Source organism: Streptomyces sp. NPDC058632 (assembly GCF_042717095.1).
Lineage (GTDB): Bacteria > Actinomycetota > Actinomycetes > Streptomycetales > Streptomycetaceae > Streptomyces.
Window position 1 is genome coordinate 2,167 of sequence record NZ_JBHXQZ010000018.1, and the last position, 57,671, is coordinate 59,837.

The window sequence follows — 57,671 nt, forward strand, 5'->3', positions numbered from 1 at the left end:
CCACCACCCTAACTTGTGGGTCGCCGCCCGCATGCAACGGCACCTGCCCACCCCGGCCCGGGCCGCCGGGGCGGTGGTGGGGGGGGGCTCACGCTCGGTCGGTGGGGGGGGGCGGGGTCCACCGAGGACCCGGCCCCGCTTCCCAGGACCTGTCCGGTCTCGACGCCGCCGCCGAGGAAGGGGCCCACCCCTCGTCGGCCGCATCCGGCTCGCGGACAGCAAGACCGCGGCGGTGGAGCGGACCCACTGGACCGACGACAACGGCTACCTGTTCGGCAAGAACAAGGACGGCCCGGCCAGACGCGGACGATCGCTCCATGGAAGCCGGCCGCTGAAAACCCGGCCGCCGTGCCCGCCGCCGTGCCCGCCGCCGTGCTCACCGGCCTGTTCGGACCTCTCTCCGCTTTCGCCGGCGCCTTCGGCGTCTGACGGCACGACGGCACCCGGCCGGGATCCCCCGGCCGGGTCGGCGGTGAGCCCGGCAAGTTCTTCGCGAGCTGGGCCGGCAGCCGGTTCCAGGCGAGGCGTAACCGGTCCTCCGACGCGATCGACCGGACAGACCTAGACGTGGAGCAGCCGCTGGATGATCTCCCGGTACTGCCTCAGCGCGAGCCTGAATTCGTCGGACTGTGTCCCGGGATCCCCGTCCTCCCACCCTGCGCGCAGGACACGCCGCCGCTCTGCGAGGGCGTCCACGAGCTGGGCGGTGGCTTCGTCGTAGGCGCTCTCGGCCTCTTCCAGCGCCTCGCGGGGGGTGTCGGCGAAGGTGTTGAGGGCGTGCCGGAGCCGCTGGACGATCTTGTCCTGTTCGTCCGACGGCAGCAGCGGCTTCGGGGCCGGGCTGCGGCGCTCGGCGGAGCCCGAAGGCTGGTCCGCGGGTTGCTGGGCGCGAGTCTGGTCGTACATCATCGGGTGCCGCTTCCGTCCTGCCCGAAGGCGTCCTCGGTCTTCTCGGTGGCCTGTTTCAGGCTTCCGAAGGCTTGGTCCATCTTGCCCCGGCGCCGCAGTCGTCTGTTGCGGGTGACCCGGCCGAGCTCTTCCGTGATCCTGTCCTTCGTCGTCTGCGCCCTGTTCCTGATGGCCGGTGAAACGGTCATGGCCGGCCCCACAGTTGTCCGGTAGATGAGTTCCTGCGGGGTCTGGGCGAGGCGGGAAGGCGGAAGCTTCGTCGTGTGGTCCGGAGTGGCATGGCCCTGCACCGTGCTGCCAGTCAACGTCCGGCAACGGCCCGTGTCAACGTGGTGGCCACGCGATCCGGCCCGCCCCGACTCGGAGCGTGCGGGAGGACGGTGGAGGAAGCGAGGGCTCTTCGTACGCCGGTGTCCGAAGCGGCCCCTTTCAGCGCGAGTCAGCGCGAGGCGCGCGGTCGGGGCCCTGGAGGGAAGGGCCCGTAGCGGTGGATGAGAGGTGGCCGCGGACATCGCGCGAACCCGTCTCCGGACCTCTGCGCGCGGACAGTTGGCCGGTGGCGTCGCTCACCGGGAACGACACCGGCGTCGGCGTCGGCACCGGAGCCGGTGTGCGAAGTGCTCCCGGTGAGTTCACACTCTTCCGGCATGCCCCGTAGTCCTCGGGTGTGACCAGCGAGCTTTCCGGATGATGGACATCCTTCCGGGGCGCACCCCCTGATCTCGGATGCCCGTCGAAGCGGATCGACCCCACATGTCCGCCGGCGCATCGGCACGATGAGTGCCTACCCCTCGATACTTCCCGTGCCAGGGCCGGTCCGGCAGGAATCGACGCCGTGCGAACCTGCCGGGACCGGTGGTGGCGGACAACCCGCCCGGCCGCCGCGCGACCTTACCCGGCCGCGCGAGGGACAGGGCCTCACAGTCCAGTACGAAGACACGGAGAGGCCGCTGTCCGTGCTCACCGGCTCGCTTCTTCACGCAGCCTCTCCGGCGCTGTGCTTTCCGGTGGTTCGACGCCGCTCGTGTTCGGCGTCGAGCTCCTCCAACTCGTCGAGCGCTGCCGCATGCTCGTCCTCGGTGGCGGGGCCGTGTTCTTCCTGCAGCCAGTCGGCCAGTTCCCGGAGCCGGTCCCGGTCGCGCTTGAAGCGCAGCGCCTCGGCGACGTGCGCCGACAGGCCCCGCTCGGCCGCGTCCGCGCGGATCTCGTCCAGGAGATCCTCGGGAATCGTCACCGTCACCTTCTTCGTCGCCATACAAGAGACCATGCTCTTGGTGTTGCGCTCCTTACCAGTGGGGCACGGGATCGACGCCCGGCGATCAGAGCCCGGCGATCAGACGGCCGTGGCGGGGCGTGGGCCGCCGTGGAAGACCTGGCTGGTGTGCCAGGAGCGGTGGATCGCCGCGACGGGGCGGGCACCCGGCTGGGGACCGATGAGCGGGCGGCCGGCGAGCGCTGTGACGTGCTCGCGGGCGGCGTGGCTGTGGCCGACGAAGCGCTGCGAGACCAGAATGCGGTGGCCTCCCCCACTCCCGGCTTCGCTCGAGCGGGGGGACCCCCGTCCGAGGCCGAGGACGCCCTTGTCGAAGAGCTTGTGGTGCAACGAGCACAGGCACAGTCCGTTGTCGACGTCGTCGGGGCCGTCGAACGCCCACCAGCGCACGTGCGCGGCCTCCAGTCCGACCGGCACCGCGCCGATCCTGCCGTCGTAGCCGCAGAAGGCGCACCGGTACTCGTATGCCGTCAGGACCTGCTCCCGCATCCGGGGATCCCGCCGCCTGCGCACGGCCGAGAGCTGTGCGGTCTCCGCGGGCTCCAGCTCCAGGCCGACGGATTCGCACAGGTCGCCGTGGAGCGAAGGCGGGAAGTGCAGGTCGAGCAGGACCCGTGCCATCCGGCCGAGCAGCGACGGCTCTCGCCGCAGCGCCGCCCGCAGTTCCGGCGCCAGCCGCCCTGCGGCTCCGACGTGCCGCAGCTCCCGCACGCCACTGCCGGGACTGCCCGGTCCGCGATCGGTACGCACTTCCCACACGCCGTCGCTCACCAGATGGTGGAACGGGTAGGCGGGCGTCGTCCGGTGGGGCGGACCGTACTCGGTCAGTAGACGCTGCAGATCCTCCTCCACCGCGCTGTACCGCAATTCGCCGGCGGCATCCTGCTGGAACCGGCCGAGGGCGTACAGCAACAGCAGCGGTTTGTGCGGAGCGCGGGTCCCGCTTCTGCTCCACTGCCTCAGCTTCGCGGTGCGCTCCAGCCAGTCCATGACCGGCGATGGTAGTGGCGCCCCGTCGGACATCGATCAGTGCATGCCCGGAGGGAGCCGTGCAGAGGGCTGCCCGGGCGTGACACCGTGCATGCGGGAGGGCGAGCGTTCAGGCAGTTCCCCGTCAGCGGCACCTTCGGTCCCACGTGATTCCCCGGTCGGCTGCGGCCGGCGACGGGTGGGGATCAGCCGGCGTTCTCTTCACTGTTCAGGTGGCGCACCGGGTGGGGAAGCTCGTCCGGATGCCGCGTCAGCCGCGCCATCACCCAGGCGGTGCGGGCATCCATGTCCGGACCGAACCCGGCTGCCAGGCGGCGGGCCTGCCACGTCGTTCGAGAACTCGGCGGCGATCTCGTCGGTCACCGAGGCGCGAAACCGGTGTCAGAGGCTCACTGCCGGGAGCGGGAACTGCGAGGTCGGCTCCCGGAGGGCTCGCCCCGAAGACACCCGGAAAAACGATCAGGGCCCGATCCACCGAGTGGATCGGGCCCTGCCCTACTTGAACAAAGTCGGGGTGGCGGGATTTGAACCCACGACCTCTTCGTCCCGAACGAAGCGCGCTGCCAAGCTGCGCCACACCCCGATTGTCGCTGCTCTCGCGGCGACGACGTTCACTTTAGCCCACCGGTGGCTGGAGACGAAATCCGGTTTTGGCGCCGAGGCGGACGGGGTCCGGGCGGGTGCGGTCCACGGTGATGAGGACGAGGGCCAGGGCGTAGAGGACGAGCAGCAGGAGGAGGGAGACGCCCAGGATGTGCTGGTAGCCGTGCCGGCCGGTGTCCTGGAAGGGGTAGAGGTGGCGGGCCGGGGTGTCGGGGAGGAGGGCGCCGCGGGCCAGGGCGAAGGCCAGGTACGCCGTCGGGTACAGGAGCCATGCGACGGCGTGGGCGAGGCGCATGCGGGCCGGTGGGGAGAGGAACAGCCGGTCCAGTACCGCCGCGACGGGGAGCACCGTGTGCAGGGTGGGCGGCGCGAGGGCGGCCAGCGTGGCGGCTGTTCCGGTCAGGGTCGCCGCCGCCGTCGGCTCCGTGATCGTGAATGCCGGTGTCGCGTCCGCCAGGAGGACGTGGTGGACCAGGGCTGCCGCGACCACGTACAGCAGCGTCGCTCCGGTCAGGGAGCCCGGCAGGGGGCGGCGGGCCGTCCAGGCCCGGCGGGCCGAGGCGAGCATGACCACGGCCAGCAGGAGCGTGCTCTGGATCGCGAAGTGGCTCAGGACGCGCGCCGGGCTGCCGAGCAGGAGCTCCACGGTCACCGCCGCGATCGCTGCCAGCGCCAGGAGCAGGCGGTACGCCGCTGTCAGGGGGCGGCGTACCGGGGGCGCCACGGCTCCCGCAGGGGCGGACGACGGCATGAGGTTCGCTCGTCTCCCCGGGATGACGGGGAGGTCAGGGATGTCCCTGGGTATCGGGGCGGTCATGAACCCCAGAGTGGGTGAACGACCTGGTCGGGGCGATGCGGGTGGGCCGAATGGGGGGCGTGGCGGGGGAGGGGACGTGGTGGGGCGCCCTGCCGCCCCGGGCCCGGATCGACCCCGGGGGTTACTCCTGTCCCACCAGTGTCATCAGCGTCGCCTCCGGCGGGCAGGCGACGCGGATGGGGGTGTAGCGGTTGGTGCCGCAGCCCGCGGAGACGTGGAGGTACGACGTCCGGCCCTCGGACGTGTGCGAGGACAGGCCCTTCACGCGGTCGGTGTCCAGGTCGCAGTTGGTGACCAGGGCGCCGTAGAACGGGATGCAGAGCTGGCCGCCGTGGGTGTGGCCGGCCAGGACCAGGGGGTAGCCGTCGGCCGTGAAGGAGTCCAGGACGCGCAGGTAGGGGGCGTGGACGACGCCCATCGAGAAGTCCGCCGTGCTCGACGGGCCGCCCGCCACCTCCGTGTAGCGGTCCCGCTTGATGTGCGGGTCGTCGAGGCCGGTCAGCTCGATCGTGACGCCCTCGATCTTCAGGGCGTCCCTGGTGTTCGTCAGATTCCGCCAGCCCGCGCCGTCGAAGCCGTCCCGCAGGTCCTCCCACGGGTTGTGGACCACGTCCACGGCCGGGGCGTTGCCGTTCAGGCCGTGCCGGCCCTGGGCCTTCTCGATCAGATAGCGGGCGGGATTGCGCAGCTTCGGGCCGTAGTAGTCGTTGGAACCGAAGACGTACGCACCCGGGAACTCCAGCAGCGGGCCCAGCGCGTCCAGCACCTCCGGGACGCCCTCCGGGTCGGACAGGTTGTCGCCCGTGTTGATCACGAAGTCCGGGCGCAGGCCCGCCAGCGAGCGCAGCCAGCGCTGCTTCTTGCGCTGGCCGCTCACCATGTGGATGTCGGAGACCTGCAGCACGCGCAGCGGGCGCATTCCGGCGGGCAGGACCGGGATCGTCACCCGCCGCAGCCGGAAGGAGCGGGCCTCGAAGCCCGCCGCGTACACCAGTCCGGCGGCGCCGGCCGCCGTGATTCCCAGGGGGATTCCGTATCGCGCGCGCATACGCCCATCGTGTCAGATCCGGGAGGAGCGGATGTCCGGCGGTCGCCTTCCGGGCGGCCGGCCCCGGAGCGGGTACGGACCGGGACGGACCGGGACGGGCCGGGACGGGCCGGCGCGGGTGGGTGACCGTCCGCCCGAACGGGCCCTGTGGCGCCGGGGTTCGGGAGCGCGCCGTAAATGCGCGGGCGCCCCTCCCTCCGTTCCTGCGACAATCAAGGCATGACCACGCTCAAGTCGAAGCTGCACGACGACCTCAACGTTGCGATCAGAGAGCGCGACGAGCTCAGCTCCTCGACGCTCCGGCTGACGCTCACCGCGATCACCAAGGAGGAGGTCGCGGGGACGGAGAAGCGCGAGCTCTCCGACGACGAGGTCCTCAAGGTGATCACCCGCGAGGCGAAGAAGCGCCGTGAGGCGGCGGACGCCTTCGCCCAGGGCGGGCGTCCCGAGCAGGCCGAGCGGGAGAAGGCGGAGGGCGAGTTCCTCGCGCGCTACCTGCCCCAGCAGCTGTCCGACGACGAGCTGAACGCGATCGTCGCCCAGGCCGTCGAGGAGGCGAAGGCGGCCGGTGCACAGGGTCCGCGGGCCATGGGCGCGGTCATGAAGATCGTCAACCCGAAGGTGGCCGGGCAGGCCGAGGGCGGCCGCGTGGCCGCCGCGGTGAAGAGGATCCTCGCCGACGGCTGAGCCGGGACGCCACAGCGAAGGGCCCCTCCCTCCCGAGCCGGTACGGGAGAGAGGGGCCCTTCGTCTGTGTCGCCCATGGCGTCGGTGTGCCGTCAGCGCGTGGTCAGCGCCGTCCGCCCGGTCCGTTGCCGGGGCCCTGGATGAAGCCCTCCGGGATGGAGATGGTCGGGAGCGGTTCGGCTCCGCCGTTGGTACCGACCCCGCCGTTGCCACCGCCGCCGTTGCCGCCGTCGCCGCCGCCGAAGAGGCCGCCGATGATCCCGCCGGCGTCGTTGTTGCGGCCGTCGCCACCACCACCGTCACCGTCGCCGTCACCGTTGCCGTTGTTCCCCCGGTCCTGGCCCTGGTCCGGGTCGCGGTTCTCGTTCTCGTCCTTGCGGTCCGGGATGTTGACGAGGTTGAAGCTGGGCGCCTCCTTGCCCGACAGGGCGCCGGTCATGGCGTCCTTCCAGATCGGACCGGGGACCGCGCCACCGAAGACGAGCGCGTGGGGGACCCCGCCGATCGTGATGTTCAGCATCTTGACGTCCTGCTGAGGGCTGCCGACCCAGACGGCGCCCGACAGGTTCGGCGTGTAGCCGACGAACCAGGCGTTCCGCCGCTCGTCCGTCGTGCCTGTCTTGCCCGCGTTCTGGCGGTCGGTCAGGCCGGCCTCACGCCCCGTACCGGAGTCGACCACGCCCTGCAGCAGGGTGTTGACGGTGTCCGCGGTCTCCTCGGACATCGCACGCTTGCACGTGGACTTCGGAACCTCGAGCGACTGCTGCTTTCCGCTGATCTTCTGCGTGATCGACTCGATCGCGATCGGCGTGCAGTACATGCCCCGGTTGGCGAAGGCCGCGTAGGCGCTCGCCATGGTCAGTGGCGAGAGACCGGTCGACCCGAGCGTCATCGACGACGGCACCTCGGGGACCTTGTCGCCGTTGCCCTGGACCACTCCCAGGGCATCGGTCATCTTCACCACCGGGCACATTCCGATGTCGGCGAGCATCTCCACGAAGAAGGTGTTGACCGACAAGGCCATCGCCTCCTTCAGGTCGTACGGCCCGACCTCGGACTCCGTCTCGTTCTCGAGCTTCTCGTTGCTGCTGTTGACCCAGGGATTGCCGCTGCACGTCTGGACCCGGTCCGGGTACGGCATCTCGTACGGCGCGGGGTACATCTGCGTCGCCGGGTGGCCCTGCTCCAGCGCCGCCGCGGCCACGAACGGCTTGAACGTCGAACCGGTCGGGAACCCGTAGTTGGAACCGCCCATGGCGGCGTCGACCGAGTAGTTGTACTCGGTCTCGTTCTTGCCGTAGCCGAACGGCCTGGACTGCCCCATGGCGAGGATCTTGCCGCTGCCGGGCTCGACCAGGGTGGTCGCCGCGGCGACCTTGTCCGACTTGTAGACGTGCGTCTTCAGCGACTCCCGCACCGACTTCTGCGCCTGCGGGTCGAGCGTCGTGCGGATGGTCAGGCCGCCCTGGTTCCAGACCTTGGCCCGGTCCTCCTTCTTCTTCCCGAAGACCGGGTCGTTGAGGAACACCTCGCGCACGTAGTCACAGAAGAAGGCCGCATCGTCGACCGCCGTGATGCAGCCGTTCTTCGGCTTGCTGACCTTCAGTCCGAGCGGTGACTTCGACGCCTCGGCGGCCTCCTCCCGGGAGATGTCGCCGACCTGGGCCATCCGCGCCAGGACCACGTTGCGCCGCTTGGTGGCCTCCGTCTCGTCGTTGACCGGGTCGTACCGGCTCGGTGACTGGACGAGGCCGGCGATGAGGGCCGACTCCTGGAGGTTGAGGTCCTTGGCGGGCTTGGAGAAGTAGCGCTGGGCGGCGGCCTCCACACCGTAGGCCTGCTGGCCGAAGTACGTGATGTTCAGGTAGTTCTCGAGGATCTTCTTCTTGCCCAGCTCCTCCTCGACCTGGATCGCGAACTTCAGCTCGCGGATCTTGCGGCCGATGGTCTGCTGGATGGCCTGCGCGACCTTCGTCGGGTCGTCACCGGCCTCCTCCACGAAGACGTTCTTCACGTACTGCTGCGTCAGGGTGGACGCGCCCTCGGAGACGCCGCCGGTCTGCGCGTTGCGGTTGAGCGCGCGCAGTACGCCCTTGAGGTCGACCGCGCCGTGCTCGTAAAAGCGTGAGTCCTCGATCGCGACGATCGCCTTCTGCAGGTGTGGCGAGATGTCCTTGAGGTCGACCACCGTGCGGTCACGCGAGTAGACGGTCGCGATCTTGCCGCCCTCCGCGTCGAGGATGGTGGTGCGCTGACTCAGCGGGGGCGTCTTGAGGTTGGCGGGGAGCTCGTCGAAGCTCTCCACCGACCCCTTGGCGGCGAGGCCCAGCGCACCCACGGCGGGGATCGCGATACCGGCCAGCACGGCTCCCGACAGGACACTGACACCGAGGAACTTGGCGGCCTGCTGCGTTGGCGACAGACCACCGCCCGAGCGCTTCTTTGGCATGGGAGCAGCCTACGTTCTCATTCGCCGGACAGGCGTACAGGCCTTGGCCTAAGCTGCTCACAACTGTCACAGCAGTGAGGTCATGTATCAATACGTCCGGCGACCCCGAATCGTTCCGGATTCCTCCGACTTTTTTGTCGGGGCGTGTTGGGTGCGTGTCCGGATCCGCCTTCCGTGTCCCATGGTGTCCGTTGTGGCGCAAGTGAAACGACCCGAAACGTCGGGATTGCCGCGCATGTCGCCAGCTCACTCCCCCGGGTGATCTGCCGCTTACCCATAGTCCGTTCGGGCCATTCAAGATTGGGCCCGCTGGGGGTGTTGCGCTGTGCCCACCTTCCGTAACGTCCTCAACTGGCTGCGGTGAATATGCCGCTGCCGCCGTGGGGGAGCCTCGATTCGGGAGAGGACGGCGCCGGTATGGGCTGGGTTATCGACTGGAGTGCGCAGGCTGCCTGCCGCACTACTGATCCGGATGAACTGTTCGTTCAAGGAGCAGCGCAGAACAGGGCCAAGGCGGTGTGCACCGGATGTCCGGTACGCACGGAGTGCCTGGCCGACGCGCTCGACAACCGCGTCGAGTTCGGCGTATGGGGAGGCATGACGGAACGTGAACGCCGCGCACTGCTGCGCCGGCGTCCCACGGTGACGTCCTGGCGCCGGCTGCTGGAGACCGCGCGCACGGAGTACGAGCAGGGGACAGGGATCGTCCCCCTCGACGACGACGAGGTGTACGCGAACCTCGCGGCGGTGAGCTGAGGGCTCTCGGGGGTCCTTGGCCTCTGCGCGGTGGACAGGGGGCAGGACTCCGGGCGGGCCGTGCCCGGCGGACGGACGGTGCCCGGCCGCGCGTCGGGGCAGGTCTGTCGGAGCAGGTCTGTCGGGGCCGGCCTGTCCATCAGGGTATGACGGCGTGCCTGGGGGCGTGTTGGCGCCGGTGCTGTTCCGGTTGATCCGGTGACAGGGCGTGGCGCCGCCGTCAGGGAGTGCCGACGTGTGTCAGACGCTCGCCTCGGGCAGCTCCGGCCGGTTGGCCGCGAGCCGGTCGCCGATGTCCCGCAGCCCCGCGAGGTCGTGCACGTCGCCGGGCAGTGCGGCCACTTCCGTCACCGCCACCTCGGGGTGGAGCGCGGTGAAGCGGTCCCGTGTGCGCTGCTCGCGTGAGAGCAGTTGCATCCGCTCGGCGTGCAGCCTCAACAGACCTGCGGTGAGCTGGCCGACGGACCGCTCCGTGTCCACCTCGTCCGCCCTGCCGGCGCCGGTGCTGTCCACGGTGGCGGGGGAGCCTTCGTCGGGGACGTCGTCCTGTGCCGGAGTGTCGGGAGAGGCGGTTGTGGGTGTCTTGGACGTGTCAGGGGCCCCGGGTGCCTCCGGAGTGGGGGTCTCCGTAGCGGGGTCGGACGAACTCTCGTATGTGTCGGGGGAGTTACGAAGTCCAGCTTTCCCGTCCTCCTGATCCACAATGCGGGAGTCCTCAAGATTTTCCGCGGCGGCGAGTGCCCGCTCGGCCGAGAGCCGGTCGGCGCCGCTGCCGTGGACCCGGTTGAGGACCAGGCCGGCCAGTGGCATGTCCTCGGCGGCCAGCCGTTCCACGAAGTACGCGGCCTCGCGCAGCGCGTCCCGCTCCGGGGCCGCGACCACCAGGAACGCGGTGCCGGGCGCCTGGAGCAGCTTGAACGTGGCGTCCGCGCGGGTGCGGAACCCGCCGAACATGGAGTCCATCGCCGCCACGAACGTCTGCACGTCGCGCAGCAGTTGGCCCCCGAGCACCTTCCCCAGGACGCCGGTCATCATGGACATTCCGACGTTCAGGAACTTCATCCCCGCCCGGCCGCCGACCTTCGCCGGGGTCAGCAGTACGCGGATGAGCTTGCCGTCGAGGAAGGAACCGAGCCGCTTCGGCGCGTCCAGGAAGTCCAGCGCGGACCGGGACGGCGGGGTGTCGACGACGATGAGGTCCCACTCGTCACGGGCCCGCAGCTGCCCCAGCTTCTCCATCGCCATGTACTCCTGCGTGCCCGCGAAGCCCGCCGAGAGCGACTGGTAGAAGGGGTTGCCCAGAATCGCGGAGGCCCGCTCGGGGTCCGCGTGCGCCTCGACGATCTCGTCGAACGTGCGCTTCATGTCGAGCATCATCGCGTGCAGTTCGCCGCCCGCGGAGTCGTCGACGCCCTTCACCCGGCGGGGGATGTTGTCGAGCGAGTCGATGCCCATGGACTGGGCCAGTCTGCGGGCCGGGTCGATGGTCAGGACGACCACCTTGCGCCCCCGCTCGGCCGCACGCAGGCCCAGTGCCGCTGCGGTGGTCGTCTTGCCCACCCCGCCCGAACCGCAGCACACCACGATCCGGGTGCCGCGGTCCTCGATCAGCGGGTCGACGTCGAGCGTGGGTACGGAGGAGAGGTGGTGGCGGGCCGAGCCGCCCGAGTGGGCCGGGTCGTGCGCCTGCGCCGGTTCCGGACGACGACTCATGACATTCCCTGCTTCCGATGCTTCCGGTTCGGTTGCCGGTCGGTGACGGGCACATTCGTGGGGGGCGCGGCTTCGGCGGGCGGGTTCTTGCCGGTCATGACACGCCCTGGGCGCGGAGTTCCTTGGCCAGCTCGTACAGGCCCGCCAGGTCCATGCCCTCCGCGAGCAGCGGCAGCTCGTGCCGGGGCAGGTCCACCTCGGTCAGCGCGGCGCGCTGCTCGGCCTCCAGCGCGTACCGCTCGGCGTACTCCTGCGCCTGCGCGAGCAGAGGGTCCACCAGCCGCTCGGCGTGCCCGCCGCGCCGCGCGCCGCCGAGACCGGCGGAGGCCAATGACCGCGCGACGGAAGAACGCGTGACCGTCCCCACGAGTTCCAGATCGGCCGGGTCCAGCAGCTCCGGGCGCACCATGTTGACGATGATCCGCCCCACCGGCAGCCGGGCCGCCCGCAGCTCGGCGATGCCGTCCACGGTCTCCTGGACCGGCATCTCCTCCAGCAGCGTGACCAGGTGCACCGCCGTCTCCGGCGATTTCAGCACCCGCATCACGGCCTGCGCCTGATTGTGTATCGGGCCGATCCTGGCGAGTCCCGCGACCTCGTCGTTGACGTTGAGGAAACGGGTGATGCGCCCGGTCGGCGGGGCGTCCATCACGACGTAGTCGTAGACGAACCGCCCGCTCTTGTCCTTGCGCCGCACCGCCTCGCACGCCTTGCCGGTCAGCAGGACGTCCCGCACACCCGGCGCGATGGTGGTCGCGAAGTCGATCGCGCCGAGCTTCTTCAGGGCCCGTCCGGCGCCGCCCAGCTTGTAGAACATCTGGAGGTAGTCCAGAAGGGCCCGCTCCGCGTCGATGGCGAGGGCGTGCACCTCCCCGCCCCCGGGAGCGACGGCGATCTTCCGTTCTTCGTACGGCAGTGCCTCCGTCTCGAAGATCTGCGCGATGCCCTGGCGGCCCTCGACCTCGACGAGAAGCGTCCGCTTCCCCTCCGTGGCCAGAGCCAGCGCGAGGGCCGCGGCCACCGTGGTCTTGCCGGTTCCGCCCTTGCCACTGACGACCTGAAGCCTGCTCACGCCTTTGAGCCTAATTCCTCCCCGCGCGTCCCGGCGGATCCGGGTGGGATCTCCCCGGAAAGCAGCCGCTAGAGTCGCCGTATGACGAAATGGGAGTACTCCACAGTTCCGTTGCTGGTCCACGCCACGAAGCAGATTCTGGACACCTGGGGCGAGGACGGCTGGGAGCTCGTACAGGTCGTTCCCGGTCCGAACAACCCCGAGCAGCTGGTGGCCTACCTGAAGCGGGAGAAGCAGGCGTGAGCGCGGTCGAGGCGAAGCTGGTCGAGCTCGGGCTGAGGCTGCCCGAGGTCGCCGCGCCGCTGGCCGCGTACCGTCCGGCCGTGCTGTCCGGCCGGTACGTCTACACCGCCGGCCAGCTTCCCATGGTGGACGGCGCGCTCTCGCTGACCGGCAAGGTCGGCGCCGAGGTCACGGCGGAGGAGGCGAAGGAGCTGGCGCGCACCTGTGCGCTGAACGCCCTCGCCGCCGTGAAGTCCGTCGTCGGTGACCTGGACCGCGTCGCGCGCGTGGTGAAGGTCACCGGGTTCGTGGCCTCGGCCGCGGACTTCACGGGCCAGCCGGGCGTCCTCAACGGCGCGAGCGAACTGCTGGGCGACATCCTCGGCGACAAGGGCGTCCACGCCCGCAGCGCGGTGGGCGTCGCGGTACTGCCGCTGGACGCGCCCGTGGAGGTCGAGATCCAGGTGGAACTGACCGGAACGGACTGACCGGAACGGACTGACCGGGACGGGCGGGAAGGCGGGGTGACGGGGGCGGGCAGGCGCTTCCCCCTTGCTCATCCGTCGCCCCTCGAACATCGGCCCGTCGCGGGATAGCCTCCGGCCATGGCGAATGCGCGGGCTGATGGGCAGGCCGGGGGCCGGCCGGGTGGCCGGACCGGCGGGCAGTGGTATCCGCCGGAATGGCCGGAGCGTATCCGCGCGCTCGCGGACGGGACCCTCGTCCCGGTCACGCCGAAGCGCGCGGCCACCGTCATGCTCCTGAAGGACACCGGCGACGGCTACGTCGTCCACATGCTGCGCCGACGCACCTCCATGGCCTTCGCCGGGGGCGCGTACGCCTATCCCGGCGGTGGGGTCGACCCGCGCGACGACGATCTTCACGTCCGCTGGGCGGGCCCCACGCGCGCGTGGTGGGCGGACAGACTCGGCGTCGACGAAACGGCGGCCCAGGCGATCGTCTGCGCCGCGGTGCGCGAGACGTACGAGGAAGCCGGCGTGCTGCTCGCGGGCCCGACGCCCGACTCCGTGGTCGGCGACACCACGGGCCCGGACTGGGAGGCGGACCGCGCGGGGCTCGTCGCGCGGGAGATGTCCTTCGCGGAGTTCCTCGACCGCCGGGGACTGGTCCTGCGCTCGGACCTGCTCGGCGGGTGGACGCGGTGGATCACCCCGGAGTTCGAGCCCCGCCGCTACGACACCTGGTTCTTCGTCGCCGCCCTCCCCGAGGGACAACGCACCCGGAACGCCTCCACGGAGGCCGACCGTACGGTGTGGATCGCCCCGAGCGAGGCGGCCGCCGGCCACGACCGGGGCGAGCTGCTGATGATGCCGCCGACCATCGCGACCCTGCGCCAGCTGACGGCGTACACGGCGGCGGCACAGGCGCTCGAGGCGGCACCCGCGCGTGACCTCACGCCGGTGCTGGCCACCGCGCGGCTGGACGAGGGCGGGGTCGTGCTGTCCTGGCCGGGGCACGACGAGTTCACCCGGCACATCCCGCAGCACACCCAGGACACCCAGCACTCCCAGCCCACCCAGCACATCCCGAACGGTGGAGCCCCCGCATGACCGACGCGGCAGCCCTTCCCGGCCAACCGCGCGGAGGGGTCCTCTCCGGACCCGCCACCGCGCGGGCGGTCAACGTCCTGGCGCCGAACGCCTCGGCGATGACCCTGGACGGCACCAACACCTGGATCCTGTCGGAACCCGGCTCCGCGCGGGCGGTCGTGATCGACCCGGGCCCGCTGGACGAGGGGCATCTGCGCAACGTCGTCGACACCGCCGAGCGGGCCGGCAAGCGCGTCGCCCTCACCCTGCTGACGCACGGTCACCCGGACCACTCCGAGGGCGCCGCCCGCTTCGCCGAGCTGACCGGCACGAACGTACGGGCACTGGACCCCAAGCTGCGCCTGGGGGACGAGGGACTGTCCGGCGGGGACGTGGTCACCGTGGACGGCCTGGAGCTGCGGATCGTCCCCGCCCCCGGCCACACCGCCGACTCGCTGGCCTTCCACCTGCCGGCCGACGGGGCCGTCCTCACCGGCGACACGGTCCTGGGGCGCGGTACGACCGTCGTGGCCCACCCCGACGGCCGCCTCGGCGACTATCTGGACACGCTGCGCCATCTGCGCTCGCTCACGGTCGACGACGGCGTCCACACGGTCCTGCCGGGCCACGGCCCCGTGCTGGAGGACGCCCAGGGCGCCGTCGAGTACTACCTGGCACACCGCGCGCACCGCCTGGCCCAGGTGGAGACGGCCGTGGAGAACGGCCACCGCAGCCCGTCCGAGGTCGTCGCCCACGTCTACGCCGACGTGGACCGCTCCCTGTGGCCGGCCGCGGAGCTGTCGGTCCGCGCGCAGCTGGAGTACCTGCGGGAGCACGGGCTCATCTAGGGCCGGACAGGCCCCGGGGCCTGTCGCTCTGGTCCCCGGCTCTCCGTGGCCACGGAGAGCCGGGTCGGGTCAGTGGGACAGGGCCGGCGGGATCAGCGGGACCGCTTCGCGAGGCGTTCGACGTCCAGGAGGATCACCGCGCGGGCCTCCAGGCGGAGCCAGCCGCGCTGGGCGAAGTCCGCCAGAGCCTTGTTGACCGTCTCGCGGGACGCGCCGACCAGCTGGGCCAGCTCCTCCTGCGTGAGGTCGTGGACGACGTGGATGCCCTCCTCGGACTGCACGCCGAAGCGGCGGGAGAGGTCCAGCAGGGCACGGGCGACCCGGCCCGGAACGTCGGAGAAGACAAGGTCCGACATGGCGTCGTTGGTCTTGCGCAGCCTGCGCGCGACAGCCCGCAGCAGTGCGGTGGCGACCTCGGGGCGGGCGTTCAGCCAGGGCTGGAGGTCGCCGTGGCCGAGGGCGAGCAGCTTGACCTCGGTCAGCGCCGTGGCGGTCGCGGTGCGCGGACCCGGGTCGAAGAGCGACAGCTCACCGATGAGCTCGCTGGGCCCGACGACGGCCAGCATGTTCTCGCGGCCGTCGGGGGAGGTGCGGTGGAGCTTGACCTTGCCCTCGGTGACCACGTAGAGCCGGTCTCCGGGGTCGCCCTCGTGGAACAGGGAGTCGCCCCGTGCGAGGGTCACCTCGCTCAGCGAGGCGCGAAGCTCCGCGGCCTGCTCGTCATCGAGCGCCGCGAAGAGCGGGTTCCGCCGCAGAACGTCGTCCACGTGTTCTCTCCTTGTCGACCTGCTCAGGGGACTTTGATCCCCACGTACCAGGGGACCGAAGTGCCCATTTTGCCGGACAGTCCAAACAGTGTGATCTGTCACAAGGATGCCGCACAGGCCTGGCGGGGTAAGCGGCAGGGGTCCAATCGGGGGCCGGTATTCAGGGGCCGGGACGGATGTCAGTGCCGAGCCGTAGGCTGGCCGGGTGTCCAAATCGCCGGTGGGAGAGCAGGCCCAAGGGGCTGTTCGGGTGGCGGCACACCGGGATTCCGCCGTGGGCGAACAGGGCTCGGATGGCGGCAGGAAAACGGCGAAACCGACAAAGAAGGCGCCGGTGAAGAAGAAATCGACCGCGAGTGCGACCTCGAGCGCGACCTCGGATTCGACGTCGGCCTCGAACGACATCTCGAACGACACCTCGGACGCGGCCTCGAGTGCGAGTGCGAGTGCGAGCAGCGCGGCCGGGGCGAAGTCGGCGAAGCAGGTGAGGTCGGCGAAGTCCGCGGCCGCCGGCAGGGCGGCCAAGCCGCCCGAGGCGGAGTCGCGCATCGCCCTCGTCCGCCGCGCCCGGCGGATCAACCGGGAGCTCGCCGAGGTGTTCCCGTACGCCCACCCCGAGCTGGACTTCGAGAACCCCTTCCAACTCGTGGTCGCCACGGTCCTGTCGGCCCAGACCACCGATCTGCGCGTCAACCAGACGACCCCCGCCCTCTTCGCGAAATACCCCACCCCCGAGGAGCTGGCCGCCGCCAACCCGGAGGAGGTGGAGGAGATCCTGCGCCCCACCGGTTTCTTCCGGGCCAAGACCAGGTCGGTGATAGGCCTTTCGAAGGCGCTGGCGGAGGATTTCGGCGGCGAGGTGCCGGGCCGGCTCGAGGATCTCGTCAAGCTGCCCGGTGTGGGCCGCAAGACGGCCTTCGTCGTGCTCGGCAATGCCTTCGGCCGCCCCGGCATCACCGTGGACACGCATTTCCAGCGTCTGGTGCGGCGTTGGAAGTGGACCGGGGAGACCGACCCCGACAAGATCGAGGCGGCCGTCGGCGCGCTCTTCCCGAAGAGTGAGTGGACCGACCTCTCGCACCACGTGATCTGGCACGGCCGCCGCATCTGTCACGCCCGTAAGCCCGCGTGCGGCGCCTGCCCCATCGCCCCGCTCTGCCCGGCGTACGGCGAGGGCGAGACCGACCCGGACAAGGCGCAAAAGCTGCTGAAGTACGAGAAGGGCGGCTTCCCGGGCCAGCGCCTGAACCCCCCGCAGGCCTACCTCGACGCGGGCGGCCGGCCGGCCCCGCCGCTGGGTGCCGGATGAGCCGCATGGGCCGCATGACGGGGGCATATACGGCGGGTGCCGGTGGAAAGATCCAGGCACCAGCGGGCGTTGAACGGGGCAGGGGAGCGGTGGGGGCGAGGACGACAGGGGTGGCGATGACGCGGGTGACCGATCTCCGGGGCGGTCGGGTGACGCTCAGCACGGAGGGTCTGCCCTCCTGGCTGGACCCGGTGGTCCGGGTTGCGGAGACGGTCGCACCGGACGAGCTGAGCCGCTTCCTGCCCCCGGCGGACGGCGAGGGCCGCCAGGCCGCCGTCCTTGTCCTGTTCGGTGACGGTGACGGCGAGCGCGGCCCGGAGCTGCTGCTCATGGAGCGGTCGGCCGCGCTGCGCTCGCATGCCGGACAGCCGGCCTTCCCCGGCGGCACCCTGGACCCCGAGGACGGCGACCCGTTGGCCGACGGGCCGCTGTGGGCCGCGCTGCGTGAGGCCGAGGAGGAGACGGGGCTCGATCCCGACGGCGTCCAGCTCTTCGGCGTTCTGCCGAAGCTCTACATCCCCGTCAGCGGCTTCGTCGTCACGCCGGTCCTGGGCTGGTGGCGGGTCCCCAGCCCGGTCGGCGTCGTCGATCCCAACGAGACCGCGCGGGTCTTCACCGTTCCCGTGGCGGATCTCACCAATCCGGACAACCGGACGACCGCCATCCATCCCAGCGGCCACCGGGGTCCGGCATTCCTGGTGGAATCGGCCGTGGTGTGGGGTTTCACGGCCGGGATCATCGACCGGCTGCTCCATTACGCGGGGTGGGAGCGCCCCTGGGACCGGGAGAAGCAGGTCCCGCTGGACTGGCGGTCATGACAGGGTGGGCGCGGTGCCGTGCGGTACGGGGGCTCGTGACGACGGCGGTTCATGCCGTATGCCCCCGGACTCCGGCCCGGTAAGAACGACCGGAATGACGAGGCGAGGCAAAACGCGGTGAACGTGCTGGACATCCTGTTGCTGGTCGCCGCCGTGTGGTTCGCGGTCGTCGGCTACCGCCAGGGGTTCGTCGTCGGCATTCTGTCGGTGATCGGGTTCCTGGGCGGCGGTCTCGTCGCCGTCTACATCCTCCCCGTCATCTGGGACCTCATGACGGACAACGCGGAGGTCGGCACGGCCGCCGCTGTCGTCGCGGTCGTCGTCGTCATCGTCTGCGCCTCCGTCGGCCAGGCCCTGACCACGCACCTCGGCAACAAGCTGCGCCGTCACATCACCTGGTCCCCGGCCCGCGCGCTCGACGCCACCGGCGGTTCCCTGGTCAACGTCGTCGCGATGCTCCTGGTCGCCTGGCTGATCGGCTCCGCCCTCGCGGGCACGACCCTGCCGACGCTCGGCAAGGAGGTCCGCCAGTCCAAGGTGCTGACCGGCGTCTCCCGGGCGCTGCCCGACCGGGCCGACACCTGGTTCGCCGACTTCTCCTCCGTCCTCGCGCAGAACGGTTTCCCCCAGGTCTTCAGCCCGTTCGCGAACGAGCCGATCACCGACGTCCAGCCCCCCGACCCCGCCCTGGCCGGCAGCCCCGTGGCCGGGCGCGCGCAGCGGTCCATCGTCAAGGTCATGGGCACCGCCCCGCAGTGCGGCAAGGTCCTCGAAGGCACCGGCTTCGTGTTCTCCGAACGCCGCGTGATGACCAACGCGCACGTCGTGGGCGGCGTCGACGAGCCGACCGTGCAGATAGGCGGCGAGGGCAGGAAGTACGACGCGACGGTCGTCCTCTACGACTGGAAACGCGACATCGCGGTCCTCGACGTCCCGGACCTGAAGGCGCCCGCACTGCGGTTCACCACCGAGGACGCGGGCAGCGGCGACAGCGCGATCGTCGCCGGCTTCCCGGAGAACGGCGCGTACGACGTCCGGTCCGCGCGGCTGCGCGGGCGCATCACGGCCAACGGCCCGGACATCTACCACCGGGGCACCGTCCGCCGTGACGTCTACTCCCTGTACGCGACGGTCCGTCAGGGCAACTCCGGCGGCCCGCTGCTGACCCCCGAGGGCCAGGTCTACGGCGTGGTGTTCGCCAAGTCCCTCGACGACACCGAGACGGGGTACGCGCTCACCGTGGACGAGATCCAGGAGGACATCGTCAAGGGCCGTTCCGCGACCCAGCAGGTGGACAGCGACAGCTGCGCGCTCTGAGCGGCGCGAGGACTGCCGCGGACGGGCGTACGGCCAGGAACCCGGCGATCGGCACGGCCGACTGCACAGCCGGGAGCACGGCCGGCGGTACGTTCGGCCGTGCTCCTCTCGTCAGCCGCGCGGGTGGTGGTGACGCAGCCGTACCGAGACCCAGCGGGCCCGGCGGCGGAGGATACGCGGAATCCCGACCCTGAGATCCGTACCTGCCATCTGCGGTGCACCGCCTTGCTGGTGGGATCCCCTGCCGCCCGCCGAACGGCGGTCGCGGCCCGTGTCACTGTGGTCGTGCGTCCAGCCCATACTCCGACCACTGCCCCCGCCGCATGGTCGATAACCGCCTCGCGGAGGGCCAATTGGCCTATGCGCCAGGCAAGTGGCCTTTCATAGGACAGGTGTTCAGTTCCGGTGATCGGATCTGCGCACCGGAAGGCGGCGGAAGGGGTTCCGGAAGCCGCTCGGCCGGCCGTCAGCGGTCGGGTTCCGGGTCCTTCAGCCAGTTGATCAGCTCGGAGGAGAACGCGGCCGGGTCCTCCTCGTGCGGGAAGTGCCCGAGCCCGTCGAACAGCCGCCAGCGGTACGGCGCTTCGACGTACTCCCCGGACCCGGCGGCGTTGCGGACACCCGCCACGGGGTCGAGCGAGCCGTGCAGATGCAGCGTCGGCACCTGCACCGGCCGCTTCATCCGGCGGTTGAACTGAATGCCGTCCGGCCGGGCCAGGGACCGCACCATCCAACGGTACGGCTCGATCGAGCAGTGCGCCGTGGAGGGGATGCACATGGCCCGCCGGTAGTTCTCCAGCGCCTTCTCCTCGGGCGGGCGGGGCCCGGACCAGTCCTGGATCAGCTTGGCCACCAGCGCCCCCTCGTCGGCGGTGAGCTGCCGCTCCGGGATCCAGGGCCGTTGGAACCCCCAGATGTGCGACATGGCCGACGACTGCCGCACGTCGGCGATCATGGCCGCCCGCCAGCGCCGCGGATGCGGCATGGACGACACCGCGAGCCGCCGTACGAGCTTGGGGCGCATCGCCGCCGCCGTCCAGGCCAGGTATCCGCCCAGGTCGTGCCCGACCAGCGCGGCGTCCGGCTCGCCGAGGGAACGGATCACACCGGTGACGTCCAGCGCGAGGTTGGCCGGGTCGTAACCGCGCGGTGTGCGGTCGCTGCCGCCGACGCCCCGCAGGTCCATGGCGACCGCACGGAACCCGGCGTCGGCGAGCGCCGTCAGCTGGTGCCGCCAGGTCCACCAGAACTGTGGAAAGCCGTGCAGCAGCAGCACCAGCGGCCCGTCGCCGAGCTCGGCGATGTGGAAGCGCGCACCGTTGGCGGCGACGTCCCGGTGGGTCACCTCGGCACCGCCCGGGATGTCGAGGCGTACGGCCGAGAGGGGGTGCGCCGAAGGAGTGGCGGGGTCCGTCATGAGGACGAGCGTGCCACAGCTTCGATCGCCTCGGGGACCCGGTCCTTGGGGAGTTCGGGACGCGGGTGCGGCTTGACCTTCTGCAGCACGACCGCCGTCTCCTTCATCGAGGCGGCGACCTTCTGCGGGCCGCGGCCCTTCTTCGCCTTCTTCGCGAAGACCACCCCGATCAGGGCGAGGAAGAGCGCGAGCAGCACGTTCGCCGCGAAGGACAGCAGGAAGCAGACGGCGAGGTTCCAGTCGCTCCAGGCGTGGATGCCGTAGGCCAGGGCGAAGCTCAGCATCGGCAGGGAGAAGAGCAGCACGAGGCCGGCCAGGGTGAACAGCCCGCCGCTCGTCGCGCCCCGCTGCACATCCCGTTTGAGCTGTGCCTTTGCCAGCGCGATCTCGTCGTGCACCAGCGCGGACATGTTCTCCGTCGCCGAGGCGAACAACTGGCCGATGTTGCGTTCGGCGCCGACCGGGCTGCCGTCGGGTGCGCTCATCGCGGTCTCCCTCTTCTTCTTTCGTCCTGCGTGCCTCTGCGTACCTCTGAGTAAGGCTCAGTCTGCCGCCTGACGGCCCCCGTCCGCCCCATCACCTGCGCCCGACCGCGTGGCTCCGGCTGTGGTTGTGGCTCCGGCTGTGGCTGCGGGGACGGGTGCTGGTGCGACCGCGTGCGTTCGACCGTGTACGTCGGACTGTCCTGACTTCTGTACTGTCCCGTCAGATCATGCCGGACTGTCGTGGTCCTCGCCTGCCCCGCCCGGTACGTCGGCAAGCCCGCCGTGTTCCTCGGCCTTCTCCCGCGCGATTCGCCGGTGCTCGGCGGCCTTGTTCTCGTGTATCTCTGCCATACGCAGGTGGTACGCCGGGTCGTCCTCCTCGTAGATGTCCGGGACGCCGCTGAGGTCGTCGTCGCGTTCCTCGTCCTCGGTCAGCTTGCGGTACTTGGTGTTCTGGATCTTCAGCAGCACGGTCGCGACGGCTGTCGCGATCAGCGAACCGACCAGCACGGAGGCCTTGACGCTGTCCGACATCAGGGCGTCGCCCTCGAAGGCGAGCTCGCCGATGAGCAGGGAGACGGTGAACCCGATCCCGGCGAGGGCCGACACCGCCAGGATGTCCGCCCAGACGAGGTCGTCGCTGAGCGAGGCCCTGGTGAAGCGGGTGGTCAGCCACGTGCCGCCGAAGATGCCGACCGTCTTGCCGACGACGAGGCCGAGGACCACACCGAGCGTCTCGGGCGTGGTGAACACCTCCCCGAGCGCGCCGCCGGAGACCGCCACCCCCGCGCTGAACAGGGCGAACAGTGGAACCGCGAGGCCCGAGGAGAGGGGCCGGACCAGGTGTTCTATGTGCTCGCCGGGGGACTGCTTCTCGTCCTCGTGGCGGTGGCAGCGCAGCATCAGGCCCATCGCGACACCGGCGATGGTGGCGTGGATCCCGCTGTTGTACATCAGGCCCCAGACGACCAGGGCGAGCGGCACGTACACGTACCAGCCGCGTATGCCCTTGCGCAGCAGCAGCCAGAAGGCGGCCAGGCCCACCACGGCACCGGCGAGCGCGAGGAAGTTGAGATCATTGGTGAAGAAGACCGCGATGATCAGGATCGCGAAGAGGTCGTCGACGACCGCGAGGGTCAGCAGGAAGGCGCGCAGCGCGCTCGGCAGGGACGTGCCGATGACGGCGAGCACGGCGAGCGCGAAGGCGATGTCGGTGGCGGTGGGCACGGCCCAGCCGGCCAGCGAACCGCCGCCGATGCCGCTGGTGAGCGTGTAGACGAGGGCCGGTACGGCCATGCCGCACAGGGCGGCGACGACAGGGAGCGCGGCGGCCCGGGGGTCGCGCAGATCACCGGCGACGAGTTCACGTTTGAGCTCGATTCCGGCCACGAAGAAGAAGACCGCGAGCAGTCCGTCGGCGGCCCAGTGCGCGACGGACAGGTCCAGGCCGAGGGCTGCGGGCCCGAAGTGGAAGTCGCTGACGCTCTCGTAGCTGTCCTGCAGGGCGGGTACGTTCGCCCAGATCAGCGCGGTGACCGCGGCGATGAGCAGCAGCACACCGCCGACGGTCTCGGTGCGCAGCGCGTCCGTGACGTAGTTCCGCTCGGGCAGGGAGAGACGGCCGAAGGCCTTGCGCGGGGCGGGGGTGGGGGTACGAGGTGCGGGCACGGGGTGATCCTCTGGTAGGCGGGCAGCACGAATCGCGTGCCGACCAGACTTCCCGGCGCTCCATGAGACAGCGTTTGTTCGGGTGGCCTGTCGTGGCCACCTTTCCTGGTCACTGTAACCAACGTACTTGGGCGCTGCACCGACAGCTTTTGGTGACGGATGTCACGGAGGCACCCGGCGCGCGTGCGGCGCCGGGTGCCTCCGTGGCCCGCGGGCGGGCCGTGACCGATGGGACCGAGGAGGAACCCGCCCTGGTGTCAGTCCTCGCTGGACGACTGGGGCAGCTTCGCCTGGATCAGATTCATGACCGTGGCGTCGGTCAGCGTCGTCACGTCCCCGAGCTCACGGTTCTCGGCGACGTCCCGCAGCAGACGGCGCATGATCTTGCCGGAGCGGGTCTTCGGCAGCTCGTTCACCGGCAGGATTCGCTGGGGCTTGGCGATCGGGCCGAGCGCGGAACCCACGTGCGCGCGCAGCTCGGCGACCAGGTCCTCGGTCTCGGAGGCCGTGCCGCGCAGGATCACGAAGGCGACGATGGCCTGCCCGGTCGTCTCGTCGGTCGCGCCGACCACGGCCGCCTCGGCGACCGACGGGTGGGAGACGAGCGCCGACTCCACCTCGGTGGTGGAGATGTTGTGCCCGGAGACCAGCATCACGTCGTCGACCCGACCGAGCAGCCAGATGTCGCCGTCGTCGTCCTTCTTGGCGCCGTCACCGGCGAAGTACTTGCCCTCGAAGCGGGACCAGTACGTGTCGAGGAAGCGCTGGTCGTCGCCCCAGATGGTGCGCAGCATCGACGGCCACGGCTCGGTGAGGACCAGGTAGCCACCGCCGCCGTGCGGAACCTCGTTCGCCTCGTCGTCGACGACGGTCGCGGCGATGCCGGGCAGCGGGGTCTGGGCGGAGCCCGGCTTGGCGGCGGTCACGCCCGGCAGCGGCGAGATCATGATTCCGCCGGTCTCGGTCTGCCACCAGGTGTCCACCACGGGGGTGCGGTCCGCGCCGATGTTCTTCCGGTACCAGATCCAGGCCTCGGGGTTGATCGGCTCGCCGACGGAGCCGAGGACCCGCAGCGAGGACAGGTCGAACTTCGCGGGGATGTCGTCGCCCCACTTCATGAACGTCCGGATCGCGGTCGGCGCCGTGTAGAGGATCGTCACGCCGTACTTCTGCACGATCTCCCAGAAGCGGCCCTGGTGGGGGGTGTCGGGCGTGCCCTCGTACATGACCTGGGTCGCGCCGTTGGCGAGCGGTCCGTAGACGATGTACGAGTGCCCGGTGACCCAGCCGACGTCGGCCGTGCACCAGAACACGTCCGTCTCCGGCTTGAGGTCGAAGACCGACCAGTGGGTGTACGCCGTCTGGGTGAGGTAGCCGCCGGAGGTGTGCAGGATGCCCTTCGGCTTACCCGTGGTGCCGGAGGTGTAGAGGATGAACAGCGGGTGCTCGGCCTCGAACGCCTCGGGGGTGTGCTCGGTGCTCTGGCGCCCCACCAGGTCGTGCCACCACACGTCGCGGCCTTCGGTCCAGGCGACCTCCTGGCCGGTGCGGCGGACGACGAGGACGTGCTGCACGTTGTCGACGCGGCCGGCCGCCTCGTCCACGGCGGGCTTGAGCGCGGACGGCTTGCCGCGCCGGTAGCCGCCGTCGGCGGTGATGACGACCTTGGCGTCGGCGTCCTGGATACGGGTCGCGAGCGCGTCCGCCGAGAAGCCGCCGAAGACGACGGAGTGCGCGGCACCGATACGGGCGCAGGCCAGCATCGCGATCGCGGCCTCGGGGATCATCGGCAGGTAGACCGCGACCCGGTCGCCCTTCCGTACGCCCAGCTCCAGCAGGGCGTTGGCGGCCTGGGAGACCTCGTCCTTGAGCTGGGCGTAGGTGATCGCGCGGCCGTCGCCGGGCTCGCCCTCGAAGTGGATGGCGACGCGGTCGCCGTTTCCGGCCTCGACGTGGCGGTCCACGCAGTTGTAGGCGACGTTGAGCTCGCCGTCCTTGAACCACTTGGCGAACGGCGGGTTCGACCAGTCGAGGGTCTCGGTGGGCTCCTTGGCCCAGGTCAGCCGGCGGGCCTGCTCGGCCCAGAAGCCGAGCCTGTCAGCCTTGGCCTGTTCGTACGCCTCCGCGGTGACGTTGGCGTGTGCGGCCAGGTCGGCGGGGGGCGCGAACCTGCGTTCTTCCTTGAGCAGGTTGGCCAGGCTTTCGTTGCTCACGGCATCTGCCTTTCCCGGAGTGTCCGTTGTGTCCCAGGCCACAGCTCATCAGAACCAGGGGTGCGCTGACAAGGGTCGACGGCAAAGTGGTTTAGACCTTTCCGGGTCGACCGGCCGCGTCCGTGGCCAGGGGTCATCCCTACCCACGGACGCCGGTGGTGTGCGGTTCAGGCTCGGCAGTGCCTCGTACGCCTTCAGGGTCCGGACGGCGGTCTCTCACAGCGCCAGGTCCTCGGCCCGTACCCGGTCGAACACCCGCTCCCCGGCTGCCTCGGTGAGGAGATACGCCTGTGCCTCCCCCACGTGGAAATAAAGGCCATGGAGCGTCAGGAGCCCGTCCTTCAGTGCGCGGGCCACCGATTCGTGGGCGCGCAGGTGCTCCAGCTGCTGGACGACGTTGACCAGACAGAGCTGCTCGGCCGTGTCCGCCGGTGCCCGCCCGGCCAGCCGTACCCAGGGCCTGCTCCTGTCCCGCACGCGCTCCAGGCTCGGCAGCCCGTGCCGCAGCCACCGTCTCAGCGGGGTACGGGCGCCGGCCGGCTGGGGGTCGAGCAGCGCCTGCATCGCACCGCAGCCCGAGTGCCCGCACACCGTGATGGACCGCACCGCCAGCACTTCCACGGCGTACTCGAGGGCGGCCGCCACCGAGTCGTCACCGCTCTCCTCACCGGGCGGCGGCACGAGGTTGCCGACATTGCGGACCACGAACAGGTCGCCCGGACCACTGGAGGTGATCATCGAGGTGACCAGCCGGGAGTCGGCGCAGGTGAGGAACAACTGCGTCGGCTGCTGTCCCTCGCGCGCCAGCCGGGCCAGCTCACCGCGCACCAGAGGAGCGGTGCTCCGCTGGAACGTACTGAGCCCGCGCACCAGGTCGGTCCCGGTCCGGGACGCCTCCGGACCGCCGGCACCCGACACGCTGTCGGTGTCGGTGTCGGTGTCGGTGTCGGTATCGGTGCCGGTGCCCGTGCCCGACGCCGTGCTCACACCTGATCCCGTGCCCGTGCCCGACAGGTTCGGCCGCCCGCCGTGCCCGCCGTGCCCGCCCTGCCTGTCACCCGTGTCACGGCTGCCGTGGTCGCTCCGGTCGTCGTCCGGTGCGGAGAGCGGGGGCTCGCACTGGTGGTTGCGCCAGGCGGTCCAGGGCCGGCAGCGGCATCCGGCGTCGGACGGCACGCCGGTCTCGTCGGTCCCGTCCGCCGGGGGAGAAGAGGCGAGCACCGCGGGCTCGGCGATCCGCACGCCCACTCCGGGCCGACGGCCGGTGATCTCCACCACCCCGCCCCGGGCGGTGTGCGTGTTCTTCCAGTCGTGCAGAGCCTCGTACGCGGCGTGGTCCATGAACGAGCCGTCCAATGCCACGACGCCGGTGGCTCCCTGGGGCACGAGATGCAGGGCCCGGCTGAGTCTCGGCACCGCGAGGAACGTCAACTGCCCTCGGACATGTACGTGATGGACTCCTTCCTTCTCCTCGTGCGTGATCCGGGTACGGGTGAGGCGGTGCAGGGCCACGCCCACGGCGACGGCGATCCCCAGGGCTACGCCCTCCAGGACTCCCGCGAAGACCACGCCGACGGCGGTCACGGCGTAGACCAGGGTTTCACGGTGGCGGGTCACCGTGCGGATGTGGTGCAGGGAGACCATCTGGATGCCGACGGCCATCACCAGGGCGGCGAGCGAGGCCAGCGGGATGAGCTCCAGGAAGGGAACCATCAGCAGCGCGGCGACCACTACGAGAACACCGTGCAGCATCGTGGAGTTCCGGCTCACGGCACCCGCGTGCACGTTCGCGGAACTGCGCACGGCCACCCCGGCCACGGGCAGGCCGCCGAGGCAGCCGGAGGCGATGTTCGCGGTGCCCTGACCGAGCAGTTCGCGGTCCAGGTCGGAGCGTGGGACATGGCCCGGACCGGGGCGGCGGGACACCAGTTTGTCCACGGCGACCGCGCCCAGCAGCGACTGCACACTGCACACCAGTGTGGTGGTGAGCACGGCGGCGACGAGCCCGAGCACGGGCCCTTCGGGGAGCCCGGCCAGTGCGTGGCTGCGCCAGGAGGGCAGGTCGACCGCGGCCACGACGAGTCCGGCCGCGGCGGCCGTCGCGGTGGCCCCGGTGACGGCGACGAGAGCGGCGGGGACCTTGCGCAGAAGGCGTCCGGCCTGTCCGGGCAGTTTCGGCCACAGCAGGAGCAGGGCGAGGGTGAGCACGCTCACCGCGACGGCCGCGGGGTCCACGTCCGCCAACTGGGCGGGCAGTGCCCGGAGATTGTCGGGAACGGAGCTCTGCGGGGTGCCGCCGAGGACGATGTGCACCTGGGCGACGGCGATGGTGACGCCGATGCCGGCGAGCATGCCGTGCACGATCGCAGGGCTGACGGCGAGCGCGCCGCGCGCCACCCGCAGGCAGCCCAGGCCGATCTGGGCGAGCCCGGCGAGGACGGTGATGGCACAGGTCGTCCGCCATCCGTACTGCTGGATGAGGTCGGCGGTGACGACGGTGAGTCCGGCGGCCGGGCCGCTGACCTGGAGCGGGGAACCGCCGATCCGTCCGGCGACGATTCCGCCCACGGCGGCGGCGACCAGGCCGGCCTGGAGCGGCGCGCCGGTGGCGAGGGCGATGCCGAGCGACAGGGGCAGGGCGATCAGGAAGACCGCTACGGCGGCCGACAGATCGGCGCCCGCGATGCGCAGGCGGCGGGGTGGCCGGGCCGGCGGCGGACTGTGCGGCGGATGAGCGCGTTCGGGCCGGTTCGGGTCGGCGGTGTGGGTGGGGATACAGGCTGGCATGCTTCCCGTCTCCTCCGGGGCTGCGCGGTCACGGAAAGGGGTGGTGACCCGCTCGACGGCAGGGGTGGACGCGGCCGTGGGGCACGACGTCGGAACGAGGGGGTCCTCACTATCAGTAAACGAATCGTAATTCAGAGTAAAGGGCAGGCATAGATTTTTCCGGCATATGGGGCAATGAGTCACCTTCAAGGGTGAAGTGCGCATTTCATCGGCTTGTCGTACTAATCCCTTCTCGATCGCGTGCGACCTTGGCGGCGCTGTCGGTCTGGGCCGGCACAGCACCAGACATCGCCCCCGCCAGGGTTGGCCCGAGAGAAGGAAGAAGGTGGGCGGACATGGCCGCCACCCGAAGGATCGCCGTGGGCACCGTGATCACCGCGGTCTGCGCCGCCTCGCTCGCCGGCTGCGGAACCGGTGCCGAGGGCTCCGGGAAGGAATCGCACGGCCCGGAGAAGGCGAAGCCGGCACCCGCACCGGAAAAGGTGCTCCGTCTGATCGGCGACGGCTCCACCGCGTACACCGGGAAGCAGCCGCACCTGGCCGAGCCCGAGCGGCTGAAGCCGGGCGAGAAGCCTCCGCAGTTCGTCGTCTTCTCGTGGGACGGCGCGGGTGAGGACGGCCAGAAGCTCTTCTCGCACTTCCGCAGGGTCGCCAAGGAGAACGACGCGACCATGACGTACTTCCTGAGCGGCGTGTACATGCTCCCGGAGGAGAAGCGCGACCTGTACCGCCCGCCGCAGCACTCGCCGGGCCGTTCGGACATCGGCTTCAACGATGCGGAGGGCATCGCCGCCACCGTGGAGCAGCTGCGCCTCGCATGGCTGGAGGGCAACGAGATCGGCACCCACTTCAACGGCCACTTCTGCGGTGCCGACGGCGGGGTCGGCGAGTGGTCGGTGGAGGAGTGGAAGGACGAGATCGCCCAGGCCAAGGAGTTCGTGAAGTCCTGGAAGACACACACCGACATGAGGAACGCGGCCCCCCTGCCCTTCGACTACGACAAGGAGCTCGTCGGCGCCCGCACCCCCTGCCTGGAGGGTCAGGAGAACTTCACGAAGGCCGCGAGCGAGCTGGGCTTCCGTTATGACACCAGTGGTGTCAACAACCAGGTGTGGCCGAAGAAGAAGCGGGGCCTGTGGGACCTGTCGCTGCAGCTCGTCCCGTTCCCCGGGCACTCCTTCGAGCAGCTCACCATGGACTACAACTTCATGGTCAACCAGTCCGGCACCACCACCCAGGGCGACCCCGCGAAGCACGAACTGTGGGGCGACCAGATGCGGGACGGCCTCATCGCGGGCTTCCAGCGGGCCTACGACGGCAACCGGGCACCTCTGATCATCGGCAACCACTTCGAGTCCTGGAACGGCGGCACCTACATGCGCGCCGTCGAGGAGACCGTCGAGGCGGTGTGCACCAAGCCGGAGGTGCGCTGCGTCTCCTTCCGGCAGCTCGCGGACTGGCTGGACGCCCAGGACCCGCAGACCCTGGAGAGGCTGCGCACCCTGAATGTGGGCGAGACCCCGAAGCAGGGCTGGAAGTCCTTCCTGTCCGCCGGCCCCGCCCCGGCTCCCAAGGGCGTACCCGGGGCGCCCGTCGCAAAGGGGTGAGCGGCGGCCTCCGCCGTGGCCGCGGGTGGCGATCCGACGTGAAGAAGGACACTCCTTCGAGGGGCGGGCGCCGGAGGTGCGTAATGTCGTACTCATGAGTACGACAGGGGCGACCGCCGATCCGCTCGCGGCCCTGGGCTCGCTGCCCGGTGTGGCCGAATCCGTGGAATCCGTGCGCAAGGCCGTGGACCGCGTCTACGGACACCGGGTCATGCGGCGGCGCAGCAACGAGATCACCTCCGAGGCGGCGCTGCGCGGCGCCCGCGGTTCGGCCGCGCTGTCCGGCGCGGACTGGGCGCTGGAGGAGGTGCGCCGGCGCAGCGACTTCGGCACCGGCGACGAGGCGCGCACGATGGGCGCCGCGCTGCGGCTGTCCGCCGAGGCGGGCCAGTTGCTGACCATCTGGCGGCAGTCGCCGCTGAGGGTGCTCGCCCGGCTGCACCTGGTGGCGGCAGCCGATCGCGCGGACCAGGTCGGACGGCCCCGGAAGGACGGTGAGCGGGTCGACGAGCCCTTGATCGGCCTTCCGCTGCCCGGCGCGGCGGAGGTGCACGGCCGACTGGAGGGCCTGGCCGAGCTGATCATCACGGGCGGTTCCGCCCCGGCGCTGGTCACGGCCGCCGTCGTGCACGGCGAACTGCTCGCGCTACGCCCCTTCACCTCCCACAACGGCCTTCTCGCGCGTACGGCCGAGCGCATTGTGCTGGTGGGCAGCGGACTGGACCCGAAATCGGTCTGCCCGGCCGAGGTCGGCCACGCCGAACGGGGCCGCGAGGCCTATCTGACGGCGCTGGAGGGCTACGTATCCGGCACCCCCGAGGGAGTGGCCGCCTGGATCGCCCATTGCGGACGGGCGGTCGAGCTGGGTGCGCGCGAGTCCATGGCGGTGTGCGAGGCGCTGCAGCGCGGGGCGGCGTAACGCGCGCGTGGGGGCCTGGGCACGGAGGCCTGCGCGTGGCGCGGCGGCGGTGGGAGACGTGTGCGCCGGCGGTTGCCGCGCAGAGATGCGGCGGTACGAGTTCTCGTACCGCCGCTGGCATGTCCACCTGGTTACCAGGCGTCCTCGATATATGCCCATCAGGTCGGGAACTTTGCCCGTCCCTGGTGCGGCTGGCCCGTAATCGACGGGTCGACGTCGCGTGGGTGCCCTGTGGCCATGCTCGGTCCGTGGGGCCAGATGCGTTGTGAAGGTGATCCTCTCGGATGTCCTTGGTCTCGCGGGCCGTTGAGTCCTTTGTACTCCAGGTTCCAAGCAAGCGGAAGTGGAGGGCCTGCTTCTTTACTTTTGGGTTCAAAGGCGCGCCGATCGGGCGCCGACGTGCCGGGTGGAAATCGGCCTCCGCGGGTGCGTCCCCACCGTCCCCGGTCAGGCCACCGTCGCGCGGCGTCGGCCGGCGTACCAGACCAGGCCCGCGGTGGCCGCGGCGGCTCCTATCGCGGCCGCCGCCACGAGGGCGGGGCGGTGCGGGACGGAGAGTGCGGGGATGCGCTGCTTGAGCCGCACGGGCCGGTGGAAGTCCAGGATCGGCCACTCGCGCGCGACGGCTTCGCGGCGCAGTGCCCGGTCCGGGTTCACGGCGTGCGGGTGACCCACGGAGTCCAGCATCGGCACATCGGTCGCCGAGTCGCTGTAGGCGTAACAGCGGGCGAGGTCGTAGCCCTCCGACTCGGCCAGCTCCCTGATCGCCTCGGCCTTCGTCGGCCCGTACGCGTAGTACTCCACCTCTCCGGTGAAGCACCCGTCGTCGCCCACGACCATGCGGGTGGCGACGACCCGGTCCGCGCCCAGCAGCTCACCGATCGGCTCGACCACCTCGGCGCCCGAGGTGGACACGATCACCACGTCGCGGCCGGCGGTGTGGTGCTGCTCGATGAGGGTGGCGGCCTCGTCGTAGATGATCGGGTCGATCAGGTCGTGCAGGGTCTCGGCGACGATCTCCTTGACCTGCTGGACGTTCCAGCCGCGGCACAGCGCGGACAGGTACTTGCGCATCCGCTCCATCTGGTCGTGGTCGGCACCGCCGGCCAGGAAGACGAACTGGGCATACGCGGTACGCAGGACTGCCCTGCGGTTGATCAGGCCGCCTTGGTAGAACGACTTGCTGAACGTGAGCGTGCTCGACTTCGCGATGACCGTCTTGTCCAGATCGAAGAAGGCGGCTGTACGGGGCAGTGAGTGGTTTTCCACGCCCCTGAGCATAGGCGCAGCCCATTCGGCGTAAGGTGTGGCGCGTGGGTTTGCCTGAGAAGGCTCTCGGGTACACCATGGAAGTCACGGATCGTTCGCGACCGTGCTAACCCGGTCCGGCTCCTCCCCCCCCCGAGTCGGCCGTGGGGACGACCCCCGCTCTCCCCCCCGGCGGGGGTCGTCGCATGTCCGGGTGGGTTTTCCTCCTTCTCGTCACGGCCGAGGCGTCGCTCACCGCCCAGACCTCGGCAGGATTGTCATGCGCATGATCTGTTGCTCTGTGTAGTCGAAAGGGTGCTCTGCGGGATTCCCCGAGGGCTGCTCAGGGCTCACCGGTACGGGTGACGGCGATATTCACAAGCGTCGGACCGTCCACAGTTTTCGACCAAGATCCACACGATTTCCCGGATCGCTGCACCGTGATTCCAGCGCGTCCCGCTCGCGGCGAGTTCACCGCCCGTTCCGTTTGTCGCGTCGTGTACGGCCGGTTTCTGCCGGCCGTTCATATGGAGACCGCTTGCCGGTTCTTCACACGTTTGGGAATCGCGGGGCCGCAGCGGCGCCGCGTGATGCAGCGAAGGGGGAAGGAAATGGCAGGAACCGTCACACACGATCCGCCGCCCGCCGCCGGAGGAAACAGGCAGGGCGGACCGCTGATCGTCACCGAGGACGCCGGACTTCTCGACGACCTGCTGCGCCTGTGCGCGGCGGCCGGTGCCACCCCGGAGGTCCACCACGGGGTACCGGAGCAGCGGGGCAGCTGGGAGGCCGCACCGCTCGTCCTCGTCGGGGACGACGCCGCGCGGCGTGTGCGCGGTGCCGCGCGGCGGCGCGGAGTGGTGCTGGTCGGCCGCGATCAGGACGACTCCGGGGTCTGGCGCCGGGCCGTCGAGATCGGCGCCGACCATGTGCTGATGCTGCCCGACGGCGAACAGTGGCTGGTCGACCGCATCGCCGATGTGGCCGAGGGCGTGGGCCGGCCGGCCCTGACCGTCGGCGTCCTCGGCGGCCGGGGCGGGGCCGGCGCCTCCACGCTCGCGTGCGCGCTCGCCGTCACGTCGGCGCGTGAGGGGCTGCGCACCCTCCTGGTGGACGCGGATCCGCTGGGCGGCGGACTCGACGTGGTCCTCGGTGGCGAAACGGCGGAAGGGCTGCGCTGGCCCGCTTTCGCCGCCTCTCGGGGGCGGGTCGGCGGCGGCGCCCTGGAGGAGTCGCTGCCCGAACTGCACTCCCTGCGGGTGCTCAGCTGGGACCGCGGCGACTGCGTCACCGTGCCGCCACAGGCCGTACGGGCGGTGCTCGCCGCGGCCCGGCGTGGAGGCGGCACGGTCGTGGTCGACCTGCCGCGGCGCGTCGACGGCGGGGTGGCCGAGATCCTCGCGCAACTCGACCTCGGGCTCCTGGTGGTCCCCGCCGAACTGCGCGCCGTCGCGGCGGCCGGACGCGTCGCCTCCGCCGTCGGCATGGTCCTGCGCGACCTGCGGGTGGCGGTGCGCGGTCCGTACGCGCCCGGCCTCGACGACCGCGAGGTGGCCCGGCTGCTCGGACTGCCTCTCGTCGGCGACGTACCCGTCGAGCCCGGCCTGCAGCGCCCGCCCGGCTCGGGACGGCCGCCCGGGGCGTCGAGCCGGAGCCCGTTGGCCCGGTTCTGCAAGGAGTTCTGGGAGCGGGCGCTGGTGGAGGCGAGGGCCGCATGAACACCGGAGGACGTCAGAGGCCGGAGGGGCCTCACAGGATGCCGGTGGACGGCCGGGAGGGCACGGTGCCCGTGGAGACGTGTGGGACGCCACCGACGGGGTTCGGGGGCATGGCCCCGGTCGGTGCCGGGGGCGGCGGTGCGGCCGCTGCGGGCTTCCGTAGCGCCGGGGCGGCGGGGAACGGGGTTGGGGCGCCGGTGGCGGGAGGGGGGTCCGGTACGCCGGTGAGTGCCGCCGGGAGTGGGCCGGGGATGCCCCCCGGACTGCTCGACGGGGTACGGCGGTGGCTCGCGGAGAGCGGATCCGAACCGACGCCCGCACGGGTGGCTCAGGCCCTGCGGGAGCAGGGGCGGGTGCTCGGTGCCGCCGAAGTGCTGGGTGCCGCGGAACACCTGCGGTCCGAACTGATCGGCAGTGGGCCGCTGGATCCGCTCCTCGCCGACCGGTCGGTCACCGACGTGCTCGTGTCGGCACCCGACCGGGTCTGGGTGGACCGGGGCGGCGGACTGGAGCTGACGGGCGTCTCCTTCCCGGACGCGGTGGCCGTGCGCAGGCTCGCCCAGCGGCTCGCCGCCGTGGCCGGCCGGCGTCTGGACGACGCCCGGCCCTGGGTCGACGCGCGACTGCCCGACGGGACGCGGCTCCACGCCGTCCTGCCCCCGGTGGCCGTCGGCTGCACCTGCCTGTCGCTGCGCGTCGTACGGCCCCACGCCTTCACCCTGGACGAACTGACGGCGGCCGGGACAGTGCCGCCGGGCGGCGACCGGATTCTGCGCGCACTGCTCGACGCGCGGCTGTCCTTCCTGGTCAGCGGCGGCACCGGGACCGGCAAGACGACCTTGCTCAGCGCATTGCTGGGGCTGGTCGGTCCGGACGAGCGGATCGTCCTCGCCGAGGACTCGGCCGAACTGCGGCCCGACCATCCGCACGTCGTACGCCTGGAGACCCGGCCCGCGAACCAGGAGGGCGCCGGGCTCGTCACGCTCGAGGACCTGGTGCGCCAGGCGCTGCGGATGCGGCCGGACCTGCTGGTCGTGGGTGAGGTGCGCGGCCCCGAGGTGGTCCATCTGCTGGCAGCCCTCAACACCGGACACGAAGGCGCCGGGACCGTCCATGCCAATGCCGCCGCGGACGTACCCGCCCGGCTGGAGGCGCTCGGCACGGCGGCCGGGCTCGACCGCCTCGGGCTGCACAGCCAGCTGGCGGCCGCCCTGTCCGTGGTGCTGCACCTCGTCCGCGACCGGGCCGGCCGACGGCGGATCGCCGAGGTGCACGTGCTGGAACGGGACCCGTCGGGACTCGTGCGGACGGTACCCGCCCTGTGCTGGGGCCCCGATGCGTTCGTTCCCGAGCGGGGATGGGAGCGGCTGCGGGGCCTGCTCCGGAGCGGCGGCGCCGGCGGCGGACTGTGAGCGGGCGGCTCGTGGGAGGTCGGCCTCCGGGCGAGCGGTCCTTGAACGAGCGGTCCTTGAACGAGCGGTCCTTGAACGAGTGGCCGTTGAACCGGTGGAGGCAGCAGACGGCGAGAGGGGAGCGGGGGTGAACGGGACTGCCGGGATGTCGATGGGGACGGCCATGGCGTGCCTCGGGGCCGCTGCGTGGCTGCTGGGCGGCCGGCGGGCCGGAGCCAGGCGGGCGCGGCTGCTGCTGGCCGACGGGGGACCGCTCGGGAGCGGGCCGCCGGGATGGCCCCGGGCAATCCGCGCGTGGGGACACATCCGGGGAAGGCTGCGGGCCGAATGGTGGGCCCTGGCCGCCGGGGCGGCGCTCGCGCTGCTGGGCGCATCGGTGCTGCCGCTCGTCGCCGGCGCGGGCGGGGTGCCGTTGCTGCGGCGGGTGCGGCTGGCCGCCGGGGAGCGCCGGGCCCGTGAGCGCCGGGGCGACGCGGTGGTCGCGCTGTGCGGGGCGCTCGCCGGGGAGGTGCGGGCAGGACGGCAGCCGGCTGAGGCGCTGTCACCGGCCGCGCGGGACTCCGGCGGGCTCGGTGACGCCCAGGCGGCGGTGCTGGCGGCGGCACGGTTCGGCGGGGACGTCCCGGAGGGGCTCGCGGTGGCGGCGCGGCAGCCGGGCGCCGAGGGACTCCGGGGACTCGCCGCGTGCTGGCGGGTCGCCGTGGACCAGGGGGCGGGGCTCGCGGCCGGACTGGACAGGCTGGAAGCGGCGCTGCGTGCCGAACGGGACCAGCGCGGCGACCTGCGCGCCCAGTTGGCCGGTGCCCGCGCCACCGCGGTGATGCTCGCCGGGCTCCCCGCCCTGGGGCTCGGGCTCGGCGCCGCACTCGGGGCCGACCCCCTGCACATCCTCCTGCACACCCCGTCGGGGCTCGGCTGTCTCGTGGCCGGCGGGGTCCTGGAGGGCCTGGGGCTGTGGTGGGTGCTGCGGATCATGCGGGGTGCCGAGGAGGCGTCGGCATGAGCGGCGAGGCTGTCCACAGGCTGGGGATTGTCGTGGGGGCGGCGCTGGCGTTCGGCTGGCCGGCCTGGTGGCTGTGCCACGCGCGGTGCGAGCGCCGGCTGCGACGACGGCTGGCCGGGACGCTGGCCGTGGAACAGGCGGCCGTCCGGCCACGCCTCACCGTGCCCGGAGGCACGCGCGGTTGGCTGCCCCCGGCGGGCGTGGCCTGCGCGGGCTGGTTGCTGGTGGGCGGTCCCACCGGAGTACTGGTCGGGCTGGCCTGCGCCGCCGGACTGTGGCGATGGCGCCTGCGGCAGACGGCGGCCGGCGCGCACGAACGGGAACGTGCGCAGGCCCGTGCGGCACGGCAACTCCCCCTCGCCGCCGATCTGCTGGCCGCCTGCATCGCGGCCGGCGCCGGGCCCGTACCCGCCGCGCAGGCCGTCGGCGAGGCCCTGGGCGGGCCGGTCGGGGACGCGCTGGCCAGAGGCGCGGCGGAGGTACGGCTCGGTGGGGAACCGGGCGCGGCCTGGCGTCGGCTGGCCGCCGTGCCGGGAGCCGCGGCCCTGGCCCGGCTGCTGGAACGGACCGACGTGTCCGGGCTCCCCATGGCCGCGCCCGTCGCGCGGCTCGCCGCGGAGTCCCGCGCGCAGTGGGCCCGCGAGGCGACGGCACGGGCACGGCGGGCCGCCGTCATGGTCACCGCGCCGGTCGGGCTGTGCTTCCTGCCCGCCTTCATCGCGGTCGGTGTGCTGCCCGTGGTGATCGGACTCGCCGGCGGGGTGCTGGGAGGGGGTGGTCGATGACGGGAGAGAACCGGAACGGCGGCAGGACGAACCGCCGGACAGCCAAGTGGTGTTTCAGCAGGACTTTTCCATACGGGAGTTGAGATGTATCAGGTGATGCAGGTGGTACGGGCGCGGTGGTGTGTCCTGGTGTGCAGGATGCGCGCGGCACGGAAGGACACCGGAATGGTCACTTCCGAGTACGCCATGGGCATCGTGGCGGCGGTGGCGTTCGCCGTCGTGCTCTACAAGGTGGTCACGAGCGGCCCGGTCGACGAGGCACTGACGAGGATCGTGGAGCAGGCGCTCGATGGCGACATGTGAACAGCGCTCGGACCGTGGCTTCGTGACGGCGGAGTCGGCGATGGTGCTGCCCGTGCTGGTGATGTTCGCGATGGCGCTGGTGTGGGGGCTGTTGGTGGTGGCGGCACAGATCCAGTGTGTGGATGCGGCCCGCACCGGCGCCCGCGCGGCGGCCCGGCAGGACTCCCCCGGTGCGGTCGTCGAGGTGGCCCGCCGGGCGGCGCCGGCCGGCGCGGAGGTCACCGTGCGCCGGGAGGCGACACACGTCCGAGTGATCGTCGTGGCCAGGCCCCCGCTGCTGCACGGGCTGCCCTTCGACGTGCGGGAGGAGGCGGTGGCGGCCGTGGAGGAGACGGTGGGGGCGGACACGTGAAGCACGAGATCCGCGACCGGCGGCGACGGCAGAGCGGCCGGGTTCGTGGCCGAGAGCGCGAGCGGGGGCGCGAGTGGGGGCGTGGAGCCGGTCCGTCGGACCGGGGGACCGAGCGCCGCACCGGTGGGGAGTGCGACGGAGGGCGCGCGGCACAGGCCGGGCGGGAGGAGGCCGGGCCCGGGCGAGGCTTCGGCCTGGACGGTGGCCGCCACCGGGAGCCCGACCGGTACCGGGACGGTGGCCGGCATCAGGAGAGCCGCCGGCACCCGGCCCGGCCCCCAGGCCGGTACCGGTACTCCGGACAGGGCTCCGACCGGGGCTCCGCGACCGTCTGGAGCGTCGGGGCGATCGCCGTGCTGTGTGTCGTCTTCGGTGCCGTCCTCGCCCTGGGGCAGGCCGTCGTGGTCCGGCACCGGGCGGCCGGCGGTGCGGACCTCGCCGCGCTGGCGGCGGCGGACCGGTGGACGGACGGTACGGCGGAGGCCTGCGCGCGGGCCGACCGGGTGGCCGCGGCGCAGGGCACGCGTCTGGTGCGGTGCACCCTCGAGGGCGAGGTCTCGGACGTGTCGGTGGCCGCGGGACGAGCACTGTTCGAGGCGGAGGTCAGGGCGCGGGCGGGGCCGGCCGGCCCGGTGGCCCCCGCTGCCGCTCCCCCCTGGCCGGCCGCTGCCGTTCACCCCGGGCCGGCCTCCGCCGCCATGCCGCCGGTCCGGTCCGTTCCGTCCGCCTCCGCCCCGCCCTCCTTCCCCGGTGCCCCCTCCAGCAGCACCGTGAGGAGTCGTACCGCACCCCGCTTGTGCAGGGGCTCGTTGCCGTTGCCGCACTTGGGGGACTGGATGCAGGACGGGCACCCGGCCTCGCACTCGCAGGAGGCGATCGCCTGCCGGGTGGCGGTGAGCCAGTCGCCGGCGGTGTGGAAGGCGCGCTCGGCGAAGCCGGCCCCGCCCGGATGACCGTCGTAGACGAAGACGGTGGGCAGCAGGGTGTCGGGGTGCAGGGGGACGGAGACCCCGCCGATGTCCCAGCGGTCGCAGGTCGCGAAGAGGGGCAGCATGCCGATCGACGCGTGCTCGGCGGCGTGCAGGGCGCCGCCGAGGATCTCCGGGTTGATCCGGGCCCGGTCCAGCTGGTCCTCGGTGACCGTCCACCACACCGCGCGGGTGCGCAGCGTACGGGGCGGCAGGTCGAGTTTCGTCTCGCCCAGCACCTCGCCGGTGATGACACGCCGACGCAGGAAGGAGACCACTTGGTTGGTGACCTCGACGGAGCCGAAGCACAGACGGCCGTCACCCCACGGGACCTCGGTGTCCGTCTCCAGCACGGAGATCGACGTCGTGTCGCGGGCGACCGTCGTGTAGGCCGGGGCGGCCTGTTCGACCAGGGCGACGGAATCCTCCAGGTCGAGGGAGCGCACGAGATACGTGCGGCCCTGGTGCAGGTGGACCGCGCCCTCGTGGACGGCCGTGTGCGCGGCGCCGGCGTCCACCGTGCCGAGCAGCCGTCCCGTCCCGTTCTCGACGACCTGGACGGGACGGCCGCCCTCCCCGCGGATGTCGGTCAGGTCGGCGGCCCGTTCCCTGCGGGTCCAGTGCCAGGCCTTGGTCCGGCGGCGGAGCAATTTCGCGGCCTCCAACTGCGGCAGCAGGTCCTCGGCGGCCGGTCCGAACAGTTCCAGGTCCTCGTCCGTCAGCGGCAGCTCCTCGGCCGCCGCGCACAGGTGCGGGGCGAGCACGTAGGGGTTGTCGGGGTCGAGGACGGTGGATTCCACGGGCCGGTCGAACAGGGCCTCGGGGTGATGGACGAGGAAGGTGTCCAGGGGGTCGTCGCGGGCGACCATGACGGCGAGGGCGCCCTGCCCGGACCGTCCCGCGCGGCCCGCCTGCTGCCACAGGGACGCCCGGGTGCCCGGATAGCCGGCGATCACCACGGCGTCCAGGCCGGAGATGTCCACGCCGAGTTCCAGGGCGTTCGTCGCGGCGAGTCCGAGGAGTTCACCGGAGTGCAGGGCACGTTCGAGGGCGCGGCGCTCCTCGGGGAGATAGCCGCCCCGGTAGGCCGCCACCCGCCGGACCAGCGAGCGGTCGACCTCGGCGAGGCGTTCCTGGGCGATCACCGAGATCAGCTCGGCGCCGCGCCGGGAGCGTACGAAGGTGACCGAGCGGACGCCCTGGACGGTGAGGTCGGTCATCAGGTCGGCGGCCTCGGCGGTGGCGGTACGGCGGACGGGGGCGCCCTTCTCGCCGCGCAGTTCGGTCAGCGGAGGTTCCCAGAGGGCGAACACCAGTTCACCGCGAGGTGAGGCGTCGTCGGCGACCTCGACCACCGGCAGACCGGTGAGGCGGCGGGCGGCGACCGCGGGCTCGGCGGCGGTCGCGGAGGCGAGCAGGAACACGGGCGAGGCGCCGTAGCGGGCGCAGAGGCGGCGCAGCCGGCGCAGCACCTGGGCGACGTGCGAGCCGAAGACGCCCCGGTAGGTGTGGCACTCGTCGACGACGACGTACTTCAGCGACTTCAGGAAGGAGGACCAGCGGGCGTGGGACGGGAGGATGCCCCGGTGCAGCATGTCCGGGTTGGTCAGGACGTAGTTGGCGTACTGGCGGATCCACTCGCGTTCCTCGAACGGAGTGTCGCCGTCGTGGACCGCCGCGCGCACCGAATGGCCCAAAGGTTGTGAAAGTTCCTTCACAGCACGGCACTGGTCGGCCGCCAGGGCCTTCGTGGGGGCCAGGTAGAGGGCGGTCGCGCCGCGGCCGTTCGGGGCCTCGGAGCCGTCCAGAAGAGCCGACAGGACGGGCGTGAGATACGCCAGGGACTTGCCGGAGGCGGTACCGGTGGCGACCACGACGGACTCGCCGTCGAGGGCGTGTTCGGCGGCCCGTGCCTGGTGGGCCCACGGATGGTCGATGCCCGCGGCCTGCACGGCGGCGAGCACCTCTGCCCGGATCCGGTCCGGCCAGACGGCATGGCGACCCGCGCGCGGGGGCAAGTGTTCCGTATGAGTAATGCGCGAAGCCCTGCTCGGCCCGGCCGCGAGCCGGTCGAGGAGCGCCCCCGGCGAGGGCTGGGGTGCGCTGTCCGCCGGGGGCCGATCGGGTCGGAGATTCTTGGCCATCGGCACCGAGTGTGTCACCGGCATGACGGACAATGGGGCCAAGGCGTCGTGCACGCCTGCCGGTAAGTGATTGAATGCCATCGCGGCTGGCGAACCGTCCCGGGGGCTGAGCCGAGATGCCCCAAGGGCGACCGCTCGAAAGCTAGGTGCTGGAGGATCCGTGGACCTGTCCCTGTCGACCGAGACCATGGGCGATCGCACGATCGTCAGGGTCGGTGGCGAAATCGACGTATATACCGCGCCCAAGCTGCGCGAGCAGCTGGTCGAGCTGGTGAATGACGGCAGTTTCCACCTTGTCGTCGACATGGAGGGTGTGGACTTCCTCGATTCAACCGGACTCGGCGTGCTGGTCGGCGGCCTGAAGCGTGTGCGTGCCCATGAGGGCTCGTTGCGCCTGGTCTGCAACCAGGAGCGCATTCTCAAGATCTTCCGTATCACCGGCCTCACCAAGGTGTTCCCGATTCACACCTCGGTCGAGGAAGCGGTGGCGGCCACCGACTGATCACCGGTCCCGGGCGTCCGCGTCCGGGAGCAGCAGTGAAGTACGAGGAGGACCGGGCTCTTCGGCGGCCCGGTTCCTCCCCACAGCACGCCCGAAGTTTGCGAGGGGGATGCATGGCCACCGTGGAGCTCCGCTTCAGCGCGCTGCCCGAGCATGTCAGGACCGCCCGACTGGTGGCGGCAGCGGTGGCGCGCAGGGCCGGAGTGGACGAGGCCGTCCTCGACGAGGTCCGGCTGGCCGTCGGTGAGGCGTGCACGCGTGCCGTCGGCCTGCACCAGAACGGCGGTATCTCGGCCCCTGTGAAGGTGCTGCTGATCGAGGAGGAGAAGCAGTTCTCCATCGAGGTCGGTGACGAGGCGCCCCACGCGGTTCCCGGCGGGCGCGCGCCCGGCGACGGGCCCGGGGGCACCGAGGCCGAGATCGAGGAGGACGAGATGGGCCTCGCGGTCATCAGCGGACTCGTCGACGATGTCGAGGTCAGTGCCGGGGAGCAGGGCGGATCGATCCGCATGAGGTGGTCCACCACGCCGCCGGCCACCTTCCCCGTCTGACCCGTCTGACCCGTCCGATCGGACGGGTCCGACTCACTCGTGCCGAAGGGCCCCACCCGTGGGGCCCTTCGGCATGTGCGGGTGTGATCACCCGCACCTGCGGTGGCCCCTGTGCCGGCCGCCTCCGCCCGCCGTCCCCACCGGGCGGCTCCTGTGCGAGCGGTCCTGGGCGGGCTGTCCGCAAGCCGTTCGTCGCGTGAATTCATTCACGATCACTCAGGTGACCAAAGAGGTTTTCGTGCGATCACGGAGAGGATCATTCGTCTGATCAGGTGAATGGTCCGCCGAATGCCTCAGTGGCATTACGGATTGTGGTTCCCGGTCCGTCCGGCGATCATTGCGTGAAGAACATGTGCGGCCATTTGTATTTAACGCACTCTGTTTTGATCAGGTTCCGGGTATCTACAATCCCGTCCACATCTTGAGCTCAGCCCAAGCGTCAAGGAGGACGAATGGCGGAGCTTTCGCTCTCACCTCAGCCGGGCCAACCCCTCTCCCTCGCAGCTGCCGTGCTGACCGACGACAACCGTGTGCTCGTGGTGGTCATCGGGCTCGTGGCCCTGGCAGCGCTGGCCGTCGCGGGTGTCCTGGTACGCCAGGTGCTCGCGGCCGGCGAGGGCACCGACAAAATGAAGGAGATCGCCGCGGCGGTCCAGGAGGGCGCGAACGCCTATCTGGCCCGCCAGCTTCGCACGCTCGGCGTATTCGCCGTAGTCGTGTTCTTCCTGCTCCTGCTGCTGCCCGCGGACGACTGGAACCAGCGTGCCGGACGATCGGCTTTCTTCTTGATCGGAGCGGCGTTCTCGGCGGCCACCGGATACATCGGCATGTGGCTCGCCGTCCGCGCCAACGTGCGAGTCGCCGCGGCGGCCCGCGAGGCGACACCGGCTCCGGGCGAGCCGGAAAAGGATCTCACCGCCGTCTCGCACAAAGCGATGAGGATCGCTTTTCGCACGGGTGGTGTGGTCGGCATGTTCACCGTCGGACTCGGCCTGCTGGGCGCCGCCTGCGTGGTGCTCGTGTACGCGGCCGACGCGCCGAAGGTGCTCGAGGGCTTCGGGCTCGGGGCCGCGCTCATCGCGATGTTCATGCGGGTCGGCGGCGGCATCTTCACCAAGGCCGCAGACGTCGGCGCCGACCTGGTCGGCAAGGTCGAGAAGGGCATTCCGGAGGACGACCCGCGCAATGCCGCGACCATCGCCGACAACGTGGGCGACAACGTCGGCGACTGCGCGGGCATGGCGGCCGACCTGTTCGAGTCGTACGCCGTGACGCTGGTGGCCGCGCTGATCCTGGGCTCGGTCGCCTTCGGCGACGCCGGACTGGCCTTCCCGCTGCTCGTGCCGGCGATCGGCGTCCTCACCGCGATGATCGGCATCTTCGCGGTGGCCCCCAGACGCACCGACCGCAGCGGCATGAGCGCGATCAACCGCGGCTTCTTCATCTCCGCGGGGATCTCGCTCGTCCTGGTCGCGATCGCCGTGTTCGTCTATCTGCCGTCGTCGTACGCCGGCCTCGACGGTGTCACCGACGCGGCGATCCAGGGCAAGGACGGCGACCCGAGGATCCTCGCGCTCGTCGCGGTCGCCATCGGCATCGTCCTCGCCGCCCTCATCCAGCAGCTCACCGGCTACTTCACCGAGACCACCCGGCGCCCCGTCAAGGACATCGGGAAGACCTCGCTCACCGGCCCGGCCACCGTCGTCCTCGCCGGTATCTCCCTCGGACTCGAATCGGCCGTCTACACCGCTTTGCTGATCGGCCTCGGCGTGTACGGGGCGTTCCTGCTCGGCGGTACGTCGATCATGCTGGCACTGTTCGCGGTGGCGCTCGCGGGTACCGGCCTGCTCACCACGGTCGGTGTGATCGTCGCGATGGACACCTTCGGACCGGTCTCCGACAACGCGCAGGGCATCGCCGAGATGTCCGGCGACGTGGAGGGCGCCGGAGCCCAGGTGCTCACCGACCTGGACGCCGTCGGCAACACCACCAAGGCCATCACCAAGGGCATTGCCATCGCCACGGCGGTTCTCGCGGCGGCGGCGCTGTTCGGCTCGTACCGCGACGCCATCACCACCGGCGCACGGGACGTGGGCGAACGGCTCAGCGGGGAGGGCGCCCCGATGAGCCTGATGATGGACATCTCGCAGCCCAACAACCTCGTCGGGCTCATCGCGGGCGCGGCGGTCGTCTTCCTCTTCTCGGGGCTGGCGATCAACGCGGTGTCGCGCTCGGCGGGTTCGGTGGTCTTCGAGGTGCGGCGGCAGTTCCGTGAGAGGCCCGGGATCATGGACTACAGCGAGAAACCGGAGTACGGCAAGGTCGTCGACATCTGCACCAAGGACGCCCTGCGCGAACTCGCCACACCCGGTCTGCTCGCCGTGATGGCACCCATCTTCATCGGGTTCACGCTCGGCGTCGGGGCGCTCGGCGCCTTCCTCGCGGGCGCGATCGGCTCGGGCACCCTCATGGCGGTGTTCCTCGCCAACTCCGGTGGCGCGTGGGACAACGCGAAGAAACTCGTCGAGGACGGCCACTACGGCGGCAAGGGCAGCGAGGCCCACGAGGCGACCATCATCGGCGACACCGTCGGCGACCCCTTCAAGGACACCGCGGGACCGGCCATCAACCCGCTGCTGAAGGTGATGAACCTGGTCGCGCTGCTCATCGCACCCGCGGTCATCCAGTTCTCCTACGGCGCGGACAAGAACGTCGGCGTACGGGTGCTGATCGCGGTCCTCGCCCTGGCCGTGATCGTCGGCTCGGTGTACGTGTCCAAACGGCGCGGGATCGCCATGGGTGACGAAGGCGATGTCGAACCGGACTCCAAGCCGGCCGACCCGGCGGTGGTTTCGTAGGTCCGCCACCGAGCCCCGGCTCAAGGTGCGGGCGGACGGCGCGCTGTGACGACGCGTCGCCCGCCCGCGCTGTGTGCTGCGCGCCCCTCGTCGTGAGCCTTCTCTCGATGGTGCAAATGGCTTCAATGGTGGTCTTAGCAGACATTCGACGGGGAGATGTCGCGCATCTGGCGTGTATGTTCCGGGGCCGGAAGCCATGGAAGGGGCCGATCCGGTGAAGAAGAAGCTCGCGGCCGCGCTGTCCAGCGGTGCGGTACTGGTACTGGCGCTGACGGGATGCGGCGGCGACGACGACAACGAGAAGTTGGACTCCTGGGCGGACCAGGTCTGCGGCGCGGTACAGCCGCAGGCGAAGAAGATCCAGGCAGCCAACGCCGCGATCCAGAAGGAGACCTCGGACAACAGCACCCCGGAAGAGGTCCAGAAGACCGACTCGAAGGCCTTCCAGGACATGTCCGACGCCTACAAGGCGATCGGCGCGGCCGTGACCAAGGCGGGGGCGCCGGACGTCGAGAACGGCGAGAAGAAGCAGACGGACGCGGTCAAGGAACTCAACAGCATCTCCACGTCGTACGCCTCCCTGAAGAAGCAGGTCGACGGGCTCGACACGGACGACCAGGCCAAGTTCGCCGACGGTCTGAAGGACATCGCCACCGAGCTGGACAAGCTCAGCAAGAGCGGCAACGACGCCCTCAAGACGCTGGAGGAGGGCGAGGTCGGCGAGGCGATGGCCCGGCAGCCCAGCTGCAAGACGGCCACCGGTTCGGCGCAGTCCACGACGGGCTGACGGCGCGCCGGCGCACAGCCGCCCTCACCCCGTGACCACGGGGGCCGCCGCGACCGCCGCCGCGGCCTCCACGGCCGTGGCCCGCGACGGCTGCCACCGCCGGGCGGTCGTGGCGTCACGGCACGCGCGGGGTGAGGGCGGCGGCCACAATGGAGGGCGTGAGTAACGCCGGCCTGCCGCCCCTGCCCTCGTCCGACCGTCCCGACACCGCCGCCCGCCTCCGGGACGCGCTGCTCGGGGCCTCCTTCACCGCCGACGGACTGCTCGAACTGCTCGGCGCCCCCGCGTACGCGGCGCTGGCCCGCAGTGAGACCGTGCCCGCCTTCCGGGCCACGCGCGGAGACACCCCGCTGGAGACGCTCGTACGCCTGTTCCTGTTGCAGCAACCCGTGCCGCACGCGCGCGTGGCGGACGTGCTGCCCGTCGACGCCTGCCTGGAGGACGGGTGGCTGGCCCGCGCCGGCGCGGGCGACGTCACCGCGACCGTGGACGTACGGCCGTACAGCGGGCCCGTGGACGAGGACTGGTTCATCGTGTCCGACCTCGGGTGTGCGGTCGGCGGCGCGGGCGGCATCGGCAGTGCGCACGAGGGCGTCGTCCTCGGCGTCGGCGGGGCGTCCACGACCCTGGCCGGCATCACCGTCCGCACGCCCGTGGCCTCCGCGCTCGACCTCGGTACCGGCTCCGGCATCCAGGCGCTGCACGCCACCCGGCACGCCACCCGCGTGACGGCCACCGACGTCAACCCGCGCGCGCTGCACATCACCGGGCTCACCCTGGCCCTCTCCGGGGCCCCGGCCGCCGATCTGCGCGAGGGGTCGCTGTTCGCACCGGTCCGCGCGGACGAGACGTACGACCTGATCGTGTCCAACCCGCCCTTCGTGATCTCGCCGGCCGCGCGGCTCACCTACCGCGACGGCGGTATGGGCGGAGACGATCTGTGCCGCACGCTCGTCCAGGAGGCGGGGGAGCGGCTCGGGGACGGAGGGTTCGCGCAGTTCCTCGCCAACTGGCAGCACGTCGAAGGGGAGGACTGGCAGGACAGGCTCAGGTCATGGGTGCCTCGTGGGTGCGACGCCTGGATCGTGCAGCGCGAGGTGCAGGACGTCAGTCAGTACACCGAGCTGTGGCTGCGGGACGCCGGCGACCACCGCGGTGACGCGGCCGAGTACCGGGCGCGCTACGACGCCTGGCTGGACGAGTTCGAGGCGCGCGGAGTGAGGGCGGTCGGCTTCGGCTGGATCACGCTGCGCAAGTCGGGTGCCGACCTGCCGTCGGTCACGGCGGAGGAATGGCCGCATCCGGTCGAGCAGCCGCTCGGGGACACGGTGCGGGCCCACTTCGAGCGGCTCGACCACCTCCGTACGCACGACGACGCGGCGCTGCTCGAGACGCGCTTCAAGCTGGCCGCCGAGGTGGTGCAGGAGCAGGTCGGGCTGCCCGGCGCGGAGGATCCGGAGCATGTGGTGCTGCGCCAGAACCACGGCATGCGCCGGGCCACCCGGGTGGACACCATCGGTGCCGGCTTCGCCGGTGTGAGCGACGGCACGATGAGCGCGGGCCGCATCCTCGACGCCATCGCCCAGCTCCTCGGCGAGGACCCGGTCGTGCTGCGCGACCGCACCCCGGCCCAGATCCGGCTGCTGGTCGAGCAGGGCTTCCTGGAGCCGGTGAGGTGAGGGTGCGGGACTTCCGGTCCTGATGACGGTGAGGACGGGGCGAGGGCTCGGGAGGGGGATCGAAGGCCCGGGAGGGGGATCGAAGGCCCGGGAGGGCAGACGGGACTCCGGAGGGAAGAAGGGCTCGGGAGGGTGGTGGGTTCGCCAAATTCCGAGTTGTTTCGGACACCCTCGCCGAGGCCGGCCGCCGTCGCACCCGCCCCCGTCGTGCCCGCCCCCGCCGCCCCTGCGTTCACTTCCGGTTCGCCTTCACGCCGCTCGCGCGTGCCAGTCTCACCCCCGGGCCGGCGTCAGCGGCCGGGAAGAAGGGCTCGGGGACCATGGAAAGCGGACCGGCGATCTTCGCGGGGATGGTGTTCTGCCTGTTCGGGGGCGGACTGCTGGCCTGGATCGCGACCAGCGTCCGCCGGCATCGCCCCGTGGCCCAGGGCATGAGTCCGGTCGCCTCGGTCACCGTCGCGAGCCTGGTCTCGCTGACCTCTTTCCTCGTCGGGGTGTGGTGCCTCACCCGCCTCTGAGGGCCGGCCGAGGAGCGCGGGCGAACAGGGGGTTCCGGTAATCGAGAGGTCGCGCTCCGCATGAGGGCGGGCAGGGTCCGGGCAGTCCGGGCGGCAGGAACGGTGCAAGTCGGGTTACCGTTCGAGTGGCCGTTGCGGGCTTTTCCCGTTTGACACGGGGGCGGGATGTACCGTCACACTCCGCAGCGTCACGAGCCGTGAATGCAGACCCGATCCCGGGACGAGAGCCCGGAGAGGCCCCAGCGTCGACCGGAGAGAAGAGCGAAGTTGTCCCCGACCAGCGAGACCGCGAAGGGCGGCCGCCGACTCGTCATCGTCGAGTCGCCTGCCAAGGCGAAGACGATCAAGGGCTATCTCGGCCCTGGCTACATCGTCGAGGCGAGCGTCGGGCATATTCGCGACCTTCCCAACGGTGCCGCGGAGGTGCCCGAGAAGTACACCGGTGAGGTCCGCCGTCTCGGTGTGGACGTCGACCATGACTTCCAGCCGATCTATGTGGTCAACGCCGACAAGCGGGCCCAGGTCAAGAAGCTCAAGGACCTGCTGAAGGAATCCGACGAACTCTTCCTCGCCACCGATGAGGACCGCGAGGGCGAGGCCATCGCCTGGCACCTGCAGGAAGTGCTCAAGCCGAAGATCCCCGTCAAGCGGATGGTCTTCCACGAGATCACCAAGGAAGCGATCCGCGCGGCCGTGGCCAACCCGCGCCAGCTCAACCAGAAGCTGGTCGACGCCCAGGAGACCCGCCGCATCCTCGACCGCCTCTACGGCTACGAGGTCTCGCCGGTCCTGTGGAAGAAGGTCATGCCCCGGCTGTCCGCCGGCCGTGTCCAGTCCGTCGCCACCCGGCTCGTCGTCGAGCGGGAACGCGAGCGCATCGCGTTCCGTTCCGCCGCGTACTGGGACCTGACCGGCACCTTCGCGACCGGCCGCGCCGGGGACTCGTCGGACCCGTCGACGCTCGTCGCCCGTCTGCAGTCCGTCGACGGCAGGCGCGTCGCGCAGGGCCGCGACTTCGACTCCCTGGGGCGGCTGAAGAGCGCGAACACCCTCCAGCTCGACGAGGCGAACGCCCGCGCCCTGGCCGCCGCCCTGGAGAACACCCGGTTCTCCGTGCGGTCCGTCGAGTCCAAGCCGTACCGCCGCTCGCCGTACGCCCCGTTCCGTACGACGACGCTGCAGCAGGAGGCGAGCCGCAAGCTCGGCTTCGGCGCCAAGGCCACCATGCAGGTCGCACAGAAGCTGTACGAGAACGGCTACATCACCTACATGCGTACGGACTCGACGACGCTGAGCGAGACGGCGGTCACCGCCGCCCGCGCCCAGGTCACGCAGCTGTACGGCGCCGACTACCTGCCGCCGCAGCCGCGCACCTACGCCGGGAAGGTGAAGAACGCGCAGGAGGCGCACGAGGCGATCCGCCCCTCCGGCGACCGCTTCCGCACCCCTGCCGAGACCGGCCTGACCGGCGACCAGTTCCGGCTCTACGAGCTGATCTGGAAGCGGACCGTCGCCTCCCAGATGAAGGACGCCACCGGAAACTCCGTCACCGTGAAGATCGGTGGCACGGCGGCCGACGGACGCGACGTCGAGTTCACCGCGTCCGGCAAGACCATCACCTTCCACGGCTTCCTGAAGGCCTACGTCGAGGGCGCGGACGACCCGAACGCCGAACTCGACGACCGCGAGCGCCGGCTGCCGCAGGTCGCCGAGGGCGACGCCCTCACCGTCGAGGAGATCACGGCCGACGGCCACGCCACCAAGCCCCCGGCCCGCTACACCGAGGCGTCGCTGGTCAAGGAGCTGGAGGAGCGGGAGATCGGTCGTCCGTCGACGTACGCGTCGATCATCGGCACGATCCTCGACCGCGGCTACGTGTTCAAGAAGGGCACGGCCCTGGTGCCGTCCTTCCTCTCCTTCGCCGTCGTCAACCTGCTGGAGAAGCACTTCGGCCGCCTCGTCGACTACGACTTCACCGCTCGCATGGAGGACGACCTCGACCGCATCGCGCGCGGCGAGGCGCGGTCAGTGCCGTGGCTCAAGCGGTTCTACTTCGGCGAGAGCGCTCCCGACAGCGACTTCCCCGCAGGCGGCAGCGGCGGCGGCGCGGCCGAGGCGGGCAACGGCGACGGGGACCACCTCGGCGGCCTCAAGGAGCTGGTGACCGACCTGGGCGCGATCGACGCGCGCGAGGTGTCGTCGTTCCCGGTGGGCGACGGCATCGTGCTGCGGGTCGGCCGCTACGGCCCGTACATCGAGCGCGGCGAGAAGGACTCCGAGAACCACCAGCGCGCCGACGTCCCCGAGGACCTGGCGCCCGACGAGCTGACGGTGGAGCACGCCGAGGAGCTGCTCGCCAAGCCGAGCGGTGACTTCGAGCTGGGCACCGACCCGTCGACGGGCCACCCGATCGTCGCCAAGGACGGCCGCTACGGCCCGTACGTCACGGAGGTCCTCCCCGAGGGCACCCCGAAGACCGGCAAGAACGCGGTCAAGCCGCGCACGGCCTCCCTCTTCAAGTCGATGTCCCTGGACACGGTGACGCTCGACGACGCGCTGAGGCTGATGTCGCTGCCGCGCGTGGTGGGCGCCGACGCGGAGGGCGTGGAGATCACCGCGCAGAACGGCCGGTACGGGCCGTATCTGAAGAAGGGCACCGACTCGCGGTCGCTGCAGTCCGAGGAGCAGCTCTTCACGATCACGCTGGAGGAGGCGCTGGCGATCTACGCCCAGCCCAAGCAGCGTGGGCGGGCCGCGGCCAAGCCGCCGCTGAAGGAGCTGGGCACCGATCCCGTCAGCGAGAAGCCGGTCGTCGTCAAGGACGGCCGCTTCGGCCCGTACGTCACCGACGGCGAGACCAACGCGACCCTGCGCTCCGGCGACAGCGTCGAGACGATCACCCAGGAGCGCGGGTTCGAGCTGCTCGCCGAGAAGCGCGCCAAGGGGCCCGCCAAGAAGACGGCGAAGAAGGCGGCGAAGAAGGCCCCGGCGAAGAAGACGGCGGCCGTCAAGAAGACCGCGGCGAAGAAGACCACGGCCGCGGCGAAGACGACGGCGGCGCGGAAGACGACGACGGCGACGGCTGCTGCGACGAAGACCGCCGAGAAGAAGGCGACGGCCGCCTCGGGCGGCGCCGACGCCGAGGACTGAGGGGCCTTCAGGATCTGTCCGTTCCCAGGTGTGGATCTTCGCCTGGGGTTCGGAATGCGAACGTCCCGGCAACACTTCGGTGTCGGGACGTGCGCATGCCAGGGCGGGGCCCGGGGTGTCGGCGCGGGCCGATAGGCTGAACGCATGACGCGAGCCGAGCCGCCAACGGACCCTCAGACGGCCCCCGACGACGCCCTGGTCGCGGACTCCCGCGAGCGCGCCGTCCGGGCCCTGCTGCGCAGCCCACAGCAGAAACGCCTCTGGAGCGCACAGCTCGTGGGCGGTGTCGGGGACATCCTCGCCCTCCTCGTGCTGGTGCTCCTCGCCCTCCAGGCAGCGGTCGCCGAAGGTTCGTTCGGCGGCGGCTACCGGGGCGTCGCGTTCGCAGTGGCGACCGTTTTCGGGGTGCGGATCCTCGCGACGCTGCTGTTCGGTGCCGTTCTCCTCGGCCCGCTCACGTCGCTCACCTCGCCGGGCGGCCCGCTGGACCGCCGCTGGACCATGGTCGGCGCGGACGGACTGCGGGCGGCCCTGCTCATCGTCGCGCCGCTGTGGATCGACTGGACGCCCGACGACGCGCTCGCCCTGCTCCTCGTCACCACCTTCGTGACGTCGGTCGCCGAGCGGTTCTGGACGGTGTGCCGCGAGAGCGCGGCGCCCGCGCTGCTGCCCGCCCCGCCCTTGGAGGGCGCGACGGTGCGGCCGCTGCCGGACCACATGGACGCGCTGCGCCGCCTGTCGCTGCGTACGGGCTTCGTGGCGGTGCCCGCCGCGGCCCTCGCCCTCGTCGTCGCGGGACTCTTCAACAACCTGCTGGGCACGGGCATCGACTGGTTCGAGCAGCACCAGGGGGCGCTCGCCTCGTACGTCGCGGCCGGACTGTTCGCCGCGTCGCTGTCCATGGTGACGTTCCTCGAACTGCCCGGCACGCGCACCCCGCGCGCGCGGTCGCCGCTGGAAGGGCTGCGCCGCCCGAAGACCGGCTCCGGTTCCGGTTCCGGTTCCGACAAGGGTCGCACCGGCGCCATGCCGCTGCTGGTGCTCGCGTCCGCGTCCGTGGCCGCCGCGGTGTCGGCCGCCGTCGGGGTGTTCGTGCTGCACGCCAAGGACCTGGGCGGCGGGCCCGTGCTGTACGGCCTGCTGGTGGCCGCGCTGACCGGCGGTGTCGTCGTCGGCATACGGACGGCGCCGGCCCTCCTGCCGTCGCTGTCGCGGCGCCGGCTGCTCGCGCTGGCGCTCGCCTTCACCGGCGTCGCACTGCTCGCCGCCGGACTCGTGCCGGACGTCACCAGCGTGCTGCTGATCGCCGCACTGGCCGGTGTCGGCGCGGGCACGGCGGCCAACACCGGGCACACCCTGCTCGACCAGGAGACCGAGGACCAGCGGCGGGCCCGTACGACGGAGCACCTGCACGCGGTCGTCCGCCTCTTCGTGGCACTCGGCGCGGTGATCGCCCCGCTGGTGGCCGCGGTCATCGGACCGCACCGGCTGGAGAGCGGCCGGTTCGTCTTCGCGCACGGCGGTGCCGCGTTCACGCTGATGCTGGTGGGCGCGCTGCTGCTGCCGGTGGCCGCACTCGTCCTGGCCAAGGTCGACGACCGTTCCGGGGTGCCGCTGCGCCAGGACCTGCGGGACGCGCTGCTCGGCGGTGACGACCCCCGGCCCGCACTGGCGGGCACCGGGTTCTTCATCGCCCTGGAGGGCGGCGACGGGGCGGGGAAGTCCACCCAGGCCGAGGCGCTCGCCGAGTGGATCCGGGACAAGGGCCACGAAGTCGTCCTCACGCGAGAGCCGGGGGCGACGCCGGTCGGCAAGCGGCTGAGGTCGATCCTGCTGGACGTCTCCAGCGCCGGACTGTCCCACCGCGCGGAGGCCCTGCTGTACGCGGCGGACCGCGCCGAGCACATCGACACGGTCGTACGGCCCGCCCTGGAGCGCGGCGCGGTCGTCGTCTCCGACCGGTACATCGACTCCTCCGTGGCCTACCAGGGCGCCGGGCGCGACCTGTCGCCGACCGAGATCGCCCGCATCAACCGCTGGGCGACCAACGGCCTCGTACCGCACCTCACCGTGCTGCTCGACGTGGCGCCGGAGACCGCGCGCGAGCGGTTCACCGAGGCGCCGGACCGGCTGGAGTCGGAGCCCGCCGAGTTCCACGCGCGCGTGCGGGCCGGTTTCCTCACGCTGGCCGCGGCCGACCCCGGCCGGTACCTGGTCGTCGACGCCGGTCAGGAACCGGACGCGGTCGGTACGGCCATCCGGCACCGGCTCGACCAGGTGCTGCCGCTGTCCGAGGCCGAGATCGAGGCCATCGAGGAAGCGCGGCGCAAGGCCGAGGAGGAGGCCCGCCGCAAGGCGGAGGAGGAAGCGGCGCGCAAGGCCGAGGAGGAGCGCCTGGAACGTGAGCGCCAGGAGCAGCTGGCGCGGCTGCGCGCCGAGGAGGAGGAGCGCAAGCGGCGCGAGCTGGAGGAGGCGCAGCGGCGCGAGGCCGAACGGCAGGCGGAGGAGGCCCGGCAGCGCGCCGAGGAGGCCGCCCGCCGTGCCGAGGAGGAGCGGCAGCGGCTCCTCGCGGAGGAGAAGGCGCGCGCGGAGGCGGAAGCCCTCCGCAAGGCGGAGGAGGAGCGCCGCCGAAAGCAGGCCGAGGAGGAGGCGCGGCTGCGCGCCGAGGCCGAGGCACTGCGCCTGGAGAAGCAGCGCAAGGCCGAGGAGGCACTGCGGCGGGCCGAGGAGGCCCGGCGCCTCGCGGAAGAGGCCGCGGCCGCGGCGGCGACGGGTCCTTCCCGCAGGATCACGCCGATCACGCCGGACACGCCGGACACGCCGAGCGGGTCGGACGCGTCTCGCGGGTCCGCGTCGGCGGACGAGACGGCGGTGCTGCCCAGGATGCCGGGCGACACGGCGGGAGCCGGAGCCGGAGAGGACGGGTCGGGCTCCGGTGAGTCCTCGGACCGGTTCCGCAAGGACCGGCGTGACTCCGCGTGGGGCGAGAGCGGGGGACAGCCCGGCTGGGCCAGGTCCTCCCAGCCGTCCGAGGCCGAGGTGACGACCGAGCTGCCGCAGGTGCCGGTTCCGCCGAAGGCGGCCGACGACGAGACCGAGGTGCTGCCGGCCGTGCCGCCGCCGGGCGCCACGGAGGAGACGGCGGTGCTCCCCGCGATCACCCAGGACGACGACGAGGTGACCAGCACGCGCGAGCTGCCCCAGGTCGACCTCGAGAACATGCCGGACCGGCGCGGGCAGCGCTCGGACTGGGCCGAGGAGACCCCGCTGGACGACCTGCCGACCCTGGCGGACGAACTGCTGGGCTCGCGCGACGACGAGCACGGCGAACCGGGCGGGCCCGACGAGGGCGGCCGGGGCAAGGGCAAGGGTTGGGGACGGCGCCGCTGACACGAGCGGCGGTCCACCGGGGCGCGCCGATGCCGGGCTGGGCGGGGGCGGAACGACGGCCCCCGCCCAGCGCCGTTCCCCCCGGGCCGGCCCGCCGTCGGTCCGGGACTGTCGGCGGTCACCCCCACAATGGATTCGGTCACTGGATCCGGCCAATGGATCCAGTGAGTAACGGCGGACATGACGGAAGGGCGGAGTGACCCATGACCGTGTGGGACGACCTCGTCGGGCAGCAGCGGGTGAGCGACCAGCTCGCCGCCGCCGCGCGGGACGCCGACGCCCTCGTCACGGCCGCGGCGGCCGACGCCACCCCGCCGGAGGCGTCGAGGATGACGCACGCGTGGCTGTTCACCGGCCCGCCCGGCGCGGGGCGCAACCAGGCGGCGCGTGCCTTCGCCGCCGCGCTGCAGTGCGTGAGCCCCGACCGCGCGCTCGGCGGCTCCCCGGGCTGCGGATTCTGCGACGGCTGCCACACCGCCCTGATCGGCACCCACGCCGACGTCAGCTCGATCGCTGCCGTCGGCGCGGTGATCCGGGTGGCGGACATGCGTGACACCGTCCGCAAGTCGTTCACGGCGCCGGCGAACGGCCGCTGGCAGGTGATCCTCGTCGAGGACGCCGAACGGCTGAACGAGAGCTCCGCCAACGCCGTCCTCAAGGCCGTCGAGGAGCCCGCGTCCCGCACGGTCTGGCTGCTCTGCGCCCCCTCCGTCGAGGACGTCCTGCCGACGATCCGCTCCCGCTGCCGCCACCTCAACCTGACCACGCCCTCCGTGGACGCCGTCGCCGACCTGCTCGTACGACGTGAGGGCATCGAGCCGGACGTCGCCGCGGCCGTGGCCCGCGCCACCCAGGGACACGTCGACCGGGCCCGCCGGCTGGCCACCGACCCGGCGGCCCGGGAGCGCCGTGCCGCCGTACTGAAGCTGCCGCTGCGGGTCGACGACATCGGGAGCGCGCTCAAGGCGGCCCAGGAACTCGTGGACGCCGCCGCCGAGGACGCCAAGCAGCTGGCCGAGCAGACGGACACCAAGGAGACCGACGAGCTGAAGGCGGCACTCGGCGCGGCGCAGGGCGGCCGGCTGCCGCGCGGCACCGCGGGCGTGGTCAAGGATCTGGAGGACATGCAGAAGCGCCGCAGAACCCGCACCCAGCGGGACAGCCTCGACGTGGCCCTGACCGACCTCACCAGCTTCTACCGCGACGTCCTCGCCCTGCAGCTCGGCTCCCGCATCGCCCTCGCCAACGCGGACGCCGAGGACACCCTGGAGCGCCTGGCCCGGGGCAGCTCCCCCGAATCCACACTCCGCCGCATCGAGGCCATCACCGCCTGCCGCGACGCCCTCGACCGCAACGTGGCCCCGCTCCTGGCGGTGGAGGCGATGACGATGGCCCTCAGAGCGGGCTGATCACTCGACCGGAACTCGCGACTCGCACGAGGCGCGACCCGCACACAGTGCACCCACTCCATCGCGCAGAGTTACGCTCGCTGTATGCACACATGGCGCACCCTCCGTAGGACCCGTACCGGAGCCACGCTGCTCGCCGCCGCCGCGCTCCTGGTTTCCGGCTGCTCCTCCGGAAGCACGACGAGCACCACGAGTTCCGCGCGCTCGGCGGCGAAGGAGACGGTGGTGCCGGCCGCCCTGCCCCGCTCCACGCCCGAGGCGCTCACGCCGTACTACGAGCAGAAGCCGGCCTGGCGCGACTGCGGCGCGCCCGGCTTCCAGTGCGCCACGCTGAAGGCCCCGCTCGACTACGCCGACCCGTCCGCCGGAGACATCCGCCTCGCCGTGTCCCGCAAGAAGGCCACGGGCCCGGGGGAGCGGCTGGGATCCCTGCTGGTCAACCCCGGCGGACCGGGCGGCTCGGCGATCGGCTACCTCCAGGCGTACGCCGGCATCGGCTACCCGAAGGAGGTGCGCGCCCGCTACGACATGGTGGCCGTGGACCCGAGAGGCGTGGCCCGCAGCGAGCCCGTCGAATGCCTGGACGGCCCCGAGATGGACGCGCACACGCGGACGGACTTCACACCGGACGACGAGAGGGAGACGGACGCGCTGGTCGACGCGTACCGGAAGTTCGCCGAGGGCTGCGCGACGGACGCGCCGAAGCTGCTGCGCCACGTGTCCACCGTCGAAGCGGCCCGGGACATGGACATCGTGCGGGCGGCACTGGGCGACGAGAAACTGAACTTCGTCGGCGCCTCCTACGGGACCTTCCTCGGGGCGACGTACGCGGGGCTCTTCCCGGGCCGGACGGGCCGTTTGGTGCTGGACGGCGCCCTGGACCCGTCCCTGCCGGCGCGGCAGCTCAACATCGAGCAGACGGCGGGCTTCGACACGGCGTTCACGGCCTTCGCGAAGGACTGCGCACGGCAGGGCGACTGCCCGCTCGGCGGCCGGAACACCGGTCCCGAGGAGGCCGGCGGGAACCTGAAGGAGTTCTTCGGCAAGGTCGACGCCCAGCCGGTCCCCACCGGTGACGCCGACGGTCGTGAGCTCACCGAGTCGCTGGCCACCATCGGCGTGATCGCCGCGATGTACGACGAGGGTGCCTGGCCGCTCCTGCGCAAGGCCTTGACGGCGGCGATGAAGGAGAACGACGGCGCCGGACTCCTCGCCCTGGCCGACAGCTACTACGAACGCGACGCCGACGGCGAGTACGCCAACCTGATGTTCGCCAACGCCGCCGTGAACTGCCTGGACCTCCCGGCCGCCTTCGACTCCCCGGAACAGGTGCGTGAGGCGCTCCCCGAGTTCGAGAAGGCGTCCCCGGTCTTCGGCGAGGGCTTCGCCTGGGCCGCCCTGAACTGCACGTACTGGCCGGTCGGCGCCACGGGCGAGCCCCAGCGCATCGAGGCCGGGGGAGCGGCCCCGATCGTCGTCGTCGGCACCACGCGCGACCCCGCGACCCCCTACCGCTGGGCGAAGGCCCTGGCCGACCAGCTCACCTCGGCCCGCCTCCTCACGTACGAGGGCGACGGCCACACCGCCTACGGCCGGGGCAGCGACTGCATCGACTCCGCGATCAACACCTACCTCGTCGACGGCACCCCGCCCGCAGACGGAAAGCGCTGCTCATAGCCGGTGTACCTGCCCCGGAGGCAGGCCTGTCGGTCCTCCTCCGGGGCAGGTACGGAGCACCATCCGAAACTGTGTAGACTTACCGTCGTCGCTGATCGCACCATGGTGCCGGCAGCGCGCCGCCTTAGCTCAGATGGCCAGAGCAACGCACTCGTAATGCGTAGGTCTCGGGTTCGAATCCCGAAGGCGGCTCTGCGAAACCCCAGGACTCACTCGCCGTGACCTGGGGTTTTGTGCTTTCCAAGATCAATCCATAGTGGCAGAACCCCCGTTGCGAGACACCATGATCGCCTCCGGTGGACAACCGGTGGACAGATGGGCGGCGAGCGTGCAGACCGGTGGACAAGCAGGAGGCCGCTGGCAAGTGATGCGAGGGCGATCCCAGGAACGCATCCGCGGTTCACTGGCAGCGCCCCGTTACGAGCGCTCTTGGTGGGTTCCTGTAAACGAGCGGTGTCACGGCGCTGGTTGTGGAGAATCGGTCGGTCAGAACATCACGGTGGAGGATCCGGTCGTGAACGTGATGCGCTTCGACGCGGAGGCCGGCGAGTTCGTCCTCGGCGTCCGGGAGGAGAGCGTGCAGCTCCTGCGGGGCATGGGCGCGATCCGCCTCCAGATGGGACTGGAGGTGAAGGCGCCCGCCGCATGTCCCCGTGGAGACGGTGGGCCGCTCCGGGGTGAGGGCCTGGCGCCGACTGCGGGATTGGACCGAGGCCGGCGTGTGGCCGCGCCTGCACGCTGCCCTGCTGGCCGAGCTTCGTCGGGCCGGCCTGCCGGACCTGGACGACTGCTCCGTGGACGGGTCGCACGTCCGGGCTCTCAAAGGGGGGATCACGCCGGCCCCTCACCCGTCGACCGTGCTCGCCCCGGATCCAAGCACCACCTGATCGTCGACCGCCACGGAACCCCGCTCGCCGTCACTCTCACCGGCGGCAACCGGGCACGACGTCACCCAGCTCCTGCCACTGCTGGA

45 protein-coding genes, 2 tRNA genes and 2 pseudogenes (1 of these 49 running past the window's edge) are annotated in these 57,671 nt (G+C 71.5%); 30 read left to right on the plus strand and 19 right to left on the minus strand.

Annotation, left to right across the window (positions count from 1 at the left end):
• Positions 1-561 precede the first annotated feature (561 nt).
• From ACFWVE_RS09740 to ACFWVE_RS09770, 7 genes are all read right to left on the minus strand, one after another.
• Positions 562-909: a hypothetical protein gene (locus tag ACFWVE_RS09740; RefSeq protein ID WP_384010034.1), complete on the minus strand. Its 348-nt coding sequence runs from the start codon at positions 907-909 to the stop codon at positions 562-564.
• Positions 906-1,097, minus strand: a complete 192-nt coding sequence (locus ACFWVE_RS09745; RefSeq protein ID WP_384010037.1) for a CsbD family protein — start codon at positions 1,095-1,097, stop codon at positions 906-908. Before ACFWVE_RS09745 ends, ACFWVE_RS09740 begins: the two co-directional genes overlap by 4 nt.
• 788 nt (positions 1,098-1,885) lie before the next feature.
• Complete coding sequence (locus tag ACFWVE_RS09750; protein WP_384010040.1) at positions 1,886-2,164, minus strand: CopG family transcriptional regulator; 279 nt, start codon at positions 2,162-2,164, stop codon at positions 1,886-1,888.
• A 78-nt stretch (positions 2,165-2,242) separates the two neighbouring features.
• A complete protein-coding gene (locus ACFWVE_RS09755; protein ID WP_384010042.1) occupies positions 2,243-3,172 on the minus strand; it encodes a phosphorothioated DNA-binding restriction endonuclease in 930 nt (309 codons plus the stop codon).
• Between the two features lie 509 nt (positions 3,173-3,681).
• Positions 3,682-3,755: transfer RNA gene (locus ACFWVE_RS09760), tRNA-Pro, on the minus strand.
• Positions 3,756-3,788: 33 nt separating this feature from the next.
• A complete protein-coding gene (locus ACFWVE_RS09765) occupies positions 3,789-4,592 on the minus strand; it encodes a Pr6Pr family membrane protein (protein ID WP_384010045.1) in 804 nt (267 codons plus the stop codon).
• Positions 4,593-4,713: 121 nt separating this feature from the next.
• Complete coding sequence (locus tag ACFWVE_RS09770; RefSeq protein ID WP_384010050.1) at positions 4,714-5,640, minus strand: metallophosphoesterase; 927 nt, start codon at positions 5,638-5,640, stop codon at positions 4,714-4,716.
• A gap of 219 nt (positions 5,641-5,859) precedes the next feature.
• Here ACFWVE_RS09770 and ACFWVE_RS09775 point away from each other — a divergent pair, with 219 nt between their 5' ends.
• On the plus strand, positions 5,860-6,327 hold the full coding sequence (locus tag ACFWVE_RS09775) for a GatB/YqeY domain-containing protein (protein ID WP_384010053.1): 468 nt from the start codon (positions 5,860-5,862) through the stop codon (positions 6,325-6,327).
• Positions 6,328-6,430: 103 nt separating this feature from the next.
• Here ACFWVE_RS09775 and ACFWVE_RS09780 read toward each other — a convergent pair whose 3' ends face one another.
• Positions 6,431-8,776 carry a transglycosylase domain-containing protein gene (locus ACFWVE_RS09780; RefSeq protein ID WP_384010055.1) on the minus strand — a complete coding sequence of 782 codons (2,346 nt, stop codon included), beginning with the start codon at positions 8,774-8,776 and terminating at the stop codon, positions 6,431-6,433.
• A 417-nt stretch (positions 8,777-9,193) separates the two neighbouring features.
• On the opposite strand from ACFWVE_RS09780, the gene wblA reads away from it, so the two are divergent.
• Positions 9,194-9,532: a transcriptional regulator WblA gene (gene wblA, locus ACFWVE_RS09785; protein WP_384010058.1), complete on the plus strand. Its 339-nt coding sequence runs from the start codon at positions 9,194-9,196 to the stop codon at positions 9,530-9,532.
• Between the two features lie 240 nt (positions 9,533-9,772).
• On the opposite strand, the gene ACFWVE_RS09790 is transcribed toward wblA, so the two are convergent.
• A complete protein-coding gene (locus ACFWVE_RS09790; protein ID WP_384010060.1) occupies positions 9,773-11,245 on the minus strand; it encodes an ArsA-related P-loop ATPase in 1,473 nt (490 codons plus the stop codon).
• Positions 11,246-11,339: 94 nt separating this feature from the next.
• A complete protein-coding gene (locus tag ACFWVE_RS09795) occupies positions 11,340-12,317 on the minus strand; it encodes an ArsA family ATPase (protein ID WP_384010062.1) in 978 nt (325 codons plus the stop codon).
• Between the two features lie 81 nt (positions 12,318-12,398).
• Between ACFWVE_RS09795 and ACFWVE_RS09800 the strand changes: the two genes are divergently transcribed.
• From ACFWVE_RS09800 to ACFWVE_RS09815, 4 genes are all read left to right on the plus strand, one after another.
• Positions 12,399-12,560: a DUF4177 domain-containing protein gene (locus ACFWVE_RS09800; RefSeq protein ID WP_019355547.1), complete on the plus strand. Its 162-nt coding sequence runs from the start codon at positions 12,399-12,401 to the stop codon at positions 12,558-12,560.
• Positions 12,557-13,027 (plus strand): RidA family protein, encoded by a 471-nt coding sequence (locus ACFWVE_RS09805; protein WP_384010064.1) that lies wholly within the window; start codon positions 12,557-12,559, stop codon positions 13,025-13,027. Before ACFWVE_RS09800 ends, ACFWVE_RS09805 begins: the two co-directional genes overlap by 4 nt.
• Before the next feature lie 117 nt (positions 13,028-13,144).
• The gene (locus ACFWVE_RS09810; protein ID WP_384010067.1) at positions 13,145-14,110 is read left to right on the plus strand and encodes an NUDIX hydrolase; all 966 of its coding nucleotides are present in this window, start codon (positions 13,145-13,147) and stop codon (positions 14,108-14,110) included.
• Positions 14,107-14,937 (plus strand): MBL fold metallo-hydrolase, encoded by an 831-nt coding sequence (locus ACFWVE_RS09815; protein WP_384010070.1) that lies wholly within the window; start codon positions 14,107-14,109, stop codon positions 14,935-14,937. Before ACFWVE_RS09810 ends, ACFWVE_RS09815 begins: the two co-directional genes overlap by 4 nt.
• 92 nt (positions 14,938-15,029) lie before the next feature.
• Here the strand turns inward: ACFWVE_RS09815 and ACFWVE_RS09820 are convergent, their stop codons facing one another.
• A complete protein-coding gene (locus tag ACFWVE_RS09820) occupies positions 15,030-15,704 on the minus strand; it encodes a Crp/Fnr family transcriptional regulator (RefSeq protein ID WP_042163713.1) in 675 nt (224 codons plus the stop codon).
• A gap of 484 nt (positions 15,705-16,188) precedes the next feature.
• Between ACFWVE_RS09820 and nth the strand changes: the two genes are divergently transcribed.
• The 3 genes from nth to ACFWVE_RS09835 all read left to right on the plus strand — a co-directional run bounded on the left by nth (position 16,189) and on the right by ACFWVE_RS09835 (position 19,148).
• The gene (gene nth, locus ACFWVE_RS09825; RefSeq protein WP_384010195.1) at positions 16,189-17,013 is read left to right on the plus strand and encodes an endonuclease III; all 825 of its coding nucleotides are present in this window, start codon (positions 16,189-16,191) and stop codon (positions 17,011-17,013) included.
• A gap of 116 nt (positions 17,014-17,129) precedes the next feature.
• The gene (locus ACFWVE_RS09830; RefSeq protein WP_384010073.1) at positions 17,130-17,831 is read left to right on the plus strand and encodes an NUDIX hydrolase; all 702 of its coding nucleotides are present in this window, start codon (positions 17,130-17,132) and stop codon (positions 17,829-17,831) included.
• 117 nt (positions 17,832-17,948) lie between these two features.
• On the plus strand, positions 17,949-19,148 hold the full coding sequence (locus ACFWVE_RS09835; RefSeq protein ID WP_384010078.1) for a MarP family serine protease: 1,200 nt from the start codon (positions 17,949-17,951) through the stop codon (positions 19,146-19,148).
• Between the two features lie 111 nt (positions 19,149-19,259).
• On the opposite strand, the gene ACFWVE_RS09840 is transcribed toward ACFWVE_RS09835, so the two are convergent.
• The 6 genes from ACFWVE_RS09840 to ACFWVE_RS09865 all read right to left on the minus strand — a co-directional run bounded on the left by ACFWVE_RS09840 (position 19,260) and on the right by ACFWVE_RS09865 (position 27,718).
• Positions 19,260-19,448 carry a hypothetical protein gene (locus ACFWVE_RS09840; RefSeq protein ID WP_384010081.1) on the minus strand — a complete coding sequence of 63 codons (189 nt, stop codon included), beginning with the start codon at positions 19,446-19,448 and terminating at the stop codon, positions 19,260-19,262.
• A gap of 166 nt (positions 19,449-19,614) precedes the next feature.
• Entirely contained in the window at positions 19,615-20,565 is a 951-nt protein-coding gene (locus tag ACFWVE_RS09845) for an alpha/beta fold hydrolase (RefSeq protein ID WP_384010084.1), read from the minus strand.
• Complete coding sequence (locus ACFWVE_RS09850; RefSeq protein WP_384010087.1) at positions 20,562-21,050, minus strand: phage holin family protein; 489 nt, start codon at positions 21,048-21,050, stop codon at positions 20,562-20,564. The genes ACFWVE_RS09845 and ACFWVE_RS09850 overlap by 4 nt, the downstream gene beginning before the upstream one ends.
• Positions 21,051-21,275: 225 nt before the next feature.
• Complete coding sequence (gene nhaA, locus ACFWVE_RS09855; protein ID WP_384010090.1) at positions 21,276-22,718, minus strand: Na+/H+ antiporter NhaA; 1,443 nt, start codon at positions 22,716-22,718, stop codon at positions 21,276-21,278.
• A 257-nt stretch (positions 22,719-22,975) separates the two neighbouring features.
• Positions 22,976-24,931 carry an acetate--CoA ligase gene (acs, locus tag ACFWVE_RS09860; RefSeq protein WP_384010092.1) on the minus strand — a complete coding sequence of 652 codons (1,956 nt, stop codon included), beginning with the start codon at positions 24,929-24,931 and terminating at the stop codon, positions 22,976-22,978.
• Positions 24,932-25,147: 216 nt separating this feature from the next.
• Positions 25,148-27,718, minus strand: a complete 2,571-nt coding sequence (locus ACFWVE_RS09865; protein WP_384010095.1) for a bifunctional SulP family inorganic anion transporter/carbonic anhydrase — start codon at positions 27,716-27,718, stop codon at positions 25,148-25,150.
• Between the two features lie 335 nt (positions 27,719-28,053).
• Between ACFWVE_RS09865 and ACFWVE_RS09870 the strand changes: the two genes are divergently transcribed.
• Together ACFWVE_RS09870 and ACFWVE_RS09875 are read left to right on the plus strand one after the other, a co-directional pair.
• Positions 28,054-29,325, plus strand: a complete 1,272-nt coding sequence (locus ACFWVE_RS09870) for a hypothetical protein (RefSeq protein WP_384010098.1) — start codon at positions 28,054-28,056, stop codon at positions 29,323-29,325.
• Positions 29,326-29,419: 94 nt separating this feature from the next.
• On the plus strand, positions 29,420-30,244 hold the full coding sequence (locus ACFWVE_RS09875) for an oxidoreductase (RefSeq protein ID WP_384010101.1): 825 nt from the start codon (positions 29,420-29,422) through the stop codon (positions 30,242-30,244).
• A 447-nt stretch (positions 30,245-30,691) separates the two neighbouring features.
• Here ACFWVE_RS09875 and ACFWVE_RS09880 read toward each other — a convergent pair whose 3' ends face one another.
• On the minus strand, positions 30,692-31,525 hold the full coding sequence (locus tag ACFWVE_RS09880; RefSeq protein ID WP_384010104.1) for an HAD family hydrolase: 834 nt from the start codon (positions 31,523-31,525) through the stop codon (positions 30,692-30,694).
• Positions 31,526-32,103: 578 nt separating this feature from the next.
• Between ACFWVE_RS09880 and ssd the strand changes: the two genes are divergently transcribed.
• The 7 genes and pseudogenes from ssd to ACFWVE_RS09915 form a co-directional block, all read left to right on the plus strand.
• The gene (gene ssd / locus ACFWVE_RS09885; protein WP_384010107.1) at positions 32,104-33,210 is read left to right on the plus strand and encodes a septum site-determining protein Ssd; all 1,107 of its coding nucleotides are present in this window, start codon (positions 32,104-32,106) and stop codon (positions 33,208-33,210) included.
• Positions 33,211-33,461: 251 nt separating this feature from the next.
• Positions 33,462-34,622, plus strand: a complete 1,161-nt coding sequence (locus ACFWVE_RS09890) for a TadA family conjugal transfer-associated ATPase (protein WP_384010110.1) — start codon at positions 33,462-33,464, stop codon at positions 34,620-34,622.
• 151 nt (positions 34,623-34,773) lie between these two features.
• The gene (locus tag ACFWVE_RS09895; RefSeq protein WP_384010201.1) at positions 34,774-35,625 is read left to right on the plus strand and encodes a type II secretion system F family protein; all 852 of its coding nucleotides are present in this window, start codon (positions 34,774-34,776) and stop codon (positions 35,623-35,625) included.
• Positions 35,622-36,410 carry a type II secretion system F family protein gene (locus ACFWVE_RS09900; protein WP_384010113.1) on the plus strand — a complete coding sequence of 263 codons (789 nt, stop codon included), beginning with the start codon at positions 35,622-35,624 and terminating at the stop codon, positions 36,408-36,410. Before ACFWVE_RS09895 ends, ACFWVE_RS09900 begins: the two co-directional genes overlap by 4 nt.
• A gap of 93 nt (positions 36,411-36,503) precedes the next feature.
• Positions 36,504-36,713: a DUF4244 domain-containing protein gene (locus ACFWVE_RS09905; protein ID WP_384010204.1), complete on the plus strand. Its 210-nt coding sequence runs from the start codon at positions 36,504-36,506 to the stop codon at positions 36,711-36,713.
• Entirely contained in the window at positions 36,700-37,065 is a 366-nt protein-coding gene (locus ACFWVE_RS09910) for a TadE family type IV pilus minor pilin (RefSeq protein WP_384010116.1), read from the plus strand. The genes ACFWVE_RS09905 and ACFWVE_RS09910 overlap by 14 nt, the downstream gene beginning before the upstream one ends.
• Before the next feature lie 353 nt (positions 37,066-37,418).
• Positions 37,419-37,628: pseudogene (locus ACFWVE_RS09915) on the plus strand (Rv3654c family TadE-like protein); the annotation flags it as partial.
• Positions 37,629-37,738: 110 nt separating this feature from the next.
• On the opposite strand, the gene ACFWVE_RS09920 reads toward ACFWVE_RS09915, so the two are convergent.
• A complete protein-coding gene (locus tag ACFWVE_RS09920) occupies positions 37,739-40,258 on the minus strand; it encodes a DEAD/DEAH box helicase (protein ID WP_384010120.1) in 2,520 nt (839 codons plus the stop codon).
• A 79-nt stretch (positions 40,259-40,337) separates the two neighbouring features.
• Between ACFWVE_RS09920 and bldG the strand changes: the two genes are divergently transcribed.
• From bldG to ACFWVE_RS09980, 12 genes and pseudogenes are all read left to right on the plus strand, one after another.
• The gene (gene bldG / locus ACFWVE_RS09925; RefSeq protein ID WP_003991900.1) at positions 40,338-40,679 is read left to right on the plus strand and encodes an anti-sigma factor antagonist BldG; all 342 of its coding nucleotides are present in this window, start codon (positions 40,338-40,340) and stop codon (positions 40,677-40,679) included.
• A gap of 113 nt (positions 40,680-40,792) precedes the next feature.
• Positions 40,793-41,230 carry an ATP-binding protein gene (locus ACFWVE_RS09930; RefSeq protein ID WP_384010123.1) on the plus strand — a complete coding sequence of 146 codons (438 nt, stop codon included), beginning with the start codon at positions 40,793-40,795 and terminating at the stop codon, positions 41,228-41,230.
• Between the two features lie 452 nt (positions 41,231-41,682).
• Entirely contained in the window at positions 41,683-44,088 is a 2,406-nt protein-coding gene (locus ACFWVE_RS09935) for a sodium-translocating pyrophosphatase (protein ID WP_384010126.1), read from the plus strand.
• Between the two features lie 196 nt (positions 44,089-44,284).
• The gene (locus ACFWVE_RS09940; protein WP_384010128.1) at positions 44,285-44,875 is read left to right on the plus strand and encodes a small secreted protein; all 591 of its coding nucleotides are present in this window, start codon (positions 44,285-44,287) and stop codon (positions 44,873-44,875) included.
• A 149-nt stretch (positions 44,876-45,024) separates the two neighbouring features.
• Positions 45,025-46,554, plus strand: a complete 1,530-nt coding sequence (locus ACFWVE_RS09945; RefSeq protein ID WP_384010131.1) for a methyltransferase — start codon at positions 45,025-45,027, stop codon at positions 46,552-46,554.
• Positions 46,555-46,874: 320 nt separating this feature from the next.
• Entirely contained in the window at positions 46,875-47,072 is a 198-nt protein-coding gene (locus ACFWVE_RS09950; RefSeq protein WP_384010134.1) for a hypothetical protein, read from the plus strand.
• Positions 47,073-47,339: 267 nt separating this feature from the next.
• Positions 47,340-50,222, plus strand: a complete 2,883-nt coding sequence (gene topA, locus ACFWVE_RS09955; protein ID WP_384010136.1) for a type I DNA topoisomerase — start codon at positions 47,340-47,342, stop codon at positions 50,220-50,222.
• 144 nt (positions 50,223-50,366) lie between these two features.
• Positions 50,367-53,612, plus strand: a complete 3,246-nt coding sequence (gene tmk / locus ACFWVE_RS09960; RefSeq protein ID WP_384010139.1) for a dTMP kinase — start codon at positions 50,367-50,369, stop codon at positions 53,610-53,612.
• A 203-nt stretch (positions 53,613-53,815) separates the two neighbouring features.
• Positions 53,816-55,021 carry a DNA polymerase III subunit delta' gene (locus ACFWVE_RS09965; protein WP_384010144.1) on the plus strand — a complete coding sequence of 402 codons (1,206 nt, stop codon included), beginning with the start codon at positions 53,816-53,818 and terminating at the stop codon, positions 55,019-55,021.
• 84 nt (positions 55,022-55,105) lie between these two features.
• A complete protein-coding gene (locus tag ACFWVE_RS09970; RefSeq protein WP_384010147.1) occupies positions 55,106-56,698 on the plus strand; it encodes an alpha/beta hydrolase in 1,593 nt (530 codons plus the stop codon).
• A gap of 118 nt (positions 56,699-56,816) precedes the next feature.
• Positions 56,817-56,890 (plus strand) — tRNA-Thr (locus tag ACFWVE_RS09975).
• 455 nt (positions 56,891-57,345) lie between these two features.
• A pseudogene (locus tag ACFWVE_RS09980) lies at positions 57,346-57,671 on the plus strand (IS5 family transposase) (its annotated part continues 319 nt past the right edge of the window); the annotation flags it as partial.

Excerpts from the sequence above, each read along its gene's own strand:
- ACFWVE_RS09740 (WP_384010034.1), bottom strand. The coding sequence starts at position 909 with ATGATGTACGACCAGACTCGCGCCCAGCAACCCGCGGACCAGCCTTCG.
- ACFWVE_RS09745 (WP_384010037.1), bottom strand. The coding sequence starts at position 1,097 with ATGACCGTTTCACCGGCCATCAGGAACAGGGCGCAGACGACGAAGGAC.
- ACFWVE_RS09750 (WP_384010040.1), bottom strand. The coding sequence starts at position 2,164 with ATGGCGACGAAGAAGGTGACGGTGACGATTCCCGAGGATCTCCTGGAC.
- ACFWVE_RS09755 (WP_384010042.1), bottom strand. The coding sequence starts at position 3,172 with ATGGACTGGCTGGAGCGCACCGCGAAGCTGAGGCAGTGGAGCAGAAGC.
- ACFWVE_RS09765 (WP_384010045.1), bottom strand. The coding sequence starts at position 4,592 with ATGACCGCCCCGATACCCAGGGACATCCCTGACCTCCCCGTCATCCCG.
- ACFWVE_RS09770 (WP_384010050.1), bottom strand. The coding sequence starts at position 5,640 with ATGCGCGCGCGATACGGAATCCCCCTGGGAATCACGGCGGCCGGCGCC.
- ACFWVE_RS09775 (WP_384010053.1), top strand. The coding sequence starts at position 5,860 with ATGACCACGCTCAAGTCGAAGCTGCACGACGACCTCAACGTTGCGATC.
- ACFWVE_RS09780 (WP_384010055.1), bottom strand. The coding sequence starts at position 8,776 with ATGCCAAAGAAGCGCTCGGGCGGTGGTCTGTCGCCAACGCAGCAGGCC.
- wblA (WP_384010058.1), top strand. The coding sequence starts at position 9,194 with ATGGGCTGGGTTATCGACTGGAGTGCGCAGGCTGCCTGCCGCACTACT.
- ACFWVE_RS09790 (WP_384010060.1), bottom strand. The coding sequence starts at position 11,245 with ATGAGTCGTCGTCCGGAACCGGCGCAGGCGCACGACCCGGCCCACTCG.
- ACFWVE_RS09800 (WP_019355547.1), top strand. The coding sequence starts at position 12,399 with ATGACGAAATGGGAGTACTCCACAGTTCCGTTGCTGGTCCACGCCACG.
- ACFWVE_RS09810 (WP_384010067.1), top strand. The coding sequence starts at position 13,145 with ATGGCGAATGCGCGGGCTGATGGGCAGGCCGGGGGCCGGCCGGGTGGC.
- ACFWVE_RS09815 (WP_384010070.1), top strand. The coding sequence starts at position 14,107 with ATGACCGACGCGGCAGCCCTTCCCGGCCAACCGCGCGGAGGGGTCCTC.
- ACFWVE_RS09830 (WP_384010073.1), top strand. The coding sequence starts at position 17,130 with ATGACGCGGGTGACCGATCTCCGGGGCGGTCGGGTGACGCTCAGCACG.
- ACFWVE_RS09840 (WP_384010081.1), bottom strand. The coding sequence starts at position 19,448 with ATGGGCTGGACGCACGACCACAGTGACACGGGCCGCGACCGCCGTTCG.
- ACFWVE_RS09845 (WP_384010084.1), bottom strand. The coding sequence starts at position 20,565 with ATGACGGACCCCGCCACTCCTTCGGCGCACCCCCTCTCGGCCGTACGC.
- ACFWVE_RS09850 (WP_384010087.1), bottom strand. The coding sequence starts at position 21,050 with ATGAGCGCACCCGACGGCAGCCCGGTCGGCGCCGAACGCAACATCGGC.
- ACFWVE_RS09865 (WP_384010095.1), bottom strand. The coding sequence starts at position 27,718 with ATGCCAGCCTGTATCCCCACCCACACCGCCGACCCGAACCGGCCCGAA.
- ACFWVE_RS09870 (WP_384010098.1), top strand. The coding sequence starts at position 28,054 with ATGGCCGCCACCCGAAGGATCGCCGTGGGCACCGTGATCACCGCGGTC.
- ACFWVE_RS09875 (WP_384010101.1), top strand. The coding sequence starts at position 29,420 with ATGAGTACGACAGGGGCGACCGCCGATCCGCTCGCGGCCCTGGGCTCG.
- ACFWVE_RS09880 (WP_384010104.1), bottom strand. The coding sequence starts at position 31,525 with ATGCTCAGGGGCGTGGAAAACCACTCACTGCCCCGTACAGCCGCCTTC.
- ssd (WP_384010107.1), top strand. The coding sequence starts at position 32,104 with ATGGCAGGAACCGTCACACACGATCCGCCGCCCGCCGCCGGAGGAAAC.
- ACFWVE_RS09890 (WP_384010110.1), top strand. The coding sequence starts at position 33,462 with ATGCCCCCCGGACTGCTCGACGGGGTACGGCGGTGGCTCGCGGAGAGC.
- ACFWVE_RS09895 (WP_384010201.1), top strand. The coding sequence starts at position 34,774 with ATGGGGACGGCCATGGCGTGCCTCGGGGCCGCTGCGTGGCTGCTGGGC.
- ACFWVE_RS09900 (WP_384010113.1), top strand. The coding sequence starts at position 35,622 with ATGAGCGGCGAGGCTGTCCACAGGCTGGGGATTGTCGTGGGGGCGGCG.
- ACFWVE_RS09910 (WP_384010116.1), top strand. The coding sequence starts at position 36,700 with ATGGCGACATGTGAACAGCGCTCGGACCGTGGCTTCGTGACGGCGGAG.
- ACFWVE_RS09920 (WP_384010120.1), bottom strand. The coding sequence starts at position 40,258 with ATGGCATTCAATCACTTACCGGCAGGCGTGCACGACGCCTTGGCCCCA.
- ACFWVE_RS09930 (WP_384010123.1), top strand. The coding sequence starts at position 40,793 with ATGGCCACCGTGGAGCTCCGCTTCAGCGCGCTGCCCGAGCATGTCAGG.
- ACFWVE_RS09935 (WP_384010126.1), top strand. The coding sequence starts at position 41,683 with ATGGCGGAGCTTTCGCTCTCACCTCAGCCGGGCCAACCCCTCTCCCTC.
- ACFWVE_RS09940 (WP_384010128.1), top strand. The coding sequence starts at position 44,285 with ATGGAAGGGGCCGATCCGGTGAAGAAGAAGCTCGCGGCCGCGCTGTCC.
- ACFWVE_RS09945 (WP_384010131.1), top strand. The coding sequence starts at position 45,025 with ATGGAGGGCGTGAGTAACGCCGGCCTGCCGCCCCTGCCCTCGTCCGAC.
- ACFWVE_RS09950 (WP_384010134.1), top strand. The coding sequence starts at position 46,875 with ATGGAAAGCGGACCGGCGATCTTCGCGGGGATGGTGTTCTGCCTGTTC.
- tmk (WP_384010139.1), top strand. The coding sequence starts at position 50,367 with ATGACGCGAGCCGAGCCGCCAACGGACCCTCAGACGGCCCCCGACGAC.
- ACFWVE_RS09965 (WP_384010144.1), top strand. The coding sequence starts at position 53,816 with ATGACCGTGTGGGACGACCTCGTCGGGCAGCAGCGGGTGAGCGACCAG.
- ACFWVE_RS09970 (WP_384010147.1), top strand. The coding sequence starts at position 55,106 with ATGCACACATGGCGCACCCTCCGTAGGACCCGTACCGGAGCCACGCTG.